Source organism: Candidatus Zixiibacteriota bacterium, assembly GCA_040752595.1.
Taxonomy (GTDB): Bacteria; Zixibacteria; MSB-5A5; order WJJR01; family WJJR01; genus JACQFV01.
This window is the reverse complement of sequence record JBFMGX010000047.1, coordinates 49,935-107,188: the sequence shown is the minus strand read 5'-3', so window position 1 is coordinate 107,188 and position 57,254 is coordinate 49,935. Positions and strand designations below refer to the sequence as shown.

The 57,254-nt window shown below is 63.2% G+C and carries 46 protein-coding genes and 4 tRNA genes; 4 read left to right on the top strand and 46 right to left on the bottom strand.

Translation table 11 applies throughout. The annotated features are described in order from the left end of the window. Positions 1–186: 186 nt before the first annotated feature. The 23 genes from asnS to AB1792_11215 all read right to left on the bottom strand — a co-directional run bounded on the left by asnS (position 187) and on the right by AB1792_11215 (position 21,082). A complete protein-coding gene (gene asnS, locus AB1792_11325; GenBank protein MEW5702802.1) occupies positions 187–1,491 on the bottom strand; it encodes an asparagine--tRNA ligase in 1,305 nt (434 codons plus the stop codon). Between the two features lie 22 nt (positions 1,492–1,513). Continuing rightward, positions 1,514–2,305: a polysaccharide deacetylase family protein gene (locus tag AB1792_11320; GenBank protein ID MEW5702801.1), complete on the bottom strand. Its 792-nt coding sequence runs from the start codon at positions 2,303–2,305 to the stop codon at positions 1,514–1,516. Positions 2,306–2,361: 56 nt separating this feature from the next. Beyond that, positions 2,362–2,437 (bottom strand) — tRNA-Ala (locus AB1792_11315). A gap of 406 nt (positions 2,438–2,843) precedes the next feature. Next, positions 2,844–3,521, bottom strand: coding sequence for a hypothetical protein (locus AB1792_11310; GenBank protein MEW5702800.1), 678 nt, complete (start codon positions 3,519–3,521; stop codon positions 2,844–2,846). Positions 3,522–3,798: 277 nt separating this feature from the next. Further along, positions 3,799–4,710, bottom strand: a complete 912-nt coding sequence (locus AB1792_11305) for a M48 family metallopeptidase (protein ID MEW5702799.1) — start codon at positions 4,708–4,710, stop codon at positions 3,799–3,801. An 847-nt stretch (positions 4,711–5,557) separates the two neighbouring features. Continuing rightward, positions 5,558–6,106, bottom strand: coding sequence for a hypothetical protein (locus AB1792_11300; protein ID MEW5702798.1), 549 nt, complete (start codon positions 6,104–6,106; stop codon positions 5,558–5,560). Positions 6,107–6,213: 107 nt separating this feature from the next. Next, positions 6,214–6,633 carry a hypothetical protein gene (locus tag AB1792_11295; GenBank protein MEW5702797.1) on the bottom strand — a complete coding sequence of 140 codons (420 nt, stop codon included), beginning with the start codon at positions 6,631–6,633 and terminating at the stop codon, positions 6,214–6,216. A gap of 352 nt (positions 6,634–6,985) precedes the next feature. Next, positions 6,986–7,690 (bottom strand): tetratricopeptide repeat protein, encoded by a 705-nt coding sequence (locus tag AB1792_11290; protein ID MEW5702796.1) that lies wholly within the window; start codon positions 7,688–7,690, stop codon positions 6,986–6,988. A gap of 182 nt (positions 7,691–7,872) precedes the next feature. Next, complete coding sequence (locus AB1792_11285) at positions 7,873–9,414, bottom strand: hypothetical protein (GenBank protein MEW5702795.1); 1,542 nt, start codon at positions 9,412–9,414, stop codon at positions 7,873–7,875. A 331-nt stretch (positions 9,415–9,745) separates the two neighbouring features. Continuing rightward, a tRNA-Arg gene (locus AB1792_11280) sits at positions 9,746–9,821 on the bottom strand. A gap of 19 nt (positions 9,822–9,840) precedes the next feature. Then, a complete protein-coding gene (locus AB1792_11275) occupies positions 9,841–10,371 on the bottom strand; it encodes an adenine phosphoribosyltransferase (protein MEW5702794.1) in 531 nt (176 codons plus the stop codon). A gap of 17 nt (positions 10,372–10,388) precedes the next feature. Continuing rightward, entirely contained in the window at positions 10,389–10,661 is a 273-nt protein-coding gene (locus AB1792_11270) for an acylphosphatase (protein ID MEW5702793.1), read from the bottom strand. Next, positions 10,661–11,125 carry a TIGR00725 family protein gene (locus tag AB1792_11265; protein MEW5702792.1) on the bottom strand — a complete coding sequence of 155 codons (465 nt, stop codon included), beginning with the start codon at positions 11,123–11,125 and terminating at the stop codon, positions 10,661–10,663. The genes AB1792_11270 and AB1792_11265 overlap by 1 nt, the downstream gene beginning before the upstream one ends. 119 nt (positions 11,126–11,244) lie before the next feature. Beyond that, a tRNA-Pro gene (locus tag AB1792_11260) sits at positions 11,245–11,321 on the bottom strand. Between the two features lie 169 nt (positions 11,322–11,490). Then, positions 11,491–12,828, bottom strand: coding sequence for a hypothetical protein (locus AB1792_11255; GenBank protein MEW5702791.1), 1,338 nt, complete (start codon positions 12,826–12,828; stop codon positions 11,491–11,493). A 1,148-nt stretch (positions 12,829–13,976) separates the two neighbouring features. Beyond that, positions 13,977–14,582, bottom strand: a complete 606-nt coding sequence (locus AB1792_11250) for a c-type cytochrome (GenBank protein ID MEW5702790.1) — start codon at positions 14,580–14,582, stop codon at positions 13,977–13,979. A 228-nt stretch (positions 14,583–14,810) separates the two neighbouring features. Continuing rightward, on the bottom strand, positions 14,811–15,563 hold the full coding sequence (gene surE / locus AB1792_11245; protein MEW5702789.1) for a 5'/3'-nucleotidase SurE: 753 nt from the start codon (positions 15,561–15,563) through the stop codon (positions 14,811–14,813). A 42-nt stretch (positions 15,564–15,605) separates the two neighbouring features. Further along, positions 15,606–16,298 (bottom strand): glycosyltransferase family 2 protein, encoded by a 693-nt coding sequence (locus AB1792_11240; protein ID MEW5702788.1) that lies wholly within the window; start codon positions 16,296–16,298, stop codon positions 15,606–15,608. Between the two features lie 202 nt (positions 16,299–16,500). Then, positions 16,501–16,578, bottom strand: a tRNA-Pro gene (locus AB1792_11235). Positions 16,579–16,897: 319 nt separating this feature from the next. After that, positions 16,898–17,296: a MerR family transcriptional regulator gene (locus AB1792_11230; GenBank protein MEW5702787.1), complete on the bottom strand. Its 399-nt coding sequence runs from the start codon at positions 17,294–17,296 to the stop codon at positions 16,898–16,900. 119 nt (positions 17,297–17,415) lie between these two features. Further along, on the bottom strand, positions 17,416–18,438 hold the full coding sequence (locus AB1792_11225; GenBank protein MEW5702786.1) for an NAD(P)H-dependent glycerol-3-phosphate dehydrogenase: 1,023 nt from the start codon (positions 18,436–18,438) through the stop codon (positions 17,416–17,418). A 98-nt stretch (positions 18,439–18,536) separates the two neighbouring features. Further along, a complete protein-coding gene (locus tag AB1792_11220; GenBank protein MEW5702785.1) occupies positions 18,537–19,352 on the bottom strand; it encodes a hypothetical protein in 816 nt (271 codons plus the stop codon). Next, positions 19,349–21,082: a hypothetical protein gene (locus AB1792_11215; GenBank protein ID MEW5702784.1), complete on the bottom strand. Its 1,734-nt coding sequence runs from the start codon at positions 21,080–21,082 to the stop codon at positions 19,349–19,351. Before AB1792_11215 ends, AB1792_11220 begins: the two co-directional genes overlap by 4 nt. Before the next feature lie 257 nt (positions 21,083–21,339). Here AB1792_11215 and AB1792_11210 point away from each other — a divergent pair, with 257 nt between their 5' ends. Continuing rightward, the gene (locus AB1792_11210) at positions 21,340–22,341 is read left to right on the top strand and encodes an alcohol dehydrogenase catalytic domain-containing protein (protein MEW5702783.1); all 1,002 of its coding nucleotides are present in this window, start codon (positions 21,340–21,342) and stop codon (positions 22,339–22,341) included. Positions 22,342–22,828: 487 nt separating this feature from the next. On the opposite strand, the gene AB1792_11205 is transcribed toward AB1792_11210, so the two are convergent. The 21 genes from AB1792_11205 to AB1792_11105 form a co-directional block, all read right to left on the bottom strand. Next, positions 22,829–23,776: a serine acetyltransferase gene (locus AB1792_11205; GenBank protein MEW5702782.1), complete on the bottom strand. Its 948-nt coding sequence runs from the start codon at positions 23,774–23,776 to the stop codon at positions 22,829–22,831. 8 nt (positions 23,777–23,784) lie between these two features. Next, positions 23,785–24,714 (bottom strand): cysteine synthase A, encoded by a 930-nt coding sequence (gene cysK / locus AB1792_11200; GenBank protein MEW5702781.1) that lies wholly within the window; start codon positions 24,712–24,714, stop codon positions 23,785–23,787. A gap of 174 nt (positions 24,715–24,888) precedes the next feature. Continuing rightward, entirely contained in the window at positions 24,889–27,204 is a 2,316-nt protein-coding gene (locus AB1792_11195; protein ID MEW5702780.1) for a M28 family peptidase, read from the bottom strand. Positions 27,205–27,410: 206 nt separating this feature from the next. Continuing rightward, positions 27,411–27,974 (bottom strand): hypothetical protein, encoded by a 564-nt coding sequence (locus AB1792_11190; protein ID MEW5702779.1) that lies wholly within the window; start codon positions 27,972–27,974, stop codon positions 27,411–27,413. Between the two features lie 3 nt (positions 27,975–27,977). Beyond that, positions 27,978–29,330, bottom strand: a complete 1,353-nt coding sequence (locus tag AB1792_11185; GenBank protein ID MEW5702778.1) for a hypothetical protein — start codon at positions 29,328–29,330, stop codon at positions 27,978–27,980. A gap of 230 nt (positions 29,331–29,560) precedes the next feature. Then, positions 29,561–32,710 (bottom strand): M28 family peptidase, encoded by a 3,150-nt coding sequence (locus AB1792_11180; GenBank protein ID MEW5702777.1) that lies wholly within the window; start codon positions 32,708–32,710, stop codon positions 29,561–29,563. Positions 32,711–32,883: 173 nt separating this feature from the next. After that, positions 32,884–34,191 carry an NAD(P)/FAD-dependent oxidoreductase gene (locus AB1792_11175; protein ID MEW5702776.1) on the bottom strand — a complete coding sequence of 436 codons (1,308 nt, stop codon included), beginning with the start codon at positions 34,189–34,191 and terminating at the stop codon, positions 32,884–32,886. A gap of 156 nt (positions 34,192–34,347) precedes the next feature. Then, positions 34,348–34,983 carry a glycerol-3-phosphate 1-O-acyltransferase PlsY gene (gene plsY, locus AB1792_11170; protein MEW5702775.1) on the bottom strand — a complete coding sequence of 212 codons (636 nt, stop codon included), beginning with the start codon at positions 34,981–34,983 and terminating at the stop codon, positions 34,348–34,350. After that, complete coding sequence (locus AB1792_11165; protein MEW5702774.1) at positions 34,983–35,279, bottom strand: DUF6504 family protein; 297 nt, start codon at positions 35,277–35,279, stop codon at positions 34,983–34,985. The genes plsY and AB1792_11165 overlap by 1 nt, the downstream gene beginning before the upstream one ends. A 323-nt stretch (positions 35,280–35,602) precedes the next feature. Further along, the gene (gene der / locus AB1792_11160; GenBank protein MEW5702773.1) at positions 35,603–36,922 is read right to left on the bottom strand and encodes a ribosome biogenesis GTPase Der; all 1,320 of its coding nucleotides are present in this window, start codon (positions 36,920–36,922) and stop codon (positions 35,603–35,605) included. Positions 36,923–37,444: 522 nt separating this feature from the next. Further along, the gene (locus tag AB1792_11155; protein ID MEW5702772.1) at positions 37,445–39,139 is read right to left on the bottom strand and encodes a hypothetical protein; all 1,695 of its coding nucleotides are present in this window, start codon (positions 39,137–39,139) and stop codon (positions 37,445–37,447) included. Then, positions 39,126–39,818, bottom strand: coding sequence for a hypothetical protein (locus AB1792_11150; protein ID MEW5702771.1), 693 nt, complete (start codon positions 39,816–39,818; stop codon positions 39,126–39,128). The genes AB1792_11155 and AB1792_11150 overlap by 14 nt, the downstream gene beginning before the upstream one ends. After that, entirely contained in the window at positions 39,781–40,179 is a 399-nt protein-coding gene (locus tag AB1792_11145; protein MEW5702770.1) for a hypothetical protein, read from the bottom strand. Before AB1792_11145 ends, AB1792_11150 begins: the two co-directional genes overlap by 38 nt. A 105-nt stretch (positions 40,180–40,284) precedes the next feature. After that, positions 40,285–40,659, bottom strand: a complete 375-nt coding sequence (locus AB1792_11140; protein MEW5702769.1) for a hypothetical protein — start codon at positions 40,657–40,659, stop codon at positions 40,285–40,287. A gap of 146 nt (positions 40,660–40,805) precedes the next feature. Next, a complete protein-coding gene (locus AB1792_11135; protein ID MEW5702768.1) occupies positions 40,806–41,630 on the bottom strand; it encodes a hypothetical protein in 825 nt (274 codons plus the stop codon). Positions 41,631–41,642: 12 nt separating this feature from the next. Further along, entirely contained in the window at positions 41,643–43,070 is a 1,428-nt protein-coding gene (locus AB1792_11130; GenBank protein ID MEW5702767.1) for a hypothetical protein, read from the bottom strand. A 140-nt stretch (positions 43,071–43,210) separates the two neighbouring features. Beyond that, positions 43,211–44,317 (bottom strand): hypothetical protein, encoded by a 1,107-nt coding sequence (locus AB1792_11125; protein ID MEW5702766.1) that lies wholly within the window; start codon positions 44,315–44,317, stop codon positions 43,211–43,213. 104 nt (positions 44,318–44,421) lie between these two features. Then, on the bottom strand, positions 44,422–44,844 hold the full coding sequence (locus AB1792_11120) for a hypothetical protein (protein ID MEW5702765.1): 423 nt from the start codon (positions 44,842–44,844) through the stop codon (positions 44,422–44,424). Between the two features lie 90 nt (positions 44,845–44,934). Next, positions 44,935–45,297: a hypothetical protein gene (locus AB1792_11115; protein ID MEW5702764.1), complete on the bottom strand. Its 363-nt coding sequence runs from the start codon at positions 45,295–45,297 to the stop codon at positions 44,935–44,937. Next, positions 45,294–45,605, bottom strand: a complete 312-nt coding sequence (locus AB1792_11110; GenBank protein ID MEW5702763.1) for a hypothetical protein — start codon at positions 45,603–45,605, stop codon at positions 45,294–45,296. The genes AB1792_11115 and AB1792_11110 overlap by 4 nt, the downstream gene beginning before the upstream one ends. After that, positions 45,602–46,492, bottom strand: coding sequence for a hypothetical protein (locus AB1792_11105; protein ID MEW5702762.1), 891 nt, complete (start codon positions 46,490–46,492; stop codon positions 45,602–45,604). The genes AB1792_11110 and AB1792_11105 overlap by 4 nt, the downstream gene beginning before the upstream one ends. A 416-nt stretch (positions 46,493–46,908) precedes the next feature. On the opposite strand from AB1792_11105, the gene AB1792_11100 reads away from it, so the two are divergent. Further along, a complete protein-coding gene (locus AB1792_11100) occupies positions 46,909–48,327 on the top strand; it encodes a T9SS type A sorting domain-containing protein (protein ID MEW5702761.1) in 1,419 nt (472 codons plus the stop codon). Positions 48,328–48,594: 267 nt separating this feature from the next. On the opposite strand, the gene recN is transcribed toward AB1792_11100, so the two are convergent. Continuing rightward, positions 48,595–50,304: a DNA repair protein RecN gene (gene recN, locus AB1792_11095; protein ID MEW5702760.1), complete on the bottom strand. Its 1,710-nt coding sequence runs from the start codon at positions 50,302–50,304 to the stop codon at positions 48,595–48,597. A gap of 166 nt (positions 50,305–50,470) precedes the next feature. Further along, positions 50,471–53,269, bottom strand: a complete 2,799-nt coding sequence (locus tag AB1792_11090; protein MEW5702759.1) for a thrombospondin type 3 repeat-containing protein — start codon at positions 53,267–53,269, stop codon at positions 50,471–50,473. Positions 53,270–53,661: 392 nt separating this feature from the next. Between AB1792_11090 and AB1792_11085 the strand changes: the two genes are divergently transcribed. Further along, positions 53,662–53,907, top strand: a complete 246-nt coding sequence (locus AB1792_11085; protein ID MEW5702758.1) for a hypothetical protein — start codon at positions 53,662–53,664, stop codon at positions 53,905–53,907. A gap of 154 nt (positions 53,908–54,061) precedes the next feature. After that, positions 54,062–56,848, top strand: a complete 2,787-nt coding sequence (locus AB1792_11080; protein ID MEW5702757.1) for a DEAD/DEAH box helicase — start codon at positions 54,062–54,064, stop codon at positions 56,846–56,848. The last annotated feature ends 406 nt before the right edge of the window (positions 56,849–57,254 follow it).

Sequence of the window (57,254 nt, the reverse complement as noted above, 5' to 3'; positions counted from 1 at the left end):
CCTTCAAAGTCACCCAGGTCGCCTGCATTCGCAAACTGCTGGTCATCCTGAATGCGATGGTCCGAGACGGAGTACATTGGCAGCCCAATCACGCCTGAACCGCGTGAAAAAAGAACACAGTTGCTACAATTCGCGACAGATTCTGGCACGGCAGGCCGTGCCCCTACACATCTGCTGGCCTATGCCTCACGGATACAACCGCCCCAACGTGCGCGCAAACGGGATCGTCTCGCGCACATGGTCCAGGCCGCATATCCATCCGACCGTGCGCTCCAACCCCAGGCCAAAACCGGAATGCGGCACCGATCCATAGCGCCGCAGATCGAGATACCAGGCGTAGGCCGCCTCCGGCAGACCCTGCGCGCGGATCCTCTCCACCAGCAGATCATGGTCGTCCTCGCGTTGTGAGCCGCCGATGATCTCGCCGTACCCTTCCGGCGCCAGAAGGTCGTCGCAGAGAACCGTCTCCGGGCGCTCGGGATTGCGTTTCATATAGAACGCCTTGCACACGGTCGGCCAGTTGAAGACAAACAACGGCCGGTCGAATTCCTCCATGAGTTTCTCTTCGTCCGGTGCGCCGAAATCCGATCCCCATTGGATCGGCATCCCCGCCTTCTGCAATCGCGCGATCGCGTCATCATATGTCAGGCGCGGGAACGGGGCACGGATCGCCTCCAGCTTGCCGAAATCGCGTTTGAGAGTCTCCAACTCAGCGCGAGAGGTCCGCAAGACCCACTCGACGATGTAACAGATCAGGTCCTCTTGCAGTTGCATGTTGTCTTCGGAATCGGCGAAGGCGACCTCCGGTTCGAGCATCCAGAACTCGTTGAGGTGTTTGCGCGTCTTGGATTTCTCGGCGCGAAAGGTTGGCCCGAAGCAAAAGACCTTTCCGTGCGCCATCGCCGCCGCCTCGACATACAATTGTCCCGTTTGCGCCAGATACGCCTTGCCGAGATCGAAGTACTCGGTCTCGAACAGCGTCGTCGCCGTCTCGCCGATGGCGCCGGTCAGAATCGGCGTGTCGATCAGAATGAAACCGCGGTCATAGAAAAACCGCCGGATCGCCATGATGATCTCATTGCGCACGCGCATGATCGCATGCTGGCGCGAGGAGCGCAGCCAGAGGTGACGGTGCTCCATGAGGAAGCCGGGCGTATGCTCCTTGGGTTGGATGGGGTATTCCCCGGCAATCTGGATGATCGCCAGGTCGGCCACGGTCATCTCGAATCCGCCGGGGGCACGTTTGTCGACGCGAATCGTCCCCGTCATCGTGAACGAGGATTCCTGGGTCAGTTGTTCGAAATCGGCGAGTGCCTGTTCGGTGCATTCACCCTGCGCCAACACCCCCTGCAAGTACCCGCTCCCGTCGCGCAGCACGGCGAATTTGATCTTGCCGCTGGAGCGCTTCTGGAAGAGCCAGCCGCGGACGGTCACGGTCTGGCCGACGTGATGCGTCAGCTCGTTGATGCGTACAAGTGTCGGAATGGTCACAATTGCGGACTCCGATACGGGATTATCGTGTTCCCGCGACCGTCTGGGTCGCGATGCGGCGGAGGTCGGTTGCGATCGCGCTTCCGGCTGAGAGTGACGTGAATAACCGGGTACGGGCGCGGCCGAACCATGACCGTGACGATGCGTCCACTGCCTGAGCCAACAGCCGGCGGTACTGAAAGAGGGTCATGAGGCCATGCACGGTCACGCGCGAGATCGCGAAGCGATCGTCCCCGGTGTCGAGGGTGGCGTCACTCGCAAAGGCGGCAGCGTACCCGGCTTCCCGGGCGGCGGCGCGCACGCGTTCATGGTGACGCCCGAAGGGGTATGCCAAGTAACGGACCGGCGCTCCGAGCTCATCGGAGATTCGCTGTCGCGATTCCGCCAGCTCGCGTTCGAGCGCGCGCGACGACAGCGCGGTCAAGTCGGCGTGTGTCACCGTATGCGAGCCGAACTCGATCCCGGCCTGTGACCACTCCCTCGCCTGTGCCCACGTCATCATCGACCGTTTGCGCCCCAGAATGCGCACATCCCAATCATCGTCCTTCCCGATGGCACCAGCAATCAAAAAGACAATCGCAGTCCAGCCCTGTTCCCGGATGACGGGAAGCGCATTCTCCGCCGCCGACGCGAAGCCGTCATCGAATGTGAGCACAACGTCTGCGCCATCGGCGAGCGGGTCCGAGCCGACCGCCGCCACTTGGAGGCCCGTGTCCCGCAGTATCGTCACAAGCCGGGCGAATCGCCTGGGGCCAACGCGGGTGATTTCCAGCCCGGTCGGCGCCTCGACGCGATGGAAGGTCAACACCAGCATGTTGTTCACGTAGACCGAAGGCCCCGCTCGGCGAACGGGGCCCTCTGGCCCGATCTTGGTGGAGCTGACGGGAGTCGAACCCGTGACCTCTTGACTGCCAGTCAAGCGTTCTCCCAACTGAACTACAGCCCCGGCATGGTCGAAATATACGCCCGCGCCGGACGGCGTCAAAGGTCTTTCACCGGCGGCTGGTTGTCAGGAGCGCTCGTCCCAGGGGTGTCCGGTCGTGGAGCAATCCCTGTCCGGACGATCATGGGTCCCGCCGATGACGAGCGAACGTTCCGGCATCGTTGGTCACGAAGAGCGCGATGTCAGTCTGAGTCAGCGACCGCGGGTGAGGCCCCCGCTGCTGCATCGAATCGGTGAAGGGGCACTTCGGATGGGGTGTGGCCCCTTCCGGGAGGGCGCCGAAAGGGGCCGGACCGCAGAAGTGGCATTGCCTCACTGCGCCGGGGATGAGGCCCGGCACCAACACCACTCCGGATCACATCAGTCAACCAACCGTGAGTCCTCTGTTAAGGTGTGGCGAGCCGGCCGATCAATCCCCGTCCACTACACGAGCGGTCGCCCTGGGATTGAGCGGGTCATCATGGATGTCGGCCGCGATCAAGAGCCAGTGGCGTGGTCCGGCAATCGTGATCGCCTCCCAACTCACCGGGCCGATACCACGAGCCAGCGAGATGCCCCAGCCGTTATCGGCGCACTGGTTCACCGCGCTGATCTGTCGCGTGCCGTCAAACAACCCGTAGGGCGTCGCGATGATGGCATAATCATCCGACATCGCGAAAGTGTCGGCGCATGGGTCAGCGGCGAACCCCGTGGCCCAGCGCTCACCGACTTTGGCCGAGGGGTACAGGAACACGGTCTGTCGTTGCCCCGGATGCTCCACCCAGCCGAGATTACCGGCCGCGTCGCGCCTGATCCACAGTCCGCCCGCGAATCCCGGCCAGTGCGCCTGCGCGCGGTAGTACTTGACGCCGTCGACCACGGCCGCCATGTCGATCGTGACCGTGTCGTGTCCCATTTCCCGCCCGTGCTCGAACCAGGCAAAGACCCAGCGATTCCCTTTGGCGAGCGGGAAAAACGAGTCGCCCAATGAATTGCCGCCGTTGGCGTTGGAGTGGCAGCCGGTGAGGATGGCGCCTGTACACCAGATGGCGGAGATCAGCAATGCGGCGAAGGGGGCTGCGAATACGAATGTCCGGTATCTACTCATCGCGCCTCTCCCACATGCACTACCGCTCAGGGTCCGCATTATTCCCGGGATTGCCTGTCGCCGTCGACTGGGTGGCACTCACAAGCTCTTGGGGTTGCAGCCCCAAGGGCTTGTGCGTGGCACACGCGTCCCTGTACACCATAGCGCCTGATGCAACCGATGAGATACGCGCAGTATGCTATTGTGTCAGAATGGGATCCATTGATGGGCGTCGGGGCGCACGGCGTGCGCCCACGGGCGACCCGCGCCAGAGGCGCGCAAGCACCGGGTCACCCGCCTACCGGGTCTTCGTGGAATCCGGGGCCGGAGGTGGGAGACGCTTCTTCAGCGTTTGGTAGCGCTCTTTGTAGGTGGGCAGAGTGTCAACGGAGCGCGGCATGGCGGCAATCTGGGCGTCGATCTTCGCAATGCGTTCCTGCGTCTCCGGGTGGGTCGATGCCAGCTTCTCGAAGAACCCGTGCGACTGGCCACCGCCCAACTCGGCCAGTTTGGTGAACATGCTGCGGGCGCCGGAGGGATTGTATCCCGCCTTTTGCATGTAGTAAACGCCGTAGCGGTCGGCCTCGAGCTCGTGGCCACGTCCATACCCGGTCAGCGCGATGCCCAATGCCATCCCGGCGAGTTTTCCAGCGGCACCCTCGGATCTGTCGCCGAGAGCGATCTGCAACGCAAGCACGCCGCCCAGTGCCGCCTGCAGACTCTTGACTGAGTGACGCCCGACGACATGGGAGACCTCATGCGCCATCACCGCCGCCAGCTCAGCTTCGTCGTCCATCATCCGTAGAATGCCGGTATAGAAGTAGACATGCCCGCCGGGAATGGCGAAGGCATTGATCTGGTCGGATTCGATCACATGGAATTCCCATTCCAGGTTGGGACGGTCGCAAACCTTGACAATCCTCTCCCCCACGCGAGTGAGATAGTTTTGCCACGCCGTGTCGGGGAGCAGCGTGTTCTCCGCCCGGACGGTGGAATCGACATCATGACCGATCTGGGCCTCCTCGGCATCGGAAATCAGGATGAACGACTTCTCCCCACCGGGGCCGGTGGTGACGCAGGAGGATGTCAGAAGCGCACCAGCGACTACAAGGGCGAGAAGCGGGGCTGTTGGTGCGTATCTACGCCTGTTCGTGGCGTCAGCGTGTGGCAAAGAACCGATCCGCTGGCTCGAGTTCTTGTCTCCAATCATCGTTACTCACCTGAAGATCTCGCTTCCAGTACTGTGTCCGATCGATTGACTGACCACCTTGCCCGATGGGTGTCGCGCGCATTCTTATCTCAAGGTGAATGTGGTTTGGTTTTCGATGGACATTGCTCAAGAACTCCTGCACCATCGCTCCATCGTTCGCTTCGGCCGTGTAGAGGAGGGATAGCAATCTCTCGACGCGTACTGGGAAGGAATCTCCCGGTCTGAGTGGGATGGTCGTGAGTCCGTCAAGGGGGGACTTCGCCCGAAATACCCTGAGCACTCCGTCAATTCTGACAGTGGAAATCGCTTCCACTGCCACATTCACGTCCGTTGTGCCACGCGATTCGAGCACGACCCTGGTGTCGACTGCCACACCGTGCCTCTCCACAATCACTCTTACATCCGGTCGGAGCCTCCACTGACGCTCCTGTCTTACATCTAATCGGGTTTGGCGCAATTCCTCACGCTGCAGGAGAAAGATCCAAGCCGTCACAATAAGAACCACCAATGTCGACAGCCCCTGTGCTGGGGGGTACAATTTCTCTGCTACGAACGAGCCGACCCCGAAAACAAAGAGAACAAAAAGGAAGGTCCACGACTGCATTCTTGTGTCCCACGCATGCGTTGGCTCTCGCTGCCCAAGCTCCTGTTGTGCCGGTCAGCCCTTGGGCTGACGTTCGCCGCAGAGCGGCGATGTTCTGACGGACCCTTCGGGTCCGAGGTCAGCCCAAGGGCTGACCCGCACCTTCTATTCGTCCGCGCTTGTGGCTGCGTGATCCGATCGCCATATCCCCGGCGGCCCAAGGCCGCCCTACGATCTTTCCCACCCTTCGGGTGGGGCACATCACTACAAGAAGAAACTCACCCCGCCGGCGATCTCGATATTGCTCAGCTCGAAGAAGTCTCCCAGCGTCCGTCGATACCCGATCTGCAGCCGGGTGGCCGCGTAGTCCTTCACGAAATGACGAAGGCCGACCTGTCCGCCCACATACATCTCGGTCTCGGAGTCACCCGACGAAATCGAGAGCATGCCGACGATGCCGTTGACGAATGGTCTCCACGCAGCGCCCTTTCCGCCCAGGTCGACGCCCGGCCCACCTTCGAGGCAGAGCACGCTCACGTCGTCCCATTCCTCCTCACTGTAATGCAGGAAGGAGAGTCCGAAGTCGACTGTCATTCGCGATTGGCTCCAGAAAGTCATTCGTATGCCCGGTGTGACGGTGGGAAACGTCAGGGCCGTGACGTTGTCCTCATCAAACGATGCCAGATTCAGTGAGGGGAGGATGGCGAATTCGACGCTGCCGTGGCGCGTCACTTGGGCGGCCGCCGGCCGCATCCAGAGGATGACCGCAATGCCGACCGACATGATTCCCAGCAGATTGCGCGAATGTGACATGAATCACCTCCGTGCGAATACTGCGTTGGACTGCATCTCCATGCTCAAGGGGCTGAAGCCCCTTGTTTGCCGAATGGCTCGACCGAGTCGGCTGCCCACAAGCCGCCCTACAACTTGACCTGCTTTTCAAACCACTCGCCGACCACCGGGATCGTCCACTCCCGCCCCTGCACGGCGTTGTAGATCCCGGTGACGATCGAGGCGAGGCAGGCAAAGACGACCGTCACCCAGAAATACTCGGAGAGACGGGGGATCAGGAACAGACCGGCGAGCAATTCGAGAAAGGTCAAAAGCAGACCCTGCTTCCCGTGACGCACGGCGAACTTGTTGTCGCGATAGCGCACCAGCGCCAGGAAGCAACCGAAGGGAACATAGGCGAGAATCGCAGGCCCGCGCCCGATGTCGACCTCCTCCTGCTTTTCGTAGCGGGCTTCAAGCTCGGTGAATGAATCCGGTTCCGGCACGACCGCCGACGGCGCTGCATCGGGTGCTTGAGCAGCAATTGGATCGGGCTTCTGTTCGTCCATGGTCAACGCCCCCTGTGTGCGGGGAATGATATGGGGGTGGTGGATTCCGGGCAATGGCGGATTGCAAGTGAGGTTATCCCTCCCTCTGACTCCCCCCGTCCACGGGGGGAGGAATGGTGGTGATGGTGTCCCGCGTGATTTGGACTCTGACTCCCCCCGTCCACGGAGGGGGGGAATGGGGGTGATGGTGTCCCGCGTGATTTGGACTCTGACTCCCCCCGTCCACGGAGGGAGGATGAGCTCCCTCCCCGCGGGCGGGGAGGGTTGGGGTGGGGGATGGACCGAGGGCGCATAGCAAAGGGGCGGGTCCGTCACCCGCCCCTATATTCACCAAATCCTTGTGACGGATGTCCTACAGGCGCGCGCCGGGATCCAGGTAACCGTGTTCGATCAATGCCTGCCGGACCTGATTGAGGGTCTGAGATTCCCGGGGGAACTCTCTCCGCAGCGTCGTGAATGTATCAAGCGCCTTGGTGGAGTCATTGGCGGTGATGGCGGCGCGGATCGCCATGTGAAGGTACTCGGGAGCGCGGAATCCCTTGGGGTCAACCTCATAGGCCTTCTGGAACTTGGCGCTGGCCTCCTCCGGCGAGTTGGCCTGCTCATCGACCGCCCCCAGACCGGCCCAAGCCGCGGCTTTCAACATGGGATCGTCGCCGTAATCGTCCAGATAGCGCTGGAACAGCACGCGGGCGTCATCGAAGTTCCGTTGGCGAAACTGCAGTTCGGCCAACTGGAAACATGCCGGTCCCGCCACCTTGGCGCCGGAATGCTCATCGAGGACCTTCTGCAACTGGGCGATCGCCACGGCGGGGTTGCCGGAGCGCATTTCCACACCGGCTTCTCCGAAGAGAGCCATCGCCTCGCGGGTCTGGGCGCTGCGCCAAGCGACAACGCCCCAGACAATCGCGGCCATCGCGATGACCCCGGCGGCAACGATCAACGCCGTTCGGAGATTCGCCTCGACCCATTCGCGCGCGGCGAAGATCGAGGTCGTAAAACTGTCGGTCTTCAGATCATGTTTCGAGAGGCGCCGCTGCGCTCGTGCCGTCGGCATCGTTGGACCTTTCCTGTTTTGACCATCTTAATCCACAGGTTCCCGGCCAAACCATAAGAATAACGTCCCCACCCCACAATCGCAAGTCCCGGATAAGGCATCGTCTTGGTTTGTCCCTGGCTTGAATGAAAAGCCCGGATGGACTCGCGACCACCCGGGCGGAAGATCGCCGTCACGATCGATCAGAAGGTCCCGGTGAAATTGATCGACAAACGAATCCGGTCACTCTCGTACGTGCGGGTGAATTCACCCCAGTTGTACAGCTTGCGCCGGCCCCACTTGTCGCTGACCTCGACGGTCGGGTCGATGTTCGGATCGCAATCCGAGCACCCTTGGATCATGGCCAGCGAACCGGTCTCATGGTAGGTGAAACCGGTCCACTCGAGGGCCAAGTCGAGCCGGACCTGAGACCACTGGATGCCCGAGCCGATGGCCAGGGTCCAGCCGCGCACTTGTGATCCGGTCGTGGTCGGGTCGGACAGCGGCCGGTAATACGGGAACTCCGCCGTCGTCCGTTGGTCGAGACGCTGGTCAAGCAGCACATAGGCGTTGGTGTTGTCGCCGAGGAGCATCGGCTCATTGCGTAGGCCGAGGCGCAACGGCACCAGGCCATAGCGTGTCTGGTACCGATATTCCATGCCGAGGCGGATCTGATGCAGGTTGAACCACTTGACCGGCTGCGCTTCGAGCGGCGTCCCCGGCTCGGCCGGTTCCAACTGAACGCGGTATCCCGACGTGCTGTCGGCGGACTTGAAGGAATTCCGGCCGAAGGCCCGGAGTTGGTAGTCGGCGGCCAACAGCAGACGTTCGCTGACCTTGTACGACCCGCCCAGGCCGATCGTGTAGGGAATGTCGATCTCGTTGACGGTCCCCTTCAACGGGGCGAGAATGGGCGGTGAAGGATACGGAATCTGGTTGTGAGTGCCAATCCGCTGTGTCTGGAAATCGACTCTTTCCTCGAGAGTCCAGTTCGGCGAGAAGACCGCCCCCACGGACCAGCGCGGAGCGCGGTAGAGCGCACCCAGCGTGAAGAACAGTCCATTGTAATCGAGGTCGGAGCGATCCCGCCAACTCACATGCTGGAAGAAGGCGGACGTGTCGCGCGTCGAGTCCAGATCGAGATTGTGCGCGCTGATGCCGTTCCCCGTGACCAGATTCAGCGTGCCGCCGACCGTGAGCTGCTTGTACATCACGGTCCCAAACGAGGCGCCAGCCACGGCCACGTTGCCGCTCTGCCGGTAGCTGACGTCAAACGGCGAACCGAGAATGGGGTCGATGTCCGCCCGGAAATTGCCGCGCGCGTATATATCCTGGACGCGGTTGTAGAATGCGGTCAGGATGACCTCGTGGCCGACGACGGTGAACGGCGAGACGAACGAGGCCGAGGACAGATTGGAGAATCCGCGGCTCGTCGACAGATTGCGCGTTGTCTGCCCGAGCGGGGCGTTGTCCAGACCGACGCCGTCATGCGAGAGTTCGAAATCGAACGCCGTGAGCACGCCCTCGTTGTAGACCAGGCCGGCCGGGTTCCAACTCCCGGCGTGGGCATCATCCGAAATGCCCAAGTAGGCGCCGCCCATGCCGCGGGATCGGGCACCACCGCCCAGGAAGTTCCAGTTCTGATACGAGCTTGCGATCAGGCCCTGTGCCCCGGCCGGATCGGACCCACTGAGGACAGTCGCGGCGGAGAGCACACACACCGCCAGTACCAATCGCCATCTCATCGTTTCCCAATCCTCCGTCAGTTCCCGAAGCACTCCCGCCAGTGTTTTTCCTTTTGAATTGCCCTCGGCTGGGACCCTTCCGCCCCTGCGCAAGACTCAAAACTTATTCGCGCACAAGCCGATTGTCAACCCTCGATTCGGTTTTCTGTCAGCCGCGCCGACCCGGCTGTCACCGGACAATTACCGTCAGCGCGTGCCTTTATTCCCATCGGATCGCGGCGGCATCGCCAGGAACTCTCTCACCCGCTCCGATTCGCCAAGGCGGATCGGAGCGACCTCTCTCCCTCCCTTCGTTCGGGACACTGCCGGAGGGAGAGGGTAAACGAGAACATACCCCCGGGCGGAGTCGAACCGCCGACACGCGGTTTAGGAAACCGCTGCTCTGTCCGTTGCTGAGCTACGGGGGCGAGGTTGTGCTCTGGCCGGCTATTCCGAGTCGTAACTGACCACCGCGAAGACGTCGTAATCCCGCAACCGGTGACGGCCGTCCAGGAAGGATAACTCGACCACCACGCCGATGCCGGCAACGGTTCCCTGCGCCTTTTCGACGAGTCGGGTCGCCGCCGCCAGCGTCCCGCCCGTGGCCAACAGATCGTCGATCAGCAACACCCGCTGTCCTTTGAGGACGGCATCCGCATGCATGTGGAGCTGATCCTCACCGTACTCCAAGGCATACGATTCCGACAGGGAGTCCGCCGGCAGCTTCCCCGGTTTACGTAAGGGGATGAATCCGCATCCCAGCGCGAGCGCGATTGCCCCCCCGAAGATGAACCCCCGGGCCTCGATGGCGGCGACCAGATCAATGGGCCGGGAGCGATACCGGTCCAAGAGCGCCTGCTGGGCCATCTGGAAGGCATCCTTGTCCTTCAGCAGCGTCGTGATGTCTTTGAAGACGATCCCCGGTTTCGGGTAGTCGGGGATATCACGGATCGCCTTCTTGATAAGGTCGTAGTTCACGCGGGCTCCTTCGTAGATCAGAATCGTACTTGGAATCCCTCGTACCGGGGTTCATCGTCGAACCAGCGCACGCCGACATCGGCCACACGCGCCGCCGGTGGGCCGACACGGACGTAGCTGAGGAATTCCTCCAGTGTGTCGCGCGGTCCAACCGCTTCGATTTCTACGGTGCCGTCCGATCGATTCTTGACCCATCCGGTCAGATTGTTCTCGCGGGCGCGTCGGGCCACGAAATAGCGATAGCCGACACCTTGGACCATGCCATGCACCTGGGCGCTGAGCCGTCCCATCAACCCATCCTCCTGCCACTCCCCGGCAACAAGGCCAATATCATCTGCACCGCTGTCTGGGGGTCATCTGCAACCTGCACCGCGTCATCCGGACGTGACCCGCCCAGCGCGACCACCGGCTTTCCCATGTTCAGTGCCAGGGCGACCTCCGAAAGCGTTCCATATGATCCCGGAAGCGCGATAACGCCGTCGGCGGTGTGGACGATGATCGCATTGCGTCCCTGCGCCATACCGCTGGCGATGGGGATGTCGACATAGGCATTGGCTGTGTGTGCATCCGTGCCCGGTACAATGCCAACCGTCGTTCCACCCACACGTTTGGCGCCGCGACAGGCCGCCTCCATCACTCCGCCCAAGCCGCCACAAACCACGACCGCGCCCGCCTGTGCCAGCGCGGCGCCGACCGCCTCGGCCAACGCAGCGGTTGGGGAATCGGCCGTGGCACCCCCGCAGACAGCGATCATCGGTGGGCGGGGCGGCACAAGTCCAAACAAACAGGCAATCCAGTCGGGAGCAACAGGAATCGGCTTGGTGGTGCCAACATGAAAACGAACCGGTCTGTGCCGGTCCGTCTGACTTCAGATGGTCGGGGCGATCCGATTTGAACGGACGACTCCTTGGTCCCGAACCAAGTGCGCTACCAGCCTGCGCTACGCCCCGGGGCCGAAGGCCCTTTCGACTGCCGCTCGGGTGCGGGAGTCGTCGGTCCTGGCACTGCGGCCTCGGACCGAGGCTTAAGTATTACCATTCAACGGCAGGAAAACAACCGAATTCGATGTTCACCCAACTGGACTTGGTAAACAAGGGGCTTCAGCCCCTTGCCCTCATCTCATTGACAGGGACGGTTACAGGGCTGGCAGAATGGCGTCACATCCCCGCGGAAGGCGTGGTTCACCATCAGAACGACGTCAACCACACTGGCAGTGCAGTCGCAATTGACATCACCGCGGCTCGCGTGCGGACACAGCGAGTCGACTATCGGCGCGCCGCCGCGGAAGGCCTCGTTGATGACCGCCACAACGTCCTGCAGGTTGGTCACGCTGTCGCAGAGCGGGTCGCCGTGGCAGACGCAATCCCCGACCCAGAACTCAAAGGGATAGTTGACCGGGCTGACCTGGGTCGTGTCGTTGTGCCAGACGCTGACAATGGCGCGGTAGGTGCCAGGCGGCAGGCCGGAGGCGGACATTGCCACGTGGAGCGTCTCATCTTCACTCCCGGCGGGGATCGAGAATGTCGTGGTCTGCTGCCCATTGATAGTCAGCCATTGTGTCGGCGGCGTCTGTGGGTCTGTGTAGATGGCCGTTACGCTCCCCTCCAAGGTCCAGTTCCCGTGGTTGCCAAGTATCAACGCCGCGGAATCCTGCTGGTGGCACGTGCCATGATACCCGCTCGTGTCGGGCGGTATCATCTCGGTGGACAGCAAGGGTTCCAAGGGCGGGCACAAGTATGGTGCATCGGTGGTCCCGCCGGGGAGGCGGAGGTACATGACCGGGCTGCATTGCCAGGTCCCCTCACCCCACGCGATAGCGCCCGCGTCCAAGTCGCTGATGAAGAAGATGTCGATGTCGTGAACGATCTTACCAATGGTCGCCCAGTGCTCGGAACGACACACGGAATCCGGACGGGGACACTGGCATGAATACGGGAAGGTGGACCCGGGGTTGCACCCCGGGGTTTTGGTGTTGGTCACGTTTTGAGTGCGAGACCACGAATTCCCGCCGTCTCGTGACACGGCAAGATGCAACTCCCCGTTGTAGTAGACAGCCGCCGAGAAATCGGCCTGCTCGGCAGGCGTCGGTCCGCCAAACTGCGTGTAGACGACATAGAGATAGCCGGAATTCGACTCCGTACCACTTTGACAGGGTGTGGCGCCATCACCGATCCCAAGCGTCATCTTGGAGAGATGGAGGTCCTGTGCCACCCACCGGGTCGGCGATGGCCAGTCCGATTGAGCGACGGTCCGAATGGTCCGGCGCGAGTCGTTCCAATGACGGATCGCGACATCTTGCGAAGTCCCCGCGATCAGTTGCTCATCCCAGATGATGTGGAGCACGTTGGAGTTGTCATATGCCGTCGATATATGTCCCCACGCCTCCGGCCCGGTGAGGTTGGAGTAGCTCGTAATGAACTGCTTGTTGTGATCGCCCAGTGATGTTGCGCATGCCATTGAGCTTCAGCGCCAGAAATCCACCCGACTCCTTCCGTCTGTGATTCGTAGCAGGCGATGTTGCGCATGCCATTGAGCTGCGGCTCGCGGTCGGTGGTGATGACGATGGCGACCTTGTCCGAATTGGGATCGGCGGCGATCACATAACTGAGTCGGTCGTTCGAGTCTATCGCCACGGGGCCATCCCATGTGGCGCCATTGAACCGCCAGTACACAATCCGGTCGGCCGGGTCGTAGTTCGCGCTGTGGGCGAGCATGTGGCAAACGCCGAAGCCGCCCGCATTCCGCTCAACCTCGATGCGTGGCCAGAGAACCTCGCCGAACAGGGGCGTACTCACGAGTTCATCATCGATGTGAAGTCCGCTGCCCGGCATGGGGAAGTAGAGGCGCCACGACGTGTAGGGAGAACCCGGCTCGGAGCGTTGGTGGAGAGCGACATGGGCGCCATTGCTGTCATCGACTGCGAGGTTCGGATAGCCCGCTCTGTTGTTGATATCCCCCAGCTTGATCCCGAACGGTCCCTGATTCAACGCCCCTGTACTGACACTGTAGGAGTTGTAAGCGACCCAGCGATCGGCATCGAGTCCTGGAGGCCGATCCATCTGCATCCAACACAAATGCACGATGTCCGCGCCCGGAGCTCGACCAACCTGATACCCGGCCGAAAGGTAATGTTGCCAGTCCATCGCCGTTCTACCGACCTGCAACCCCGGCGAGGGCGGCGGAGCATTGGGCGAGGTCTGGAAGAGGGGATTGACCAGCGGGGAGTTGTCCCTGACAATGGAGCGTTCCGGTCCCGCTGTCGGTTCACTTCCTGTCCGAATTGCGAGGGCGACAGTCAGGACGAGCACAACAAGCCCGATCTCCCCTACCCTTCGGGAAGATCCCCACAATACCCGCACGACACACCTCTCGAGCTGAGGCCCGCGGTCGTCGACAACGGCCACCCATAAGATAGTGCGCCTCCCTCGGGAGACAAACGAAAAGGAGGACAGACGTTCCCGTCTGTCCGGACAGGCAGCCCGCCGCCGGCGGGTGTCCTCCTGATCCGATGGAGGGTGTGCTATGACCACACTGGCGCCGCGACCACAATCGAAATCGGGGCAGCGTGGGCTGCCCCGATTCATCACGGCGTGAGAGCGATGGGACTACTTCATCCCCGAGGGCGGCGGCGCGACTTCGTTCGCAGGGCCGCGGTTCTTGATCGGGGGAACCGACTGCAGATAGGCGAACATGGCCGCCAGATCGTCGTCGGTCAGTATCTTATACCAGATCCACGGCATCGGCGGAAGCAAGGCGGCGCCGGTACCGGCATGTTTGCCGTTACGCATCGCCTTGATGAAGGTATCGGCGGTCCATGAGCCGAGGCCGGTCGCCTGATCGGGGGTGATGTTGGCGGCATAAGAGACGCCCCATGGTCCGGCGAAGGCGGTCATCGTGCCGCTTCCCTGCCAGAGCCAGGGACCCGACGGCGCCGGTGCCGACGGCATCTTCAACGTCTCGGGATGGCCGGAGAGCATCAGCTTCATGTTCGGCTGCGGTCCCTGCGGCGTCATCTCCCATGGGGTGTGGCAATCGTTGCACCCCATGCCCGTGACGAGGTACTTGCCGCGCTCGACCTGAGCGGACGATGGCGCGGCCGGCGTGCCTTTGGTTTGTGCCGTGACGATCTCGGCGGCGGCCGCGACCGTGAGGATTCCGAGCGTGGCCCACATCATGACCCGGCGGGGCTTCGGGGTGTTGATCGTGTTCATCTTCCGTCTGCTCGTTGCGTGATGGTGGTGCACCCATTGTGAGCCCGGCTCCGGTTATTCGGAGCCGCTCAGCCGCATTCTACCCCAATGTTGCAACAAGGACAAGATGAAAATGACAATCATGTTGTGTTTTCTCGTGCCTCTCCGACATGCCCTGCCGATCCAAGACGGCCTCGATTCTGCCGGATGGACATTGTCAGGGAGAGCGTTGCCGAGGCGGAGGCGGGACTATCGCAGGCGCCAGGTGCGCATCCGCTCCAAGAGCGCCCGGTCGGTCATGTCGAGATTGAGCGGCGTGATCGAGACCCGGCCCCGTCCGACGGCTCCCGCGTCGGTGTCATCGGTGCGGTCCCAGGTCGGCTCGCCGCCGATCCAGAAGTACTTCTTCCCTCTCGGATCGGTCTTGGCGGAGATGATGTCGGTGTAGACGCGCTGCCCCAAGCGGGTGATCTGGTAGGAGCGATAGCCGCCGCGCGGCATGCGGGGGAAATTCACGTTCAAGAGCGTCGCCGGCGGCATGCGTCCGATCATCGCGGCGACCAGACGTCGGATGAAGCGCGCCGCCGAGGCGAAGGACGGCTCGGTCAGCCCGCTGGATACGACCGAGGCGGCGACGGCCGGGACATCCATGATCGCTCCCTCGATCGCCGCCGCGACGGTCCCCGAATAGGTCACATCCTCCCCCATGTTGCTGCCGTGGTTGAGACCGGAGACGACGATGTGCGGGCGGCGATGTTTCAGGATCTCGTGGAAGGCGAGCATGACGCAATCGGTGGGCGTGCCATCGACCGAATAGACGTTGTCATCGTGGCGCTTGATCCGGAGCGGGCGGGTCAGCGTCAGCGAGTGACTGACCGACGATTGGTCGAGGTCCGGAGCGACCACGACCACGTCCCCCAAGCGGCGCATCTCCTTGGTCAACGCCTTCAGTCCCGCGGCATGGACGCCGTCGTCATTGGAGATGAGGATGCGGAGTTTCATGGTGCTGCGGGCGGTTCGCGAACCGCCCCTTCGGGTTTGTCCTCAAATGGCGACCGGCCCATGCGGTCGCGAAAACCAGAACTGCCGGATCAAACGAATGAACCTCCAGGTGTCGCGAAACGGATTGATGAAACTGACTTCGCCTTGATAGACAGTGGAGATCGGCACCGCCCCGATGCGAAGACCAGCGCGACCGGCACGAATCAAGTACTCCGACTCGAAGTCATATCGGTGGCTGACGGGATGGATCGTCTCCAGAGCGCGTAAACCGATCAAGCGGTACCCGGACTGCGAGTCGGCAATGGGCGTTCCCGCCATGCGGGATACCCACCATGATGTCCAGCGGTTGGTCAGGCGGCGCAGCCACGGCATTTCTCCCGAATGGAAGTCGCGTGTGCCGATGAGGATGTCGTAGGTCCCCGTCGCGAACATGTCGGCAAACGCGGGCAGGTGCACAGGATCGTGCTGGCCATCGGCGTCGAGGTGGATCACAGCGTCGACACCCCGGCGGAGCGCTTCGGCAAAGGCGGTGCGCAGGGCCTCTCCCTTGCCGCGGTTCTGGTCATGACGCAACAACGATACACCGAGGGAGTCGGCGACCTGCGCCGTCAGATCCCGGGATCCGTCGTCGACGATCATAATCTCGATTCCCGGCACAGCGCGACGGATGCGGGACACCAGCTCGGGGAGTGTCGCCGCCGCGTTGTACGCCGGGATGGCGATCAGGTAGGTCAAGGCAGACCCATGGAGCAAACGTCACCTACGAGGACAAGGGGCTTCAGCCCCTTGTTGACCGAAGGATTGTGCCCATTGGTTTGAGAGATCGCCCCACTCACAGCGGGACCCTCCGCGCGATGGTGGCGCAGGCATTCCCGCCTGCGCACGATAATGGGCAGACAGGAATGTCTGCCCCACCAAAGGTATATCACACTCCCAATGGTCGGGGCGAGCCGATTTGAACGGCCGACCACTTGCACCCCAAGCAAGTGCGCTAACCAGGCTGCGCTACGCCCCGAGGCCGAAGGCCCTTTCGACCGCTGCTGGGTGGCGGCAGTCGCCAATCCCGACTCGGTTGAGCCGGATCAGCACACAAACATCGCTTCCAGACGACAGAAAAACAACCGATTTGACGGCGGGGACATGTCATCCCCGGAGCTGAGGGTATCGATCAGGTTGGGGAAGAACCACCCCACACCGTCATTCTGAACCCCGCCGCTCTTCGGCGGGGTGAAGAATCTGCTGTTTCTTCACAGGGGAGGGAAAGCAGATGCTTCGTTGCGCTCAGCATGACAGGCCTTTTCTCCCGGCTTCTGGGAGTGTTCTTCCGCACCCTGCTAGGGCAACAGCGCGACGATCGCCTCCAGCTCACGGCGGAGGTCGCCGAGGAGCCGCTTGGCGCGCATCGTATCCGGTGGAGTTTCCTCCCCCATCACCTCGGCGCGCAGGCGTTGCCGGGCGCCCTCGATCGTGTAACCTTCCTGGTAGAGGAGATGCTTGATGCGCATGACCAGATCGATGTCCTTACGCTGGTAGGTGCGGTTCCCCGCCCGGTTTTTCTTCGGACGGAGTAAGGCGAATTCCTTCTCCCAAAAGCGCAGCACATACGGCTTCAACTCGCATTCCTCCGCCACCTCGGAGATCGAATAGTATTTCCGTTCCGGGAGGCGTCTGAGCTTCAGACGCGGAATCGAGCCCAATGCGCTTTCGGTCTCAACCAATTGCTCTTCGGTCATAGGCGATGTCCGTCGCTACGCGGTTGGGGTCAAAACCAGGGGCCTGGCATAGGGTAAGATACAGGATTGCGCGCGGAAGCCAAGCCGTAAGTTTGCGCGACAGAGAAGGTCATCCGAGATCATCGCCGGATTTCCGGTTGCGCCGGGCGGGCCATCAGTTCCGCCAGCGCGGTCGCCGCCGGTTTCCCCGCGAAGAGAACGTCGGCCACGGCGCAGGTGATCGGCATGTCGACATCGTGGACGTTGGCCAAACGTACCGCCGCCTGTGTCGTGGTCACACCCTCGGCAACCATCGACATCCCGGAGAGGACGCCCGATAGCGCCCGCCCGCGGCCGACCTGTTCGCCGACATGCCGGTTGCGTGAATGGCGCGACAAACAGGTCGTGATCAGGTCGCCGACGCCGGAAAGACCGGCAAACGTCTCCGGCTCGGCACCCATTTTGACGCCGAGACGTGTGATCTCCGCCAGGCCGCGGGTGATCAGCGCCCCTTTCAGGTTGTCGGCCGACTCATACCCGAGCCCGTCGACAATCCCGGCGGCGATGGCAATGATATTCTTCAAGGCCGCGGCCAACTCCACGCCGATGACGTCGTCGCTGGTGTAGACACGCAACGTGTCCGAGCTGAAGGTTGCTTGGACCTGTCGCGCGGCCTCTGAGTCGGGACTGGCGGCCACAAGCGCCGTGGGCACGCCGCGTGCAACTTCCTCCGCATGGGATGGTCCGACCAATGCAACCACGCGTTTGCTTCCGGATGTGGAGGCGACGATTTCGGTCATGCGCAGGCCGGTATCGACCTCGATTCCCTTGGTCAGGACGACGAGCGTCACCTGAGAATGGAGGAACTCTCGGACCTTTTCTGCTGTGGTCCGAATCGCTGTCGATGGCGTGACAAAGGCAACGCAGTCGGCCGCCGAGGCCGCCCGCGCTATGTCATCCGTCACTTCAACTGACGCGGCTAAGATGATGCCCGGCAATTTGTCGGGAAGGGTCCGCGCCTCGGCCAATCGTGCCGCCGCGGCCGAGTCGAACTCCCACAATCGAACCTCATGCCCGAGCACATTGAGATGTCGGGCGACCGCCAGACCCCAACTCCCGGCGCCGAGAACGGCGATTGTCTGTCCTTTCGCAGCATCAATCACGCGGTCACGATAGGCGGGCAATCACGAGCGAATCAATCGAAAAGAGAAGCCTGCGGGGTGGGTCCCCGCAGGCTTCGAATACACACTCTGTGGTTCTCCTACGGCGCACAGGGATCGCAGAACTCGGTCGCCGGATTCGCACCGCGGAACGCGACGTTAACGACCTTAACCACGTCCTGCACGGTCGTGACGTCGTCGCAGTTCACGTCCGTGCGCTCCTTGGGACATTGCGGGTCGAACACCGGCGCGCTGCCACGGAAGGCGACGTTCACCGTCTGAACGACATCCTGGATGTTGGGAATCCCATCGCACTGCGGGTCGCCATGACAGGGGCAGGAGCAAGCCGCCGCCGGTTGCATCAGGGCGAACGGTGACAGTGAGTTCACTTCGCCGCAGATGATGTTGTTCACCATATCCAACGAAGTGGTCACATCCACCCACGCCGCCAGGCCCGTGTCCCAATGCCACAGAGTGAGATCCGACTCCGGTCCGTACAACCAGGCCGGGTCGTATTCGAGGCAGACGGTCACCGGCGGATCGTAGACGGCGGTCGTCTGAATATCAAAGTACGTCGGTTGCGCCAGAGGAATGATCGCGAATCCATCCGGCGGTGGGGGGCCGACCGTGCCGACATCAACGGTTGTGGTGCCGGACGCTGTCACTTCGCCGAACGTGACATTGATGTCGTCGGAGACGGTCGCCGTCACGTTCGTGCCAACGGGAGTCCAACCGTACGCCACGGCAAGGGTGATCGGCCAGACGATCGGCGAGGCCTGGTTGGTGGCGTTGTGGAGGATCGTGATTTCTCCGTTGTAGTTCCCCACGGGGAGAGCAGTGGCATTCATGGTGAGGTCCACGACATGGGGAGGCGACGAGACCGGGACGGTGAAGGCGCCGGACGGAACCGCACTCAACCACGCGCGCCCATCGTGACGGTCACCTCACCGTCAAGCTCGCTCAGGCCCAGATTCGCGACGGAGAAGCTCTCCCCTGTCAACACGTCGCCGGGGAGGACATGGAACGTGTTGGGCGGATCGGTGGTGGGAAAGACGGTCCCGATCTGCGGGGCGATCAAGGGGCAGACGTAGGGCGCGTCGGCTACGCCGCCCGGATGCCGCTGATACATCATGTAATTCCACTGCCAGGTCCCCTCCCCTTGTGCCACTACGCCGGCGTCCTGGTCGACAACGAACAGAATGTCGATGTCATGCACATCCTGGCCGATGCTGGCCCAATGCTCGGAGCGGCACACATCGTCAGGCCGCGGCGGGTCGTTGCCACCCGGAGGCACGGCCCCCGGGTCGCATCCCGGGGTCTGGGTGTTTGTCAGATTGGCAGGCACCGACCAGCCAAGGCCGCCCCACGGCGACACCGTCAGATAGAGCTCGCCGTTCATGTAGCCGCCGGCCGAGTAGTCCGCCAATTCCGCCGCGGTGAACCCGCCGAATTGCGTGAAGACCAGATAGAGGTAGTCCGTGTTTGGGGTTCCGGCGCAGATGGTCCCGCCATCGCCGACCCCGAGCGTCAACTTGGCAAAATTGAGGTCGAAGATTGAGTTGCCGTTCGACACCGGATTGTCCCAATAACCGAAGGCGACGGGCCTGATGCTTGCGGTCGCGGTGCTCCAGTGCCGGATTGCGACTTGGCTCTTCGTCGGGACTCGTTGCTCGGCCCAGACGATGTGCAGATTACCGGCGTTGTCATAGGCCGCGGCGATGTCCATCCCGGCCTGCGGTCCACCAGCGACATTGTAGTTCGTGATCACGTGCCGGAAGGCGGGGTCGAGTTCCGCGCCGCTGATCCAGCCGGCGCCCGCGGTCGGCGATTCGTAGTAGACCACGTTCGCCATGCCGTTCATTCCGGGTTCCAGATTCGAGACGAACACGAAGGCGACCTTATCGGAGCCTCGGTCGGAGGTCAAAAGGTATGCCGGGGACAAAGTCTGGTTCTCCATGGTAACGGGGCCCTGCCAGGCGGTTCCGTCGTACCGCCAATAGAGCATCGGTGCGGCGCACGGCACAGGGGTCGGCAAGTGATCCGACTCAGGGCCGAAGAACTCCTCAGGGGCGCAGTCGGTCGCGAGGATGTGCACAATGTCATCAGGTTGTTTCTGCTGCACAGCTATGCGGGGCCACGCGGTGGTCGATGGCCCCAATTCCGTGTCTATGTGCAGCGCGGTACCGGGAAATGGGAACCACAGGCGCCAGGACGTGTACGGCACATAGTCCTGGCGCTGATGGAGGGTTGCCTGCAACTGGTCGTCATCCCCCAAGTCACAGTCGACGAACCCCGAACGACTGACTCCTGGGTAGACGACAACCGGGACGCCACCGTATGCTTCCGTCAGAAAAGCGGTCGAAATCTGGTAGCAGTTGTAGTAGACCCCACGGTCGTCGTCGTAGAGTGAGGCCGGTACCTGACTCCATCCGGTCCAAAGGAAGTGGACGTAATCGGTACCGGGATTGTGGGCCACCTGATATCCCATGGCAAACCGGTGCTGCATGTCCCAGGCGGTGCGGGCAATGTCCAATCCCGGCGGCAACGGCGGCGGTTGGGACAATACCGGTGAGGCCGGCCAAACGATCAGTATCATCGATAGGATAGTGCTCTCGAGTACAAGCCCAATCGCGGAACGGCGAGGCATGGCCACCTCCTGGCTCTGGGGTTGTAGCGTGTTGCAGGACAATGTGGAACCAGGTCCGATCCCCGTAGCGAACGGACCCACTTCTCCCATGCAAGATGCGCGGGAATTGTCACGATGTCAAGTGTCTTTGTGGACATGGTTGTGAACGACTTGGGCACACCGGGCCAGTCCGACCGGATACGCTTGCCATGGGCGTCGTAGAGCTTTCTTTGTCACGCGATAGTCTGTATTGTACCGACATGCCGAGGAGGTCTGCCATGAAAGCTGCCGTGTTGAAGACCCACAATCAGCCGTTCGCGTTTGAGGAACTACCGATCCCCGAGCCGGGACCGGGGCAGGCGTTGATTCGCATGCATGCCTGCGGGATGTGCGGCACGGACGTGCATGTCTGGCGCGGTCTATTCCCGTCCACGCCGCCGATTGTCCTGGGACATGAACCGGTGGGAACGATTGAGAAGCTCGGTGACGGGGTGACATGGCTTGCGAAGGGCGATCGTGTCGGGGTGCCGTGGGTGCAGTCGGGATGCGGGCGCTGCCCGGCGTGCGTCGAACATCATGAGATCTATTGCACCGAGGCCCGCACTTGGATGGAGAACGGCGGCGGCTGGTCGGCGTTCATGATCGCCGAAGCCACCGGTTGCATTCTCATTCCGGAGGCGTTGTCATGGGAGAATGCCGCGCCGATGTTTTGCGCCGGGTTCACGGTGATGAGTGGGTATCGCAATGGTCAGCCGCGTACGGGAGACCGGATCGCTATCCTCGGCGTCGGCGGGCTGGGGCACCTCGCACTACAAGTCGCCAAGGCGATGGGGCACGAGACGATCGCGGTGACCGGCACGGCGTCCAAGAAGACCGAGCTTCTGGAACTGGGGGCTGATGACGTCGTCGTGGTGAAAGAGCACGCCGGCAAGGAACTCGCCGCAGCCGGCGGTGCCGATCTGGTATTGTCGTCCACCAACGCGATGAACCAGAATGCCGATGTCCTTGCCGGACTGCGCCCGGAGGGACGACTCGTGATCATGGGTGTCGGCGCCGAGCCGATTTCACTCGTGCCTTTCATGAATCTGATGGGTCAGGTCACGGTGAAGTTCTCGATGCAAAATCGCCGGCGAGACCTGATGGAGGTTCTCGACCTCGCCGCGCGCGGCAAGGTCCGTCCCAAGCTCGAGATCTACCCGCTCGAACGGGTCAACGAGACGCTGCAGCGGTTGATCGATGGGAAAGTGCGATACCGGGCGGTGTTGACGCACGCGCATTGAACGCGTCGCGATGTGGCTGCGCTGTCGAAAGATCGATGCGGATTCCCTCACCCGCCCGCCGCAGGCGGGCGACCTCTCCCCCTCGACCCGGCTCGGGGCAAGCCGGTGGGAGAGGTTATCGTCACGCCCTCACCGTTCAGGTTCGCAATGACACCGGTGGACAAGGGGCTTAAGCCCCTTGTTTGCCCTTGATGTTATTTGGGAGGGCGAAGCTCCTGCTGAGCCTCTTTCCATAGGCACGTCAAAATGGCCCGGCAGGAGCCTCGCCCTCCCGGATGAACTACCACGTTCTCGTGTTGAACGCCTGCTCGTGCGCGTCGTCGGCAGTTCGGAGCGCAGGAGCCCTGTGCTCCTGCGACTCTCGTCAGGTGCGCAGGGCACCTGACCTACAGGTTGCCATCATCAAAACAGCAGATCCCTCGTCCGCCATGGGCGGACTCGGGATGACAGTTGGAGCATAAGTGTTTTGGCGGACTTCAACTGCTCGTCAGATCCCCGCGCCGGCGCGGAATTCGTTGAGCTGTGTCTGCGCCTGGGAGACACGGCTGCCGGGCGGGACGCTGTGGGTGAGCCAGACATTGCCGCCGATCGTCGAACCGCGGCCGATGGTAACGCGGCCGAGAATGGTCGCGCCGCCGTAGATGATGACGTCGTCCTCGACGATCGGATGACGCGGAATCCCCTTGATGGGATTGCCTTTTTCATCCAGCGGGAAACTCTTGGCGCCGAGCGTCACGCCCTGATAGACGCGCACGCGGGTGCCGATCACGCAGGTCTCCCCGATCACCACGCCGGTGCCGTGGTCGATGAAGAACTCCGGGCCGATCTGGGCGCCGGGGTGGATGTCGATCCCGGTGATGCTGTGCGCGTGCTCGGTGATCATGCGCGGCAACAGTGGGATGCCGAGGCGGTAGAGCTCGTGGGCCAGGCGGTAGTTGGCGACCGCCAGAATCCCCGGATAGCAGAAGATCGTCTCATCCGGCGACGGGGCGGCCGGATCACCTTCGTATGCGGCCTTGACATCGGTCGCCAATAGTCGACGCACCTCCGGCAGGCGTTTCAGGAATTCCCGTGTGACTTCCGATGCCCGCTCCGCGCGGGCCTCGTCGTCGAGTGGTTTCGCGTCGCTGGTGAACAACAGGCAGCGCTCGACCTGTTCCCGCAGCACACGAAGAACGCGGTCGAGAGTGGCGCCGACATGGAAGCGCAGACTCTCGGGACTCAGCTCGGATGTACCGAAATACCCGGGGAACAAGACGGCGCGCAATCCCTCCACCATCTCAACAATGGCGTCGCGCGACGGCAGCTTGTGATCGCCGCCGTTGGCCGAGCGCGTGTGCGTCAGATGGTCACTGGTTGAGCATAAACGGGCGACAACGGCGTCCAATGTGGTCGCATCGACAGGATCGGATGGGTTCGGTGAAGCGGCGGACATGATCAATCTTAGCCTTCCTCGAATAGCCAGGTGCTCAGATACCGTTCGCCGGTGTCGGGAAGCACGACGACCAGCATCTTTCCCGCGTTCTCCGGACGGGCGGCCACTTGCGTGGCGGCATACAATGCCGCGCCGGATGAGATCCCGGCGAGTATTCCCTCTTCCCGTGCCAGGCGACGCGCCATCTGCCCGGCTTGGTCGGACGTGACCTGAATGATCTCGTCGATGAGATCGGTGCGCAGCACGCCGGGGACGAATCCGGCGCCGATTCCCTGAATCTTGTGCGGCCCCGGTTTGCCCCCGGAGAGAACCGGCGAGTCGGTCGGCTCGACGGCAATCGCGCGGAATGACGGCTTCCGCGGTTTGATGATCTCCGAAACACCGGTGATCGTGCCGCCGGTGCCGACACCGGAGATCAGGATGTCCACTTTGCCGTCGGTGTCGCGCCAAATTTCCTCGGCGGTGGTCTTGCGGTGGATTTCCGGGTTGGCCGGATTCTCAAACTGCTGGAGCATGAGATAATTGGAATTCGCCTGCGCCAGTTCCTCGGCCCGGCGGATGGCGCCGCGCATGCCTTCGGCGCCCGGCGTCAGCACCAGCTCGGCGCCGAATGCCGCCAGCGATTTGCGCCGTTCGATGCTCATCGTGTCGGGCATGGTCAGAATCAGCTTCAGTCCCCGCGCCGCGGCGACAAAGGCCAATGCGATTCCGGTGTTGCCGCTGGTCGGTTCGATCAGGACCGTGTCCTTCTTGATCATTCCCGCCGCCAGTGCGGCATCGATCATGCTCAGGCCGATGCGGTCTTTGACGCTGGCGCACGGATTGTAGAACTCCAACTTGGCGATCACATCCGCTTTGAGGCCTTTCCCGATCTTGCCGAGGCGGACCAACGGGGTCTTGCCGATCAACTGCGTGATGTCCTGGGCGATTGCGGCCATGGTCGTTCTCCGTTTCTCTCCATCATGTGATTCGGCATCCGTTCTGCATTCATGACAATGAATACGTGGCCGCAAGGCAGACTAATTGCGTCCACTTTTGGGCCGGAGATGTCGTCTCGGGCGATGGATGTGCAACGGCGGGCACGTCAGGCCGTGCCACTACGTGTGCGGGTCCTATGGCCCGCAGGGCGATGTGTAGGTCGTGGCCGGGTTGGCGCCGCGGAAGGCGACGTTGATCACCTTGGTCACATCGACCAGATCAGTCTGGCCGCTGTTGTCGACATCGGTGCGCTGGCGCGGGCAGCCGTCATCGATCGGCGGCGGTGTGCCGCGGAAGGCGACGTCGATTGTGCCCACGACGGCGAGTACATCGGAGTGGATGCCATCGCAATCGGGATCGGCCTGACAGGGACACGTGCAGGGATCGCAGGCGTCGCCCAGACTGTCATGGTCGCGGTCGATCTGGGAGGGATTGGCGACGGCCACGCAATTGTCGCACAGATCACCGACGCCGTCGCCGTCGGCGTCCGCCTGATTGGCGTTGGCAAGCGTGGGACAATTATCGCAGGCGTCGCCTTTGCCGTCGCCGTCGGTGTCGGTTTGTGACGGATTGGCGACGGTCGGACAGTTGTCGCAGAGATTCCCTCTGCCGTCACCATCGGCGTCGGCCTGATCGGGATTGACGATTGTCGGACAGTTGTCGCAGGTGTCACCGACGCCGTCGGGTGACGGCTCGCCGGACCCGTCCAGTTCGGAGTCCTGCTGCCAGGGATTGGCGACATACCGGCAGTTGTCGCAGGCATCCCCTTTACCGTCGCCGTCGGTGTCGGTCTGATCGGGATTGGCGACCGAGGGGCAGTTGTCGCAGGCGTCGGCGAAGTTATCGGCGTCGTAATCCAACTGGGTGGGATTCGGCGCATACGGGCAGTTGTCGCAGACATTCCCCACGCCATCGCCGTCGGTATCGGCCTGATCGTCATTCGATGTGTTCACGCAGTTGTCGCAGACGTTGCCGAGCGTGTCGAGGTCGGAATTGGCCTGGTAGTTGTTGGCCGTGAAGTCGCAATTGTCGCAGGCGTCACCGAGCGTGTCGCTGTCCGAGTTGGTTTGCGAGGGATTGATCACATACCGGCAGTTGTCACAGGCATCGCCGAAGGGGTCGCCATCGGCGTTGCCCTGCGCGGCGTTCGCCGTCCGCAGGCAGTTGTCGTCGGCATTGGGGATGCCGTCGTTGTCGACATCGCCGCTGACCGTGTAGACCGTCGCCAGCGACGCCTTGACCATGCGCGTGGCATAGTCGAAGTTGACATACGTCGTGCTGTCACGGTACGAATGGTAGACGCTGGAGAAGTTGTACTCGTGCAGGAAGACGGCATTATATCCCATTTGATAGAAGGGATAGTGGTCGGAACCGCCGGAGATGCCGGACAGGTACCCCGTGATGCCGGCCAGCGGCGCGGCCAGGTTGATCCACAACTGCGCATAGGCGCTGGTGGGGCCGTGATAGAGCCGGGCTTGCGTGTCGTTGTAGATGTGGCCGATCATGTCCATGTTGAACATCAACACGATCTGATCGCCGTTGGCGACCGCGGTGTTGGCATAGTGGTACGATCCCAAAAGCCCGTACTCTTCCGCGTCAAACGTGATGAAAAGGAACGTGACTTCCGTGGGGATGTCGCGGAGAACACGGGCGATCTCGAGCACCGCGGCGGTACCCGTGCCGTTGTCATCGGCTGCGGGGGAGTTGTTGACGCCGTCAAAGTGAGCACCGACGATGATCTGCAGCTCCGGATAGAGCGTGCCCGGCTTGGCGGCGACGACGTTGTAGTTCTCCTTATAGCCGCCGGAGACGTTGGCCCAGAACGGGTCATTGTAGACCGAATCGTACCCAAACGACTGGAATTTGGCGTGGATCCAATCACGCGCGGCGCGCACCGAGTCGGTACCGGCGACACGGCGGTAGAACGCCTGCAGGCGATTGAGATAGGACGTGATCGAATCCTGTTCAATGAGTCCGACCAGCGAATCGATGTCGAACATGGGCGCCCAGAGCGCCTTCTCCCCTGTCACCGACTGCGTGTAGGTGATCTTCACGTTTTCGTTGCGGATCGGCAGCAACTCCGTCGTGGCGTCGGTCGGTTCCAGATCGAGCGGAGTGACACGCAGGACGCGAATCTGGTCCTTTTCATAGAGGAGCGGGTAGCGCTGGACATTGAGACGGTCCATGCGGCGGTCGATGGCCAACTCGTTCTTTGCGACTCCCTTGGCCAGTAATTCGACATCGAGGCTGGAGAGCGTCCATTGCCCGGCGATGGCCGAGTCGGCGAGCACGAGGTAGTCGTTGCCCAACGCCACCAATGCCTCGGCACCTGAAGCGCGCAAGAGTTCGGCATCCTGCGGCGAATGCAGAGTGACGCGGTAGAGGTCACCGGCGACGGCGGGTGCCGCCAGCGCGATGATCAGGATGGTGCAGTACAGCAGTCGTTTCATGGCGGGTACTCCTCGAGGTTACATCCCCGCGGGTAAGATAACTCATTCCGCCCGCAATCCAAGTGAAACGGGGCGCGAGGGTGGCGAATGCCACTTGGGGCCACGCTCTCAGGGTTGTTTGAACAAGGTGGTGACTCAGCGGTCGACCGGCGGTCTTCCCCCATCCGCTTGGACCGAAGGTCCAAGCGGGTGGGGGTCTGGGGCGTCTACGGCCCGCAGGGATTGCAGAACTCCGTTGCCGCATTCCCGCCGCGGAAGGCGACGTTGACGAGGTGAACCACGTCATAGACCTTGGTCACGCCGTCGCAGTCGACGTCCGTGGTCATCCGGGGGCAGAGCGCGTTGGAGTCGGGGATCTCCGGTTCGCTGCGAAAGGCGACATCGACAGCCAGCACAACGTCGAACACATTCGTCACGCCGTCGCACTTCGGATCGGCATGGCAATCGCAGTCGCAGGGGGTGGCGATGCCGTACCAGAATCCAATCCCCAACGTGTGTGTCGGCGAGGCCACGAGTCCGGCCGCATGTTGGGCCGCAGAGGCGCCAAAACGCAGGTTTCCGGCGGCGGCGCCTACGACTCCGCCGCTGTTGATGGAGACCCAATCGAGCTGATATGGAACAGGCGGCGACGCGGTTGTCCGATCATCGCGAACACGAGCGCTGTCATTTGCTGACGGGGGCTCTCCTGTTGCGCGGGGCTGGTCTTCGCCCGCTGCCGCGACAACCGCAGCGATAAGCAGGGCCAGGTATGGTCCGGACCGGCGCATCATCTCTCAGCGCTCCCCGTCCGGCGACTGCTGGTGTGACTGCGTCTCTTCCAGCTCGCGTGCGAGGCGCTCGGCCTCGATCCGAGCGCGCAAGGTCCTGATCTCCAATTCACGCAAATCGACTTCCGTGGAGCCCCCGGTGGCCGGATTGCCAACTTGGGCGGCCATCGGCACGACCACCGAGCCGTAGGATGTCGGGTGAAAAGTCGCTGTGATCCCACGGTAGAAACAGCGTGACACGGCCCCGACGGCGTTGTCCGGGTGCGCCTTTCCCTCCAATCGGTACTCGTATGTCCCCGCCGCGGCCGCATAGTAGATGCGATCCACGTAGAACGGGAAGGCATAGTCTCCGGCGGTCACCGAGGCGTACTGGGGAAGACCGACAGTGATTTGATTGTCCATGTCCGATCCTCCGCCTTCGGTTTCGTCGATCTGCACATGTATCCGGTTACAGCCTGTCGTGTTGTACGGCGAGAAGAGCCCCCGTGCCTGCACGACGATGTAACCCGCGGAGGGAACGGTGATCGAGACGGTCACCACATCCGAGAAATCGGCCGCGCCCTGCGTAAACGTCTTCGCCGCGGACTGAGCGGTCGCCGCGATGCCGGTTTCATTGGCCGTCTCATCGGCGGCAATGGCGTCGTCGGGCAGCACGACAGAAGCATCGCCGGAACTGGCCATGTTGAATACCGCGGAACGGCTCGGGCCGGTGATGGACACCTTGGGACTGAGAGTCCCAAGGTAGTTGCGGTCAACGCTGAACCCAGCGGTTGTGGTGGAACGTCTGACCGCCAGGTATCCTCCCTCACCCGACACATCGGGCTCCAGCGCGATCGTCGTGTTGCCCGCGTCATCCCGGGTGTAGAGGGCGCCCCACTGCCCCGGCCAGCCAACGGCGACCAGCGGCACAATCAGGGCCCCGGACATTGAATCGCCTGTCACATTGACATAGCGGTTGTCGTCACCCGGCGCCGAGTAGGCGAACGGCCCACTATTGAGCTTGAGTCGCGGGAACGTCTGCGGGGGATTGACACCGTCGTCGACCACGATCTCCAGCCAGCGGGCGGTGTCGCTGAATATGTCCGCGGTCAACGGCTCCTCCGCGCCGACGTGGGCGTTCCAGAGGCCACCGTCTTCGATTGTGACTTGTTGGATCTCCGGACCGGCCATGGGCCAGATCGCCTTGCCGCCAACATCGCGACTCCAGATGCGGAATGAAATACCATAGAGCCCCGCCGGGACTGGGACCCCGGCGCTGTCGGTCAAACGCCCCTGGATGTTCATGCTGGTCGGCACATCGGCCCGACCAACACCGGCCAACAGACACACCAATGCTCCGACGAAGAGAACGTTGCGCATGTGTCACCTCCAAGAAGAGCTGCGACCCGCGGCCGGAACATGCGGCGCGGAGGACCTGGGACCCGGAGCCGGGCACTCCCACAATGGAAGATAACCAGTATTGGCGTCTTGTCAATATCACGGCGGCGTCGGAGACTGCCCGCCGGGTGCACGGCGCGATATTTCGTAGGGGCGACCCGGTGGGTCGCCCTCCCCGTGCGCGGGACGAAGGGCGAGGCCACGCCTCGCCCCTACGGTCCGCAGGGATCGCAAAACTCCGTCGCTTTGTCTGCGCCGCGGAAAGCGACGTTAACCGTCTTCACGACGTCGACAACGGTGCTGACGCCGTCGCAATTGACGTCGGTGGCGTGGTTCGGGCAGTGGGGGTCGGATGCCGGTGGTGCGCCGCGGAACGCCACGTCGATTGTACTGACAACGTCCTGGAGATTGGTGGTCGCATCGCAGACCGGATCGCCGTGGCAGGCGCAGATGCACTCGCAGACATCACCGACGCCATTGCTGTCGAGGTCGGTCTGGTCGGGATTGTAGACCAACGGGCAATTGTCGCAGGCGTTGCCGAGACCGTCGCCGTCGCTGTCGAGCTGGTCGGGGTTGATCGTGGTCGGGCAGTTGTCACAGCCCGCGAAGGTTACATCGCCATCAGCATCGCCCAGAAGATAAGTGCGCACCTGCCCCGCATCGGTCCCGCCGGCGCCGTTCCAGCAGGCGCCGATGACCAGATCGCGGAAGCCGTCGGCATTCAGGTCGGCGGCGGCAATGGCATCGCCGAACCACTCGCTGGGATCCTGATGGGAGCCGGAATAGGCGTACATGAGCGTGCCATACCCACCGGAGTACAGGTAGACGCGGTCGCGCCCCGGCGCGCCGACGCTGTAGTCGTCGTGGCCGTCGCCGTCGATGTCCCCCAGCCCACAGACCGAGTTGCCGTACACTTCTTCGGCCGCTGTGCCGCCGTCGTGCGTGTAGAGGAGCGCGCCATTTATGCCGGAATAGACATAGACTCGACCCGCATCGGTGCCGCCGAGATCGTTGTTGATTGCCGAGACGATCAGATCGGCGCGGCCATCGCCATTCACGTCGCCGGCAGCCGCCACGGCGGTTCCGAACTCATCCCCCTCCGCATCGCCTGTGAATGTGCGCAGCAGCGCGCCGGTGGCGCCGGAGTAGACGTAGGCGCGGCCGCACTGCGGGCCCATGGCGTCGTTGTACTTGGCGCCGACGATGGCATCATCGATGCCGTCGCCGTCGACGTCACCGGCGTTGGCAACCGCCAGTCCGAACTGGTCGCCGGAGGCCTGCCCGGTGAAGGTGCGCAGACGTGAACCGGTGTGTCCGGAGTAGATGAAGGCGCGGCCGGGACCGGGGGTGCCGACCGTATAGCTGGGTGCCCCGATGAGGAAATCAGGGACGGTGTCACCGTCAACGTCGCGCAACCCGGCGATTGACGCGCCGAAGTAATCCGCCTCAGCATCACCGGTCAGGATGATATCGGCGCTGCCGGCGGGGACGGTTACCGGGAAGGGCCCGGAACGCCCGTAGAACACGTACACGCGTCCGGCATTGAATGTCGCCGCGTCGTTGGCCATCGCGCCGACAATGATGTCGTCATATCCATCGCGATTAACGTCTCCGGCAGCGGCGACCGCCGATCCGAACCAGTCGCGCGGCGCCTGGCCGGTCAGATAGTACATGAGCGTCCCATCACGACCGGAATGGACATACGCCCGACCCGGTTCTCCGGGACCGGGACGCTGGCCGTTGATTCCAAAGACGATGTCCTCAAAGCCGTCGCCGTTGACATCCCCGGCGCCACTCACACTCCAACCGAGTCCCAGTCCCTCCTGCGATCCGGTGAAGGTGTGCTTAGGTACATCGACGGCGCAGGGATCGCACGCGTCGCCGATGCCGTCGCCATCGGTGTCGTGCTGATCCAGATTGGACCGTGTCGGGCAGTTATCGCACACGTCGCCCAAGCCGTCGCCGTCATACTCCCCCTGCCCCGGATTGTAGACAAACGGGCAGTTGTCCTGGTCGGTGGGGATGCCGTCGTCGTCAAAGTCCGGATCCATCGCCGTGACGTAGGCGGCGGCGAGCGTCGCCTTGACCATGCGCGTGGTATAGTCGAAGTTGATATGCGTCGTGCTGTCGTTCGGCTGGTGGTAGACCGTGGAGAAATAGTACTCCTGGACAAAGACGCCGTCGTATCCCTTCTCGATGAACGGTTCATGGTCCGAGGCGGTGGCTCCGGCGAGGACGCCGGTGATACCGACCAGGGTATCGGCCAGATCGATCCAGGTCTGGGCGCCCTTGGTGGTCGCCCCATAGTACAGATTCGCCATGTCGTAATTGGACAGCTCGCCGATCATGTCGGGATTGTACATGACGAGAATCTTGGCCCCGGCGTCATAGAGACTGTCGACAAAATGGTATGAACCGACCATCCACGCTTCTTCGGCGTCGAATGTGACAAATGTGAAGGAGACATTCGTGGGCACGTCGCGGAGGACGCGGGCGAGCTCCAGCACGCAGGCCGTGCCGGTGCCGTTGTCGTCGACGCCCGGCGAACCGGGGACGGCGTCGTAGTGGGCGCCGACGACAACGTGTACGTCGGGATAGAGCGTCCCCTCCTTGACGGCCACGACGTTGTAGACCGGATAATAGCCGCCGTAGTAGGCGCCGATGAAGCTGTCGACGTAGGCCGAGGCATACCCGTAGTCGTGGAACTTGCCCATCACCCAGTCGCGGGCAGCGCGCAGATTGGCCGTGCCGGCCACGCGCCCATTGAAGGCCTGGAGACGATAGAGGTACGAAGTCACGGAATCCTGGCTGACACGGTCGATCAGTGTACGCAGGTCGAGCGCCATCGGCGCGACGGCATGGGCACCGGCGCGGGGTGGCGTATAGCGAATCTCCAGGTGCCGACCGGCCACCGGCATGACGTCGGATTCGGCGAGGGCCGCCTTTGGAGTTGCCGGATCGATGCGCAGCAGACGGGCCGCGCCGACTTGATAGATCACCGGGAATGGACCCACGTACTGCGCGTCAGGACGGTGATCGATGGCGAGTTGGTCGTGATTGAGCTTGCGGGCAACCAGAGCGTGGTCGAGGCGATAGAGAGTCAGGTTCTCGGCCGCGTCGGGATCAACCAAGACAAGGTAATCGTTTCCCAGGTGCATCACCGGCTCGACATCGCAGGCCTTCAGCATCCGGGCATCGCGATGGCCGTGCAGGGACACGCGGTAGAGATCAGCGGCGTGCAGGCGAGCTGTCCCCAGTCCCAGAAGGAAGAACGCTGTCGATAGGATGAGGCGCGACGCCGCGGGTCGATGGGAGTTTTCGACCCTGGCGCTGCGGCCGATACGGCGGAATTTTGCTTTCACAGTCCAGGACCTCCCGGAGGAGTAAGCGACCTCTACCGTGTAAAGATACCCATTTCACGAGGCCCGACAAGGGGGAATGTGGGAATGTACTCTGATGCTTCTGGAGGGGCGTATGGTTCACCGCGAGCGGTTCACCACGAGTGGCAATTCGCCCAGACTCATCACCTCGGCCATTACAGCGAAGCGACGGCGCCTCGTCCGGCGACGTGCCCGCTCGACCAGGCCCACTGGAAGTTGAATCCACCAATGCGGCCGTCGACGTCGAGGATTTCGCCGCAGAGGTACAGACCGGGCACAAGGCGCGACTCCATCGTGCGGGCATCGATCTCGCGCAGATCGATGCCCCCTGCCGTGGCCTCGGCATGCGTGTAACCGCGTGTTCCGACCACCGGGAGTTCAAGCATCGTAAGGGTTTCTGCCAGGCGGCGTCGGGCCTTGCGATCGAGTTGAGAGAGGGGAGTTTCCCGTCCGACTTCGGCGGCGAAGGCTTCGGCGAGACGCACGGGGAGGATGTCTCGGAGCGTTGTGGAGATCTGTCGTCGTGGATGGTCGGTCCCCTGCTCGCGGAGCCAGGCGTCGGCCGCGTCGGTGGTAGCCAGCGGCAAGACGCCAAGGTATAGGCGCAGGCGGCCAGCAGGATCATCGTGAGCGGCACGTAGCCAGTGTCGGGAGAGATCGAGCGTGGCCGGTCCGCTGATCCCAAAGTGCGTGAGTAAGACCGGTCCCTCGACTTGGGCCAACTTCCGCCGCGGCCATGCCTGTGTCTCCTGGTAGAGGCGCAAACGAGCGTCGAATGAGACGCCGCTGAACTGGGAGAGACGTCCGCCGAGATCGGTGCTCTTCTTGAGAATCAGAGGCGTGAGTGCCGGCGTGGTGGGAATGATCGTGTGGCCGAGGCGACGCATCCAAGCGAGACCGGCGCCGTCGCTTCCCGATTTCGGGAACGCCAGGCCTCCGGTGGCGACGATCAGACGGCGTGCGCACATAGCGCCGTGCACAGGCGATGGCGCTGTGGGGGACCGCACCATGCGTAGTTCGAAGCCATCGGGAGAGAGACGAATGTCAGTGACGGGTGTGCCGGGGACCAAGGGGATGCCGATCTGATGGACGCGATGCAAGAGGGCATCGAGGACATCGCGTGCCCGATTCGACGATGGGAAGTACTTCCCGGATGATTCGAGTTTCAGTGGGACGCCCAGCGAGGTAAACCAGGCGATCGTCTGCTTGTCATCGAATGCGCCCAGGACCTTGCGGATGGTCGGCCGTGGGCCGCCGTAGAAATCGTCGGGGGTGACATGCTGGTTGGTGACATTGCAGCGGCCGCCGCCGCTGACGAGGATTTTGGCGCCGGGGCGTTGCGCGCTTTCCAGGAGGACTATAGAAACATCCCTGCCAGCCGCCTCACCGGCCGAAATCGCCGCGGCCAGACCGGCGGCCCCAGCGCCGATGATCGCGATGTCGGCCGTGCGAGGCAGATTCACGCGGTTGCGTCCGTCGGATTCATGGCATAGCGGCAATGCAGAATGCCCCGGAAGGGCGACGCTCCCGCGGAGCCGCTCCTCGCGTGCAGAACATGATGGCTCGGCAGGAGCCTCGCCCTCCCATTCATGGAGATCCCGGCGAGCTTGGTCGTATCGTCAGGGACCGTCCTGGCGGCGGCCGAATCGTGCCTCATCACCGTGTCTCAGGCGACGGAGATTGGATCTGTGCGTGAAGAACACCAGCGCGGCGACCAGCAACGCAGCCACGACCAGCGCATTGGGGATCGGTACATGCAACACGAAGCGCCGGATCAGGACGGCGCCGACAAATGCCGTCACAGCTACCAGCGACCCGACCGAGACGATGCGCGTGAGCGCGAAGACGATCACCCACACACCAGTGGCGATGGCGGCTTCCAACGGCAGAAGCGCGGCGAACACACCGAGTGCGGTGAGGACACCCTTGCCGCCGCGGAAGGCGGCGAAGATCGGATACAAATGACCGACGATCGCCGCGATCCCCAGTATCAGTCGTGTTTCGGCTGTGCCAAGTCCACTGCCTGCGGCGGCCATGGGTCCGAGCCAAAAGACCGGGGCAAAACCCTTGAACACGTCGATCACCCCGACGAGAATGCCCCAGGGAACGCCCAGGACGCGCGCGGCATTGGTCGCCCCCGCATTGCCGGAGCCATGTTGACGGATATCGATGCCGCGCACCATGCGGCCGATCCACACGGCGGCCGGAATCGATCCCGCCAAATATGAGAGCAGAATCGCCAGCGCCAGAACCATCACGATGCCGCCTCATCCCCGAGCCGCTGGTACAGAAACCACTCCCCCGGGCCCCGGGAACGATCGAGATAGATCTCGAAGATATCGCCCGCATCGGTGCGGACGCGAAAGTAGTTCCGGTGGCGGCGGGTACGCCAGTCGCGCTGCTTGGCGCCGGAGGGGAATCCCCAATCATGCCAGGTCGTGACGATCTCGGTGATGTGGTAGCGGGCGCCCCGCCAGCTCATCGACACCGGCTCGATAGCTCTCCCACCGGTCTCGACCTCAATCTTCTCGCCGATGAATTGCGCGGCCATGGCAGTACAGATAGGGACTTATGTGAGGGTAAACAAGGGGCTTAAGCCCCTTGTCCTCGATCCGTGACGTGTGTGTGTGCCTGCGATCTCTGATCGCGGCAGTGTTTTCCTCCGAGTGCAGCACGGCACGCCGTGCCCCTACAAGAACATCATGTCACTCATTTCTCCTCGATCCCCGAGTGGGTAAACAAGGGGCTTCCGCCCCTTGTCCTCAATCCATGACGGGTGTGTGTGCCCGCGATCTGTGTTCGCGGCGTCTGTCCGCCCTGCCGCATGGGACCGCGATCGGAGATCGCGGCCACGCATGTGCCATCCACGTCTGATCATCTTCCCCTCTTGCGCCAGCGTAGGCGGATCGGCACGCCGGCAAAGCCGTATCGCTCGCGCAGACGGTTGATCACATAGCGCTCGTACGGTGCTCCGATCAACTCCGGGTGGTTCCCGAAGATAACGAACGTCGGCGGCGGCTCGGGGGCTTGGGTGACGTAGTGAATCTTGATGAACCGACCCTTGACGGCCGGCGGCGGTTTGGCTGTGATGTCGGCAAGGACGGTCTGATTCAGTTCCGGTGTGGGAATGTGTCGTAAACGTTCGGCGGCGATGGTGGCGGCAAACTCCAGGGTTCGGGCGGCGCGCTGTCCGGTCAGCGCGGAGAGAAAGAGCACCGGAACCCAGCCGAATGTCTGCGCCCGGGCCTGCAAGTCCTTCGCGTAGGCTCCGGCGGTGTCCGTGTCCTTTTCGATCAGGTCCCATTTGTTCACGCCGAAGAAGACGCCGCAGCCGGAGTCGGCGGCCATCGTCGCGATCCTCAGGTCCTGCACCGAGAGCTCCTGCGAAGCATCGAGGAGAACACAGACGACGTCGGCGCGCTGGATGGCGCGGATGCTGCGTAGCGCCGTGTAGAATTCGATTTGATCGGTCACGCGCGCCGCCTTGCGCAAGCCGCCGGTGTCGATCAACACGAATTGCCGACCGTCGGACTCCAGCGCCGTGTCGACCGCATCGCGCGTGGTGCCGGGGACCGGAGAGACGATCATGCGTGAGGCACCGAGCAGGCGGTTGACCAGCGATGATTTCCCGACATTGGGACGGCCCACAATCGCCAGGTGGATCGGTGCATCGGGTGCCTCCATCGGCTCCGGCATGGGTGGAAGTGCCGTTATGACCAAGTCGAGCAGATCGCCGATGGCACGGCCATTCATCGCCGAGATTCCGATCGGTTCGATCGGTCCCAAGCGGGCGAATTCATAGACGTCGGCGTCGCGGCGCTCGTCATCGATCTTGTTGATTGCCATGACCGACGGCTTGCCCGAGCGCAGGACCAAGCGGGCAATGGCGGCATCGTCGGGATGAACGGTCACGGTACCATCGAGGATGAGCAGGACCAGATCGGCTTCCTCGATGGCGAGACGGGCCTGATCCGCGATGGCGCGCGTCATTTCTTCATCGGATTGCAGGATCAGTCCGCCGGTGTCGACGAGCGCGAAGCTCCGCCCGGCCCACTCGGCCACGGCATAGTGACGGTCGCGGGTCACCCCCGGAGTGGGATCGACCACCGCCTGCCTGCGGCGCAGGATGCGGTTGAACAAGGTCGACTTGCCCACATTGGGGCGGCCGATGATGCAGACAATAGGCAGAGACATGATCGACCCAGCGATTCGGGTCCGGAGGGTGCCACGATCGGCACATTCGGCCCGGTGCGAATATACGAAGAGTCCAAGTGTTGAGCGAGGCGGGAGGGGCGATGCCTTTCGGCATCGGCCCGGAGCGGGGTCGATAGGCGGGAGTTGGGGGATGGTGAGCGGAACGAAGACGACAAAGTCAGTCCCACCCTTCGGGTGGGGCACAATAGACAGCGGCCCCGCCTGCGTGAGCGGGGCCGCCCTCGTGGTTGCGCCCTCAGCGATCCGGAGTGCCGATCCGGCCAGGTCCGAGCCGGACGGGATGGATCACGTGGCCCGATCTACGTTACGAGTAGGGCGTGACAGAACCTGTCAGGGGTTCTCGCCGGATTGATGGATTTCCGTTTCTCGGGACCTGTGGCGTCGGGAACAGATGAAGAACGCCCTCACCCGATCCGCCTGCGGCGCCGTGCCTGCCGGCAGGCAGGGATCGACCTCTCTCCCTCACTCCGTTCGGGATAAACCCGTGGGAGAGGTTAGTGATTACCAGGTCAGCAGCCACGAGGCGGAATCCGGAACGCTGATCCGGCGGCGTAGAACCGCGCCGGATTCGAGCCGGATTTCGAACTCGTAGCGGGTCGAATTGGGCGTCAGCACCGACGATGGGTACAGGTCCATGAACCAGTGCCCGGCAGAATCCGTGGTCGTCTGACGCTCATAGGGGGAGATGACAACATTCTGGTATCGCAGCGGCGACTCGGGAATGCGCGCTCGGACCATGACCCCCGACAGTTCGTTGCCGGAGAGGTTCGACACCCAGCCATAGACACGGCACAGTTCGGCAGTCGCCGGCGTGCCGGGATCGAAGGGTGTGGCCCACAGCGTATCATGCCCCCCTGAGGTCCCCACTGCGACGATGGTCGGCTGGGGCGCGAAGATGTATCCGCTGAGGTAGCCGTAGGCATGGTACGTCGTCGCCTCCAGCGCGAAGATGGCCCTTCCGGAGGCGTCGGTCGTGCCGAACGCGGCGGTCGCGGTCTCGCCGGCATTGTAGACGCGTACGAAGGCACTCGCGACGGCCACAGTGTCGGTCCCGATGACGGCGGCGACGGACAGGGTGCAGGGGATCGCCCCGGTCCCGCCACCACCGACGGCGGCCCAATTGTCGCTGTGTGGGGCATGGGCGTTGATCGAATCCGACGCCGCCAGAACGGAGCGAAATCCCGCCGGGACTTTCGTGGACGAAGAGAGAACGACGGCAGCCGAATCATTCTCCACAACCTCGATCTTCACAGCCGGTTCGTTGTCGCCGAATTCCGCGCCGCTGACGACATACAAGGCGGACCCGTTGGAAGACTCGACTCGCAATCCCGCGCCAGTACCGCCCGCCGCAGCATAGATTCCCTGTCCGCTGGTTTGGGACAGTGCCTTGATACCACTCCCCGCACCATATCCATACGCGACAATGCCGCTACCGTTACTGCCGCCATCGATGTCGATGCCGTGAGCGCTGCCCAACCCAGAAATCCAGAATCCGTTTTGGTTCCCAGTCCCGCCCGCCTTGACACGGATGACCTCCGTGTGAGGTGCGACCAGCGTTCCCGTCGTGTAGAATCCGGCGGCGCTTGTCACTTGTGACGAGCACGAGACGGCTGGCCCGGCGCTGCTGGTGTTGTTGACTCGCAGACGGCGCAGCGAGAGGTCGACTCCCCCTGTCCCGTCGAGCATGGCTTCGAGATTGTCGGCGGCAGCGGCATCACCGCTCACCATCGAGTTCCTGTTGATGGAATCGAGAATTCCAGCGAGATTGCCTTGGGTTACAACTTGGAACTCCCCGTTGTAGGTTGACAGCAGGGCCAGCGACGAATCGCCGGCGACCAGCGTCCATTTGTATGTGCCGTTGACACCGGCTCCGTCAATGTCGGCGATGGCCCGCTTGTAGGACATGAAGGACAGGTTCTTGGCGCGGAAATTCAGCGGCCGGTAGGTGATCTTGGCGTCGCTGAGAAGGCGCGCCGAATCGGTGTACACCAGCGTCCCGCCCGGGTCGTAGACGAAGAACCAGAGCGAATCCCCGGAGGAGCGCGGCACGGGATTGCCGAGCGAGTCCAGCAATTGGAAACTGACGGCCAGCGAATCCTCATAGGCCGTGCCGTCATTGTGGACGATTCCCGCGACGGCCGGCCCCGCGACGCTGAATGCCGCTGCGATCAGGAGAACGCCGTTAATCTTCATCATGTGAATACCCTGCTTGTGCGAGGGACAACTCAGGTTTCGGAGACTGACCCGGAGCTTCTGTCAGTCGCCGGCGCCGCGACGGTGCGCCGGTGGTTCCACCGGGGGTGTACGTGCAGTAGATCGACATCAGGAAGCCGTTGAGTGTCGATTCGGTCAACGTGGATGGCCAAACGCCGTAGGTGGCGCTCTGATAATCGGTGAAGTTGCCGGATTGGCCGGAATTGACCCGTACTCCGGCATTGTCGGTGGTACCGTAGCTGATCCAGACGCACAGATCATAGGTCGCGCCCGATACCAGCGAAGCGTGGTTCAAGAGGGCAAAAGACCGCCAGCCGTCGACGCAGATGACACCGCAGTTGACCTGTAGTTCGGCAGAGGTATCCAGGAGCGCCGGCGTTCCATCATTGTAGTCGTACAGCGCGCAGCGGATCTTGAAAACGTCGTAGTCGCCGCCGAAATCGAGGTAGACGGTGATGCTGTCGGCGGTGCCGCCGGAGGGCGCTACGAAGCGTCCCGCCGTAATCTGGTTCTCGGTGTTCAGCGTCGAGGTTTGCAGGCCGGTGTTGCCGAATGTTGCGGCGTGGCAAATGCCGGACGGTGCGATCACAACGACCACCAGGAAGCCGAGCACCAGCGCCGTTCTACTCGTGATCCTCGGTTGCATGATGTCCACTGTCATTTGTGCTGTCATCCTCATCAGTCGGTGGTCTTGGTTCGTCCGGGCACCCATCACTGAACTGTGCCAGTTCCTCCCGGCGCATTTGGTCCACCATCGCCCAGAAGGTCTTCTGCGCTTCGACGGCCGGACGGAGCTTCTCCTTGAATTCCAGCAGACGCACAAGGTCGGTCAGCTTGACGTTGAGATCGCTGGAGTCGATTTCCCGCCAGCAGCGGTCGAGGAGCTGCTCGACCAGCTCAAGGTCACGATGCGACGAATCGGAGGAGAGCGGTCTTTGGGGGATCTCATGGGGTGCGGGAACGGCACTAACTGAGCGGTCGACATCCACGGACCGGTCATCCTCCAACAGTTCCCATTTCATTGAATGCCTCGCGCGATTGCGACCCCGCCAGTCGGCGAGGTCGGAGGCGAAACCCCAGGGAGCAGACCTGCGACCACGGCGGGAGCCGCATCGGGCCGGTCCCGCTCATGAGCCCGCCTCGATGATCCAGAGGTCGGCCATGCCATCCTCGGCGGCGGCCTCGCCTTTGCCGACGCGGAATGACGTGTTGCCGGGCGTTCCGATGACAGCGATGCTCACGGCATTCTTGGCGACCGGGATCACGACGGGATGATCGATCTGATCCGGCAGCGAGTTGCCGCGATGGTCGGTGAGCGCCGAGAAGGCGATGTCCTGCGCCATACCGCCGATCGTGAAGCGCTGAAAGACGACGCGTGTGGCGGCATCATCGGTTTCGGTGGCCAGTGCATCGATGGTCTCGGCCCCAAGCTCGCCCCAGATGGAGACGGCGGGCACAAACCAGGCACGTCGGCCGGTCAGGTAGGCGTAGGTTGTGTTCATAATACACGGTCAAGTGGGCACGGCACGCCGTGCCCCTACGGTTGGGTGCGGTCTTGCCGATCTCCGTGTCAACGATGTGGCACAGATCCACAAGGGGCTGAAGCCCCTTGTCCTCATCGTGCGGAGATCGAGTGTTCTGCCGACGATTAGCCGTGGCGCAACGATTGCAGGGACGGCACCGGTGCGGCAAAGCGCGAAAGGAACTGCCGACCCGATTGCTCATAGCGGTCGGCTAGGTCGAGCCAGGCCTGGGTGATGTTCCGCACCGCGGCGCTGTCGGCGGCGGATGAGGCGAGCGCGGCGGCCGCACGCATCCGCGCCACGGCCGCCACCGTCCAATGCGTGGCGCCGATCACCAGCGCGGGCGCCGGCTGCTCCTCGTCGGGTGAATCGACCATCGCCAGGACCGCCTCGCCCGATTCGGCCATCGCCTGCTCGATCACGGCGTCGGAGACAAAGCCATTGGCCACGGCGTACTCCACGAGGACCGACTGCCCGTCGGCGATGGCGCCTGTGCTGCGGCGCGCCAACTGGCCGGACGTGTACGTAATGGTGTAATCATCCCCGGCCGTGAAGACATGGTGGTACTCGAACCATACGACAACCGTCTGGCCGCCGCCGATGGCTCCGTCGACGATGCGTCGCACGCGCCCGGCGGTGTAGTCGACGATGAAGTCGACGTTCTCTTGGAAGACGACACCAAGCGAGCTGTCGGAAGCAATCACAACGCTGTCGGGAACCAGTGAGTCATGCGACAAAGAAACCCAGGCATCGGCCAGGACAGCGAGTTCCCGAGTCGGTGCCTCTCCCCTGCGGCACTTCACAACGAGCGATCCCTCGACCAGACCGGTGTGCGGGAGTTGGACCGGGGTCGTCCCGTTGAGGACGACGCCATGGTTGTCGATCCGCGTTTCTCCCAAACGGAGAACGTCGAGATGGGCGCGTACGAGTTCGGGTGATGTGAATGCCATGCTCGACTCCCCTCATGCCACCCGCGGTACGACGCCGCTCATGTTGGGGACCGCGGTGAGCTGCGTTCCGACCGGGGCGGTGGTGAATGCCGTGCCGACGACGGCGCGGATCCAGTAGCGATTGGCACCATTGATGACGGTCTTTTGCCAATCGACGGGCGTTCCGATCCCGTCGTTGAACAGCCGGACGCCGTCATTGACGGCATCGAAGCCCGACGCGCCGGAGGCAGGGATGAAGTCCGTCCACGCCCCGTTCCAGTATGACCATGTCACGGCTCCACCGGCACCGGCAGTCGACAGCAGAATGCGGATGAAACTGAAACGGTCGTCCGATCCGAGGAAGACCGCGTCGCCGACCGCTTGGAGCAGCTTTTCGGACGTTGGATGGAAGACATCGGCGGCGGCGCTTGATGCGGCCGCCGTGGTGACGTCGGCGTATGGTGTCCCAGCGTCGGCGTCGAAGCAGAAGACCGACGCAAACGGCTGGGCCTGGCTGAGCACGGAAGTCGGAGCCGCGAAGGAGCTGCCGACACGATGTGACTCGTACAGTTCGTTCTGATCCGTGCCGACATTGTGCAGGAAGAGAGCGTAGGGCGCCGTGCCCATGTACCGTAGCGCCGGCGATGCCGCCGGTTGTGTGCTGACGGTCTGGAGCGCGCCCCAGACTGCGCCGTCGTATTCCTTCAAGTACAACTTGCTGTCGGCGGCGAAGAGGGCACCGAGCATACCCTCGGAGGAGACCGCGGCGGCGAGGTCGCTGCCGAGGCCGGCGCCGGTGTACAGCGTCACCGCGGCGTTCCAGAGCGCGGCGTCGATTTCGATCTCGCGGTTCTTCAGGGTCGTGCCCGCGATCGCGAACAGGCAGTGAATGTAGTTGGCGCGGGCGATCAGCGTGCCGTAACACGATGACGTGTTCCCCGACAAATCGGTGCCGGCGTCGGTGGGGCCGCTGCCGAATGTCTGACCCAGATCCAACGACGATTTCACGCGCAGCGTGTAGGTGCCGCTGTCCTCCCGGGTCCAGGCCACCCAGATCCGGCCGTACATGTCTTTCAGAACCGTAGGGTGTTTGTTGGTCGAGCTCGGCGAATCGTACACCGTGGCCGGCGTCTGCGCCACCCAGGTACCATTGACAAAGATCAGCCGGACACAGATCAGGGCCCCGGTCGTCTGCTGTGTGTACGCCACCCAGACGTCGGCGTTTTCGTCGGCGACCGCGTCGAACGGGAGGTCCGCCGCGTCGGTGACGAAATCGCCGGGGTCGAGCCATGACGTGTATGGGTCGCTCGTGTACGACAGCGCCAGGTTGGTCGGCGTCCGCGCAAACAGCGCCAAGAGCCGACCGGCGAATGGTCCCTTCTCGACGCGGAAGAGCTTGTGCTGCGTCGCCAGACCGGTTGGGGCGGCGGCTGTGCTGGTGTCGATCAGCGCGTGAATCATGGTGGTTCCGTTTCTGGGATTCCGGTAACCGGCAACGGCGTAGGGGCGAGGCGGTGCCTCGCCCTTTGGTGGCGGAGGAAAGAGGGCGACCCACCGGGTCGCCCCTACCGATTCACCGAGGGATGTCTTGTGACAGACGTCTACGTCCACACCGAGTCGAGCACCTTGACGGCATCGGGGACGACCTTGGCATAGGCCACGGACTCGGAGATGACCGCCTCCTCGAACTTCTGCTCGATGATCTTGTCGTACTCGACCGTCAGCGCTTGCGTGACGATTTCTTCGGCGGCGAAGCGCTTGTCCATCCCGATGACGCGGTCGGTGGCGACCTCATCGGAACGCACCAGCGAGGCGCCCAATGGGCTGACCAGTTCGCCGGTCCCCTGGAAACGGAACCCCGCGAGCGGATCCTTGAACTCGGTCATGGTGAGGATCGTCTTGATCTTGTCCTTCGAGCAGATCATCGTGTTCATCTCGAAGGGGTGCAGCTCGGCCCAGAAGGCGACGAGGTCGGCATAGGCGAGCGTGCCGGAGGACGCGGTGTTGATGACCGTGGCGGCGTTGTCATTGCCGTCGCCGTTGATGAGCACGTCGACCAGCATTCCCAGTTTGTCGACCTGCATGCGATACCCGATGTACCACAGAAGTACCTTGAACTGCGGCGTAGTGCGGTGGCGCAGGGCCTTGTAAGAGGCCTTCAGCGCCAGGCCGTAGTCGCGGACGTCGATCGAATTGACACGTTCCGTCACGACGACGGCCGGGACATTGGCGCCGTCGCCGACGGGACGCATCGACCAGCGGGCATCGCCGGCCTGGGCTTCGATGTCGAACGGCGTGTAGCGGTTGCCGGGGACATGCGACGAGGAGCCGACCAGCCCGTTGAGCTCGGGGCGCAGCGACTGCCCGTGACGAATCTCACGCAGCATGAACTCCGGCAGCAACGCCGGGGCACCGCGATAGAACAACTCGACGGTCAGCGGATTGGCGCCGCCGACACGGATGCCGCGCGCGGCCAATTGGCGCTCAAAGGCGTCCAATGGCGAATCGAGCGGTGATGGGTCATAGTCGGTTGACTCCAGCAGCTCCGAGAGCGTCAATCCCCGGGACTCGGCTTCGAGGTAGGTGTCGCGCGTGATCGTCAGTTGCTGGGCACGGCGCAAATCCACCGTCCCCTCGGTGCGGGGCTCGGCGGTCGCCTGCGCCAGAAGTGCGGGGGATGTTTCAGTGAAGAGTTTGTCGAGATCCATGATACGTGTCCTTTACACTGGTGTAGGTCAGCAGCCCTGTGCTCGTGACTTCCCTTTGTCAACCGCGATCGGAGATCGCGGGCACGCCATCATGCTGACAGATGTCAGTTGAGCAGGATCGTGCAGTCGGTGGTGCCGTTGACGGCCAAGACCGTACCGCGGGCGATGTTGCCGCCGGCAGGGTCGTTGCCGACCAGAGCGGGCGCCTGCTTGACGGTCGCATTGGCACCGCAAACGACGCGGTTGCCCACGACGGGATACGTCGTTGTGATCGGCAGCCGACAGACGCCACCGATCTGGACCGTGGCCAGCCGTTGGCCGGTGTCGCGGTCCTCCAGCGTCAGGTCGACGAGTTTACCCAACAGGATGGCGCCGTCGGTCCCCGGACCGACCTCATGGGAGTCGGTTGACGTGACCGCCTTGCCAATGTGTGCGTCGGTGAGATCGTCCACGCCGCCGGTCTGCTTGACCTTGAATGTGGCGAAGACCTCGCCGATCGATTCCAGATTGTGATCGCGAACAGTCAAAGGATCCTCCTATCGCATCGCAGTGACGTTACAGGTGACATGCGTGTCGTGGTGCGTCCCCGCGATCTCCGATCGCGGATCGCCTCCCGGTCAACGAACCTTGAACTCGTCTGAGTGCGGAGCGGGAGTCGTCTTGGCCGGAGTGATGTCGCGACCGCAGCGACAGGCCCGCGGCGCGAAAGCCACATCGAGGGCGCGATCGAGGCCCTCGGCGCAGCGCCAGAGCGCCATGCCGTCGTCGGCGATCGCCGACAATCGCGCCTCCAGCACCTCGCCGGGATACGCCTCCGGGGACAGACGGGACAAAGCCAGCCAGCGGCGACGGATCCGTTCCCGCAGCAGAGTTCGCAGCGTCTGCCAGTTTTCTTCGGCCGATGGCGCGGGTGTCTTGTCGGTTGCGCCGCGCAAGGCCCGATCGACCGTGGGGACGGGTGCTGCCTCGGGGACGATCACCGTGACATTCTCCTTTCCTCCAAGAGGGTTTCGATGCGCGTCAGCCGGGCGTCGAGCGCCGTTTCCAACGACGCCAGATCACGGCGACGGGCCACATCAGTGCGCAACGTTGTCTCGATTTCGACCAAGCGTCGGTCAATCTGGTCCACGGTGACCCGATCGGCCTTCTCGGTGACGGTCAGGCGAATGCCATAGACCGTCGTGTAATAGGCAGCCAGGGCACTGGTGACGACGACCAGGACCGTCAACGCCGGTCGCCACCAGGAGACGGGAGTGTACTTTGGGCTCGATTTGGCCGTTCGGCTCACGACGTGCTCCTTCCCCATGGCGACGTGCCGTTGCCATAGATCGCACGGAGGGCGAGTCCGATGGCACGACGCCGCCGTGCGAACGGTGAACGGCGGCACCGCGCGTGAAGAGACACCCGGAGAGGGAGTCGAAACGCCTGCTGTGGACGGCCGCCCGTGCTGTAGAGGTAAAGCGAGCGCGCCATGATTGCGTCACCGACAGCACCGGCAGGACCGGACAGTGCTGGCGACTCAACGTGCGGCTTGCCGAACAGCGGCGGACGCGCAAAGTGCGTCCCCGGTGTCGCACCGCGGTAGACCAGCGACGTCTCCAAGACACGGACGATGTCGCGGTATTCGTAATGGGCCGTGCGGAGGGTGCCGTCGTCTCCAATGTACTCCTGATCGGGGATATGCTCGCAGGTCCGGATGTCGCGACCGCAGATCGAGCATTGCGGACGCCGAAACTCAAAGCCGATCGAGCCCTCCTTGACCACGCCGGCATCGATGTCGCCCGCCAGTTGATCCTGAAACGGTCCATCGCCCCGCAGCCAATAGAACCAGACTTCGATCCACTGGCGATCCCCTTCGGAGACGCAGCGGGCGGCGAAGTTGCGGGCCACCGGGAGCCGGGTGCGGTCATGCCCGACCAGGACCGGGGTGTCAATCAAGAGCGCGGACAGCCGGTCGTGCTCCTCACGCGGAAAGCGGCCGCCGTGATCGTTGACGTCATCGGAGACGAGACGCAGCGCACGAATGTGGACGTCGTCTGGGGTCACCGGCGCCGGTGGACGAACGCGCTGGTTGATCTGCTCAATCAGATCGCGGTACCCATCACCAGAGACCGCGTCTTGTTGCTCGCTGAAGCGTAGCGGCCGGGCAGACAAGGAACCGATCAGTATGCTCATGGATCATTCTGCGGCCGTGCGCGATCGGCGATCGCGTCACACCGCCTCCCACCCTTCCCGGTCCTGAGACAATCACCCCCGAAGCGGGGTCGAAAACGAAGACCGGGAAAGTGGGTATGAACGAGTCGGGCGGTGGGAGATTCGGGGCTTGTCCATTGCTGTCACGACGGATGCGCGAGAGTGTTGAAGTGACACTTCATGTATGGAGACACTGCCGAACTCGGGTCGCTCTGTTAAGAGATGACAACGACGTGCAACATCGCTGCGTGCGCCACGTAAAAGCACGTTGGCCGGTGCGCGCTACGCGGACCGGTCGCGTGTTCATGTCGAGTTACTGACGGGATCGGTTCGAACGGCAACATCTCACCCTCACCACCGAAGTCCGTTCCGCTGCGAGCGGGACGGGGGAGGTCAGCATGCGAAAGGCGATTGTGGTCACTCTGCTTCTCACGTTCGGCATCGCGGTGGCGCCCGGATCGGCGTTCGCCCAAACAACGGATGCCGTGGAAAACGGCGTGGTTGTCACCGGGGATCTCCCGGATTGGCCGACGAGCCGGCCGCGCGCGATTGACGCAGTTCCCAACAGCGACGTGTTCATCAATTTCGATGACACGGTGAGGCCGTGCCTCTTTGTCCAGACTGTGGCGCTGCGCAATGAGTACGCCGGTCAGGAAGTCCGATTCATGGGTCCGGGCGGGAAGGATGGTGGGGCTGTTCTGGATGATTGCGGCAACTTCCACGTCAATGGGTACTCACAGCCCAATTTCCTGGCGTTCAACTGTAATGCGTTCCTGAGCGACAGCGGCGTGCCGCGCGGACCGGAGGTACTGATGTTCTCCCGGCCTGTGCGCAGGGCCTCGGCCCTCGTGGGCAGCAACACCGATGCGGGGAAGACACTCCATTTCATCGCGCGCAATTCCAGCGGCGTGGCCGTGGATTCGGGCAGCATCGTGCTGAGCGCGAACCTTCAGCCGATTGAAGTGCAATCCAACGGTGGGATATCCACGTTTGTGATTGATCTCGCAGGGGTCTGCGTGTGGGTCCTTGATGATCTCAGCTTCGACTTCCTGCCGACGCTGACCATCGACATCGACATCCTGCCGAGGGCATGCCCGAACCTGATCAGCCCGCCGTTGCGGGAGATGGACCTGGTGAGCTTGCGACCGATGTCGGCCAGGGCGATGCCCCCGCTGCCGGCTCTCCCGGTCGCCGTACTGGGGAGCGAGAACTTCGATGCCCACTGTCTCGACTCGGGATCGATCCGTCTGGAAGGGATGGCGCCATTCAAATACGAGTATCGCGACATTGCCCGCCCGCTGGTCTCGCGCGAGTCGGGAAAGTGCGAATGCACGGATCGGGGTCCGGATGGCTATGACGACATGGTGTTCTATTTCGACCGCGCCAAGCTGATGGAGATGCTCGGACCGTGGAACGAAGGCGAGGTGCGGACCCTGGCGCTCACCGCGCGGACCTGCACGCAGATGCCGGCGGTCGGCCAGGATTGCGTTGTGTACAAGCACCTCGGCGTGCGCAATCTCGCGGGGGCCGAGGCCATGGCGCCGTTTGGGCTGGGGACCAACATCCCGAATCCCTTCAATGCCGCGACGACCATCACCTATTCACTGGCGGACGACGGTCCGGTGCGGCTGGATGTGTTCGATGTCCTCGGGCGGCGGGTAACGACACTCGTCGACCGGTTTGAGAGCGCCGGACCGCACGAGGTCTCATGGACCGGCCGTGATGAGCGCGGGCAGACAGTGGCATCGGGGATGTACTTCTATCGTCTCATCGCCGGCGGCACGAGCGACACGAAGAAGATGGTGTTGCTGAAGTAGTAGTGATTGACAGCGCAGGTCATGACGGCCGGGCTACAGGGATTGTCGCCCGGCCGTGTTCTGTGCGGACGAAGCCATCGTCCGCGATCACAGATCGCGGGCACACGGGATTCCCTCACCCGATTCGGCCCTATTGGGCCGAATCGACCTCTCCCGGAGGGAGAGGTTGCGACGCTCCTTTCCGAGGGAGAACACACGTAGGTCAGGAGCCCTGTGCTCCTGACATGTCGGCCGCGATTGCAGATTGCGGGCAGGCGCAGAGGGCGTCTACCGTCGCTTGCGGGGCGAGGGGCGCGGCTGCGTCAACTCCGATGCGAACTGGAGCGTTCGTTCGGTGACCGCATCGCCGGCGACCATGCGAGCGAGTTCACGGACACGTTCTTCCTCGTCGAGGCGTGTGATCGATACACGCGCACGTCCACCGATAGTCTTCTTGGTGATGCGGTAGTGCTGATCGGCGACCGCCGCCAATTGCTGCAGGTGGCTGATGAGAAAGACCTGTGACGTGCGGGCCAGGGTGTGGATTTGTTCCGCGACCATGTGGGCGGTCTGACCGCCAAGACCGGCGTCGATTTCATCGAAGATCGACAAGGTGGCATCGCCGGGTGCTGCGGTGATCGACTTGAATGCCAACAGGAGACGCGACAACTCGCCGCCCGAGGCGATCTTGTCGAGCGGCTTGAATCCCTCGCGCGGATTGGCCTCGAAAAGGAACCGTGCCCGCTCGGCACCGTCGGCATGGATGTGAACGGTCCCCTGTCCGGTCGTGATCGCGAGCTCTCCGTCCGTGTGCGGCGTGAGCTCCACGTCGATGCGTGCTCCGGCCATGCCGAGCCGCGCGATGGCGGCCGTTACCGTCTTGCCGAGGGCCAAGGCGGCATCGCGACGACCCGCGGTGAGTTCGGTTGCCAGTCGCAGGACTTCCCGTTCCCCTGCCAGCACGGACTCCCTGCTTTGCGCAATCTGCCGTTCGAGCGAGTCGTTGTCATGTTCTTCGCCTTCGAGCCGGAGCAGCGCTTCACCCACCGATGCACACGAACCGCCATACTTGCTCTTCAGTCGGTGCAACTCGGCCAGACGGGATTCGATCTGATCGAGCCGGGTCGGGTCGAAGGTCAACTGCTCACGATAGGCCGCGAGGGCGCGAATGGTCTCAGTGGTGGCATCGAGCGCGGCGGTGAGCGGTTCGAGGATCATCTCCCAGCGAGGATCGAGTGAACGGCAATTCTCCGCCTCGCGTCGCAGACGGCCCAAGACGGTCTCCGTGGCTTGCTCGTCTTCAGTTAAAGCGGTCAGCGCCGACTCGGCGGCTTCAGCGAGACGGCGGGCGTTCTTCAAGACCGTTGCCTCCGTCCTGAGTCGCTCGTCCTCGTCCGGCTGCACATTGGCGGCACGCAGTTCTGTCAACTGAAAGCGACGTAGTTCTTCCTGGCGGCGTCGTTCGGTCAGCGTCACGGCGAGCGCGATCTGACGGCGACGCGCCTCAGCGAGCGCGGTCCATTCCGTCGCCAGTTCCGCGAGCCAATCGCCATTGCCCGCATAGCGATCGAGCCATTCGACATGCCGTTCGGGATCGAGGAGCACCTGGTGCTGGTGCTGGCCGCAGAGATCGGCCAGATGCTCGCCGAGTGCCTGCAGCGCGGTGCGGGTGATCTGACGGTTGTTCAGGAAGGCGCGCGCCGTGCCAGTCGGCGACAACTCGCGTCGCAGCCAGAACGGCACGGCGATGGCATCGGCATCGATCCCGGCGACAGGCGCGTTCTTCACGGCGTCGAACTGCGCCTCGACCACTGCCCCGTCGGCGCCGGTACGAACCATCTCGACGCCGGTCCTGCCCCCGAGGAGAAAACGGATCGCCTCAACCAGAATCGTCTTCCCAGCCCCAGTCTCGCCGGTGAAGACGCTCAGGCCGCCCTCGAATGGGATTTCCAGCGATTCGACGATCGCGAAGTTCTTGATGCGGAGGGTGTACAGCATCGGAAAAGCCCACGCGTAACTCACGGACCGTAGGGGCGTATCGCAATACGTACCCTACGAAAATCCACGAGGATGATATGAGAGTGGCACTTGTCAAACAACACAAAGGAGAGGGGCACGGCCCCGTGAGCCGTGCCCCTGTGATTCGCCCGCGACACCGGCGCGTCTACGGGCACCCGGTTGGGTACGGGTTGCAAGCGCAAGGGTTGCAGATCTGCGCCCCCGGATCAACTCCGCGGAAGGCGACATCGACCATGCGCACGACGTCGATCACGGTGGCGACCCCATCACAGTTCAGATCGGTCCGTCCACCGGGAGAATGCGAGCACGAGGGATCAAGCGTGGGCGACACCCCGCGGAAGGCGACGCCGACAGTCGCAACGACGTCCTGGACGTTGGCGGCCCCGTCGCACACCGGGTCACCATGGCAGATGCAGCCGATCTGGTCGGGGTTGGGGAAGTACGGGCAGTTGTCGCAGAGATCGCCGACCCCGTCGCCGTCACCGTCGGTCTGCGACGGATTGGCGAGCACCGGGCAATTGTCGCACGCATCGCCGACCCCGTCGCCGTCACCGTCCGCCTGCGTGGGATTGGCGGCCGCCGGGCAGTTGTCGCAGATGTCGCCGACGCCGTCGGCATCGCCATCGGCCTGCGCGGGATTGGCCGAGCCGGGACAATTGTCGCAGTCGTCGCCGACGCCATCGGCGTCCTGGTCGTCTTGGTATGGATTGTAGGTATTGGGACAGTTGTCGAGCGCGCAGGTATTGGCGGGAAAACCGGGATTCCCGAGCTCATCGCCGTCGGTATCGGTGCATTCGTCGCATGTGTCACCGACGCCGTCGCCGTCGAAATCGGCCTGCAGTGGATTGTGATCGAAGGGGCAGTTGTCGACGGCACAGGTGTTGGCCGGGTATCCCGGATTGCCGTAGCCGTCGCCATCGAAGTCGGTGCATTCGTCGCAGAGGTCGCCGATCCCGTCACCATCGGCATCCACTTGGGTGGGATTGGCAACCGTGGGACAGTTGTCGCACACGTCGCCGCGTCCGTCTGTGTCCGTATCCGTCTGATCGGGATTGGCGACAAACTGGCAGTTGTCGCAGACATTGCCGACCCCGTCGCCCTCGGCATCGGCCTGGTTGGCATTGGCCACGAGCGGACAATTGTCGCAGGCGTCGCCGACACCGTCACCATCGCCGTCGGACTGGGTGGGATTGGCAATGGCCGGGCAGTTGTCGCACACATCGCCCAAGCCGTCGCCATCGCCGTCTTCCTGTCCGGGATTGTAGGTCGTCGGACAGTTGTCGGTGGCGTCCGGAATGCCGTCGCTGTCGTAGTCATCGGACACGCGCCCCCACCACGTGCCCCAGCGGTCGTCGGTGGGATTCGGCCCGACGTCCGGGGCGGCGTACTCCTGGATCGTCCAGAAGGAGAGATCATCGACCGGGTCGACGACGGTGGCGCTGTAGTCGCCCCAACGAATCCGGCCCGAGCTGAAGTATTTCTCGTAGGAATCCTCCCCGGCTTTCAAGACCGTGATCGCGCCCATCGTCCCGGGCGGGTCGGCGGCCATCCGTCCGGTATAGACACCCTCGGCGTATCGCGTCGGGTCGGAGCGCGAGAAACCGATCAGGACGTCGTTGTTGGCGTTAGCAGTGATGCTGGGAAAGAAGTAGTGAACGTCCGGTCCACCGTCGAGCACGCCGGACTGCACGATCGGCGTCGGCATGGCGGCGGGGTTGATCTCGTACCAGAACACGGCGGTCCGGTCGACGGCACCGACGGGGAGGCCGCCTGTGTGCGTGCACCAAATGTGACCGTTGCGATACACCGCATTGAGCATCCGATAGTCATTGGTCTCAATCCGTACCGCCGTCCCCAACTGGGAGGCGTCGATGTGTGTCCAGTCAAAGTCGTTGGCGATATTGAACCAGCCGGTGCCGGGGTAACCGGGAATCGCCGAGCCGGGCGTTGCCGACCACACCGGTGCCGGACCGGTGCCGGTGATTTCGGTCAGGCGCATGACGTGAGTCCCGCCGATCATCCAGTAGTGATCTACGATGTAGAGTTTCGGTTCGGCCCCGAAGGTCTGGCAGACGCGAAGCGTCCCGCCACTATACCCGCCAAAGGCGTCGGAACCGACCGGATAGAACATAAACGTGAGGGCACCGCCGGCGAGAGCGGTCGACTTGTCGATCACCCACATGGCACGGCCGCTGAATGCATCGGCGGCGACAGTGAACATGTTGTTGGTGATGGCAATCCAGGTCAGGTTGCAGCCGATGTCGGGGAAATCGGCCCAGTCGACGTCGGTGGGGTCGGCGTCGATGCGATAGTAGGTCCAGGTTCCGGTGGGATTGTCGGTGGCGCTGATGGCGAAGAGCACTGAGGAGGCCGCCGACCGTGAATTCGACAGGCACGTGGCCAGCCAGCGATCGGCTTCGGGATCGAAGATGATCCGGGGATCAAAGAACCCGCTGCCCCCGGCAGGCGCCCAGAATGTCGTCAGACCGACGGTGCTGATCACGCCGCCGGTGCGGTTCTGAATGCGCACCTGGCTGTTGAGCATGGTCATCACGTGACCAGTCGCGACGGCGCCATGCGTGTCGGGAGGGATGACTGTGCCGTTGTCGGGCAACGCCTGGAAGTTGACTCCCAGCGGGGGCATCATCGCTGCTTCTTGCCTGAGCACGTCGGCGACCGTCGGTCGCTCTTCGATGTAGGCCGACAATTGCGCATGCGGCGCCGGCATGAACGGCGCCTCTTGCAAGACCCCGTCAGGCGCCGGCGCCAGAATCTCCATCTCCCTGAGCTGATCCCAACTCGCCTGCGCCACGGGCGCGATGGTGACTCTGTGGCCGCTGGCAGAATCAGCCCGTACGGGACCTGCGGACGCCACTGTCAACAGGATGCACGTCAGACATGCCACGCTTGTGGCGCGGCCTGCGAAGCCCATTCTCTTCTTCATGTTGTCAGCCCTCCGGCTGTGGGGTATGTGTTCGTGAACGGCGGACCAAGCAAGAACCGGTGAAGATACCGCAGGGGCAGAAGCGCGCAGACGAGTTCCGCACCCACCGAAGCGGCGTTCCCTCACCGCACGTTGGTGCAAACATGATAAGACTTCCGATGGGCCGGTCAAGTGGTATTCGGTAGATGCAGCCCAGCGCCCGATCTGATCATCCCGACGACTGCGGCAGGGTGCCTGTTTGCACACAACGACTTACGCCGACCATGTCACTTCCTTGTTCCGATTCCGCAAATTGCCCTTGACGTCTGAACATTTGTTCAGTATCGTCCGTATAGATACTTGGGGGCCCCAGCGGGGACTCAGGGTTTGGACCACAGTCAAGGAGTGATGTCATGTCGTCGCCAGGATCGGTTGCGGTCGCCGCAGCGGTGGCCGGTTGGTTTGCCTCCCCGAAGGAAGTGTACGGGCCTGTGTGTCTGTGCGGAACGCCGTTGGTTTCGGGGAGCGTTGTGGGCGCGGTCACGCGCTGGCTGTGCACGCATTGTGGTCGGGCCTTCTGCCGCGAGTGCGGCGGGATGTTGGCGCGTCGCGGCGGGTGCGATGTCTGCACGATCTGCGGTGCAGGGGAATGCGGGTGAAGCGACAGGGCGGCCTTTGTAGGGGTGCGGTCTCCGTGCCCGGATCCAAACAAGGGCGGGGAAACCCCGCCCCTGTACCACACCAATGCGTCGGTGCGGCCGGGCACGGCACGCCGTGCCCAAATGACGCAAAGACGCGGTGGAGAAATCCCCGATGAAAATGGCGCGGCTGCAGGAGTTCGGCATTCCGCCGGCGTTCATCGAACGGTGGACGGCGACGATCGGGCCGGAGCTGCTCGACTGGCAGGCCGATGCGGTCCGGCAGTTTGATCTGTTCGGCAACGGCAGTCTGATCGTGATGGCGCCGACCTCCTCGGGGAAGACGTTTCTGGCGGAGATGGCGGCGACGGCGGCCTTAACGCGGCGTCGCAAGGTGGTGTATGTCGCGCCGCTCAAGGCGCTGGTGGCGCAGAAATACCGGCGCTTCCGTGAGGTCTTCGCCTCTCCCCCGCTCGGATTCCGCGTGGTGGTGTCGACGCGCGACCAGCGCGCCGACGATGCCCGTCTGCGGCGCGGCGATTTCGATGTCGCGGTGACGGTGTATGAGAAATGGCACAGTCTGCTCGTCACCCATCTCGATTTACTGGCCACGGTCGACTTGGTGATTCTCGATGAGCCGCAACTATTGGGCGATCCCAAGCGCGGCCCGGTGGTGGCGGCGATTCTGGATGCGATGGCCGCGGCGGCCCAGGCGCCGCGTGTGCTGCTTCTGACCGCGCATCTGCCGCAGGCAAAGGCGGTGGCGGCGTACCTGCGCGCGCCGGTTCAAACCGTGCATCGCCGTCCGGTGGAGCTGCGCCTGGGTGTTCTGCATGAAGGCCGTTTTCATTTCCGGGAGCACAACTCCAGCGAGATCGGTGATGAACCCCTCCCCTGGGATACCGCCGTGCCGGAAGCCGAACGACCATTGGTGCTCCTCAATACGCTGGCAGAGCGCGGTGAACGGATTCTCGTGTTTTGTCCCTCGAAGGCGGAGTGCCACCGTCGGGCCGGTGCGCTGGCCGAACGGCGGATGGCGGGTGATTCTCTCAACGAGGATGAGTGTTGGCAATTGGAGAGCGGGCCGGGATTGGCGGCGCCCCTGGCCGGATGGCTGACGCGCGGCGTCGGCGTGCATCATGCTGATCTGACGCGCCATCAGCGGGCACTGGTCGAATCGCTGTTTGTGGGCGGGCGGATATCGGTTCTCTTCTGCACCGGGACGCTCGCTTGGGGAATCCATCTGCCGGCGACGACGGTCTTTGTCGATGCGGAGAAGTACTCCGGCGGTGCCTATGCCGGTCGGGTTCTCCCTGTTCCCCTCGAACGACTCGAATTCGCCGGGATGGCGGGACGTGCCGGTCGCCTCGGGTTGGGACGACCCGATCAGATCGGACGCGGGATTCTCTGGGGCCGCACACCCTGCGAGGCCGATCTGTTGTGGCAGGCGTACATCGCGCCGGAGACGGACACGGGCGGGTCTGAGCCCCGCCCCTACAGGAGCCCCGACAAAAGCAACGGCTTCCCCGGCGCATTTCCGGCGGAACGGCGTCTTCTGGATTGGATCGTTTCCGGGCTGACACGGTCGCTCGACGAGGCGCGAGCGTTGGCCGATCGTTCCCCCTTTGGCCAGGATCGTGGGGGCGTATGGCAATACGCCCCTACGGTTGGAGATGGCGTCGATCCCTGGGCCGCCGCACTCGACCGCCTGATCGCAACCGGATTGGTATGCCGGGACGGCGACAACCATCTCTTTCCCACGCCGCGTGGATCGATGGTGGCGTCATCCGGGATCGGCATCGACACGGCGGCCGCAGTCGTGCGGGCGTTGACGGCATGCAGCGATTTCGATCCGGCGCTGTGGTCGGCGTTTTTCTCCACTCTGCCCGAGGCCGCCGACGCCCGTCTGATGACCAATGTGCGGCGCTGTACCCACGGCGCCGACCCGATCGCGGCGTTGTGGCGGGCACGTTTCGGCGAGGAATTCGTGGCGGCGATCGAGCGCCGTTTCGTCCGGGCACCCGAGGCGCTCACGGTCCACTTCCCCAATGCCGCTGCGCAGGGGCGGGCGATGTTGACGGCGCTGGTTCTGGATGACTGGGCGGGCGGCCGTCCCACACCCGAACTGGAGCATGAGTTCCGGTTGCCGATCGGACGCCTCGAACCGGTGGCGGACACGATCTCGTGGATTTTCGAGACGACGGCGGCGCTGGCGACGACGCTCCCCGAGACGGCGTTCCTCGTTGCCGATCTGCAGCGCGCGGCCTTCGAGACCCGCCACGGTGTGCGTCAAAGCGCATCGGCGCTGATCGAGGCGCTGGCGACGATTCTGCCGCGTCAGACGCTGCTCGATTTGATCGCGCGCGGCTGGGATCACCCGGCGGTGCTGGCGTCACGCGCCGCCGACGATCTGGCCGGTCTGACGCCGGGGCCGCTCATTGAGCGCATCCTGCAGCGCTGCCGTCGCTGGGTGCAGGCACAGAGAGAAGACAGATCCCCATCAGATACAAACAACACACCGGTTGACTCCGCCTTGTCCACGACCGGCGGAGGGGAGGTTTCCATGTCACCCATTCTATGTCTCGACGGTGCCGCCTGCCGGGCCCGCATGTCGGTGCAACTGGCCGGGCGGACGGTGATGCTGCGCGCCAAGAGCTTCAAGTACCTGCTGGCGCTGGCGGCGGCGCGCTTGTTGACGCGCGACGGCTGGATCGCCAAGCACGACATCGAGACGGGCGAGAATCAAATCAAGTACCTCTACCAGTTACGACGCGAGTTGAGCGCTGCCGGACAGAAAGCCGACGGGTTGATCGAGAACGACGGCGGCGGGCACTATCGCCTGACGTTGCCGCCGCAGGCGATCCGTTTCGATCTACCGCGGTTGTTGGCGCATGACGATTGGGACATCCGGTCGCGCGCGGAGCAGTTGGCCGCGGCGGGGTCGGCCACCGCGGCGGCGTAAACGGACGGGGTCATGTGTGTGGCCGCGATCTCTGATCGCGGATGAAAGGGACCCATCGAGAAACCGCGATCACAGATCGCGGGCACGCAACAAGGGCGAGGTGGCGGGTTGCCACAATTGTGGCAGTCGTGTGCCCGCGATCTCTGATCGCGGATGGACGGCATCGTCAGAGGACCGCGATCACGGGTCGCGGGCACGCAACAAGGGCGAGGTGGCGGGTTGCCACAATTGTGGCAGTCGTGTGGCCGCGATCTCTGATCGCGGATGAAAGGGACCCATTGAGAAACCGCGATCACAGATCGCGGGCACGCAACAAGGGCGAGGTGGCGGGTTGCCACAACTGTGGCAGTCGTGTGGCCGCGATCTCTGATCGCGGATGAAAGGGACCCATTGAGAAACCGCGATC

What these genes read in the sequence shown, in the direction of transcription:
- AB1792_11140 (MEW5702769.1), bottom strand. Translation starts at nt 40,659, where the DNA reads ATGAACACAACCTACGCCTACCTGACCGGCCGACGTGCCTGGTTTGTG.
- AB1792_11085 (MEW5702758.1), top strand. Translation starts at nt 53,662, where the DNA reads ATGTCGTCGCCAGGATCGGTTGCGGTCGCCGCAGCGGTGGCCGGTTGG.
- AB1792_11255 (MEW5702791.1), bottom strand. Translation starts at nt 12,828, where the DNA reads ATGGCATGCGCAACATCACTGGGCGATCACAACAAGCAGTTCATTACG.
- AB1792_11080 (MEW5702757.1), top strand. Translation starts at nt 54,062, where the DNA reads ATGAAAATGGCGCGGCTGCAGGAGTTCGGCATTCCGCCGGCGTTCATC.
- AB1792_11130 (MEW5702767.1), bottom strand. Translation starts at nt 43,070, where the DNA reads ATGATTCACGCGCTGATCGACACCAGCACAGCCGCCGCCCCAACCGGT.
- AB1792_11100 (MEW5702761.1), top strand. Translation starts at nt 46,909, where the DNA reads ATGCGAAAGGCGATTGTGGTCACTCTGCTTCTCACGTTCGGCATCGCG.
- AB1792_11265 (MEW5702792.1), bottom strand. Translation starts at nt 11,125, where the DNA reads ATGATCGCTGTCTGCGGGGGTGCCACGGCCGATTCCCCAACCGCTGCG.
- AB1792_11230 (MEW5702787.1), bottom strand. Translation starts at nt 17,296, where the DNA reads ATGACCGAAGAGCAATTGGTTGAGACCGAAAGCGCATTGGGCTCGATT.
- AB1792_11285 (MEW5702795.1), bottom strand. Translation starts at nt 9,414, where the DNA reads ATGAGATGGCGATTGGTACTGGCGGTGTGTGTGCTCTCCGCCGCGACT.
- AB1792_11270 (MEW5702793.1), bottom strand. Translation starts at nt 10,661, where the DNA reads ATGGGACGGCTCAGCGCCCAGGTGCATGGCATGGTCCAAGGTGTCGGC.
- AB1792_11205 (MEW5702782.1), bottom strand. Translation starts at nt 23,776, where the DNA reads ATGTCCGCCGCTTCACCGAACCCATCCGATCCTGTCGATGCGACCACA.
- AB1792_11090 (MEW5702759.1), bottom strand. Translation starts at nt 53,269, where the DNA reads ATGAAGAAGAGAATGGGCTTCGCAGGCCGCGCCACAAGCGTGGCATGT.
- AB1792_11190 (MEW5702779.1), bottom strand. Translation starts at nt 27,974, where the DNA reads ATGATGCGCCGGTCCGGACCATACCTGGCCCTGCTTATCGCTGCGGTT.
- AB1792_11290 (MEW5702796.1), bottom strand. Translation starts at nt 7,690, where the DNA reads ATGCCGACGGCACGAGCGCAGCGGCGCCTCTCGAAACATGATCTGAAG.
- AB1792_11310 (MEW5702800.1), bottom strand. Translation starts at nt 3,521, where the DNA reads ATGAGTAGATACCGGACATTCGTATTCGCAGCCCCCTTCGCCGCATTG.
- AB1792_11135 (MEW5702768.1), bottom strand. Translation starts at nt 41,630, where the DNA reads ATGGCATTCACATCACCCGAACTCGTACGCGCCCATCTCGACGTTCTC.
- plsY (MEW5702775.1), bottom strand. Translation starts at nt 34,983, where the DNA reads ATGGTTCTGGCGCTGGCGATTCTGCTCTCATATTTGGCGGGATCGATT.
- AB1792_11300 (MEW5702798.1), bottom strand. Translation starts at nt 6,106, where the DNA reads ATGTCACATTCGCGCAATCTGCTGGGAATCATGTCGGTCGGCATTGCG.
- AB1792_11165 (MEW5702774.1), bottom strand. Translation starts at nt 35,279, where the DNA reads ATGGCCGCGCAATTCATCGGCGAGAAGATTGAGGTCGAGACCGGTGGG.
- cysK (MEW5702781.1), bottom strand. Translation starts at nt 24,714, where the DNA reads ATGGCCGCAATCGCCCAGGACATCACGCAGTTGATCGGCAAGACCCCG.
- AB1792_11320 (MEW5702801.1), bottom strand. Translation starts at nt 2,305, where the DNA reads ATGCTGGTGTTGACCTTCCATCGCGTCGAGGCGCCGACCGGGCTGGAA.
- AB1792_11145 (MEW5702770.1), bottom strand. Translation starts at nt 40,179, where the DNA reads ATGAAATGGGAACTGTTGGAGGATGACCGGTCCGTGGATGTCGACCGC.
- AB1792_11185 (MEW5702778.1), bottom strand. Translation starts at nt 29,330, where the DNA reads ATGCGCAACGTTCTCTTCGTCGGAGCATTGGTGTGTCTGTTGGCCGGT.
- surE (MEW5702789.1), bottom strand. Translation starts at nt 15,563, where the DNA reads ATGAAACTCCGCATCCTCATCTCCAATGACGACGGCGTCCATGCCGCG.
- AB1792_11125 (MEW5702766.1), bottom strand. Translation starts at nt 44,317, where the DNA reads ATGGATCTCGACAAACTCTTCACTGAAACATCCCCCGCACTTCTGGCG.
- AB1792_11105 (MEW5702762.1), bottom strand. Translation starts at nt 46,492, where the DNA reads ATGAGCATACTGATCGGTTCCTTGTCTGCCCGGCCGCTACGCTTCAGC.
- AB1792_11155 (MEW5702772.1), bottom strand. Translation starts at nt 39,139, where the DNA reads ATGATGAAGATTAACGGCGTTCTCCTGATCGCAGCGGCATTCAGCGTC.
- AB1792_11215 (MEW5702784.1), bottom strand. Translation starts at nt 21,082, where the DNA reads ATGCCTCGCCGTTCCGCGATTGGGCTTGTACTCGAGAGCACTATCCTA.
- der (MEW5702773.1), bottom strand. Translation starts at nt 36,922, where the DNA reads ATGTCTCTGCCTATTGTCTGCATCATCGGCCGCCCCAATGTGGGCAAG.
- AB1792_11210 (MEW5702783.1), top strand. Translation starts at nt 21,340, where the DNA reads ATGAAAGCTGCCGTGTTGAAGACCCACAATCAGCCGTTCGCGTTTGAG.
- AB1792_11295 (MEW5702797.1), bottom strand. Translation starts at nt 6,633, where the DNA reads ATGGACGAACAGAAGCCCGATCCAATTGCTGCTCAAGCACCCGATGCA.
- AB1792_11150 (MEW5702771.1), bottom strand. Translation starts at nt 39,818, where the DNA reads ATGACAGTGGACATCATGCAACCGAGGATCACGAGTAGAACGGCGCTG.
- AB1792_11305 (MEW5702799.1), bottom strand. Translation starts at nt 4,710, where the DNA reads ATGATTGGAGACAAGAACTCGAGCCAGCGGATCGGTTCTTTGCCACAC.
- AB1792_11250 (MEW5702790.1), bottom strand. Translation starts at nt 14,582, where the DNA reads ATGAACACGATCAACACCCCGAAGCCCCGCCGGGTCATGATGTGGGCC.
- AB1792_11195 (MEW5702780.1), bottom strand. Translation starts at nt 27,204, where the DNA reads ATGAAACGACTGCTGTACTGCACCATCCTGATCATCGCGCTGGCGGCA.
- recN (MEW5702760.1), bottom strand. Translation starts at nt 50,304, where the DNA reads ATGCTGTACACCCTCCGCATCAAGAACTTCGCGATCGTCGAATCGCTG.